Consider the following 43,573-nt stretch of genomic DNA (forward strand, 5'->3'; position numbering starts at 1 on the left):
AAGGAGGAGATCCCCGTCACCTTCGCCCTCTCGCTCCACGCGCCCGACGACCAGCTGCGCGACGAGCTCATCCCGGTGAATTCCCGCTGGAAGGTCGACGAGGCTCTGGATGCCGCCCGGGCCTACTTCGACGCCACGGGGCGCCGCGTCTCGATCGAGTACGCGCTCATCAAGGACATGAACGACCATGCCTGGCGCGCCGACCTCCTGGCGGAGAAGCTCAACGCCCGCGGTCGCGGCTGGGTGCACGTCAACCCGATCCCGCTGAACCCCACGCCCGGCTCGGTCTGGACGTCGTCGGAGAAGCCGGTGCAGGCGGAATTCGTGCGGCGCCTGAACGCCGCCGGCATCCCCACCACCCTGCGCGACACCCGCGGCAAGGAGATCGACGGGGCCTGCGGTCAGCTGGTCGCGACGGAAGAAGACCAAGCGGCCGCCGCCGTCGGCTGACACACTGGCCTCATGTGGGCCTGGGTCGCATTCGTCCTGATCGCGCTGATCTTCACGGTCGCGGCCGCCTGGGTGAGCCGCCGTCTGCTCGACGGGCAGGTCGGGTGGATCCGCGCATCCCTCACCGCGCTGATCGTCTTCCTCGCGTGCCTGCCGCTGGCGACGTGGGCGATGCGCGAGACCGACGTGCTCGACCTCGACGACAACGTGACGGTGAGCGGCCCGATCGCGCTGGCCTTCCTCGCGCTCGTCGCGGGCTGGATCTTCGCGATCGTCGTCGTGGTCATCGTGACGCTCGAGTTCCTGTGGCCGTCGCATCGGGTGCGCAATCCGGTGGCGGCCATCAGGGATGCCTTCCGCCGGCGCGATCGCGCCCGCCGGTACGCGCAGATCCTCGCGATCGCCTCGCGTCACGGGCTCGGCGCGTTCCAGAACCGGCACGGCGGAGATGACGAGCTCGCCTCGGCTCTGGTCGCCGCGCTGAACGAGGCGGGCGTCACCTTCGTCAAGCTCGGGCAGGTGCTGTCCTCGCGGGAGGACGTGCTGCCGCGCGACCTGGTGGATGCGCTGTCGACGCTGCAGATGGATTCCACGCCGATCCCGTGGGCTGAGGCGGAGGCGGCGATCACGGCCGAGCTCGGCCGGCCGATCGACGAGGTCTTCGCCTCGATCGACCCGCAGCCGCTGGCGGCGGCGTCGGTCGCCCAGGTGCACACCGCGCGACTGCGCGGCGACGGCGAAGAACCCGGCGACGAGGTCGTCGTGAAGATCCAGCGCCCGCGCGCACGAGCGCAGGTGACGACGGATCTCGACATCCTCGAGCGCCTCGCGCGCACCGCCGAGGCCCGCACCGACTGGGCCCGCGACTACGGGGCGGTCGCTCTCGCGGCGGAGTTCTCCCGCGCGCTGAGCGACGAGCTCGACTACCGGGTCGAGGCGGCGGGCACCGAGATGCTGCGCGGCGCGATCGCGCGGTCGTCGTCCATGACCCTCGCCGTGCCGACCCTGTACGAGCCGTGGTGCACGAGCCGCATGATCGTGCAGCAGCGCATCACCGGCACGCCCTTCAGCCGCATCGCGACCGGCTCCCTCGATCCCGACGAGGCGCGCCGGCTCGCCGACGGCGTGCTCGAATCCGTCTTCGAGCAGATCGCGGTGCGCGGGGTCTTCCACGCCGATCTGCATCCGGGGAACCTCATCCTGCAGGACGACGGCACCGTCGCGCTCATCGACTTCGGCGCCGTCGGGGTGAGCGAGCGGAGCCTGCGCCGCATGCTCATCCCGCTGCTGTTGGCCCTGTCGGCGGATGACGACGTCGCCGCCACGAACGTCATCCTCCTCATGTGCGCGCCCGAGACCGGGACCGTCGACCACGTGGCGCTGCAGCACGACATCGGCGTCATCCTCACCCGCATGCAGAACGCCCAGGTCGACGAGAACATCTTCCGGGCGCTCGTGGACGTGCTGCGCCGCCATCGCCTGTCCATCCCGCCGTCGCTGCTGCTCGTGCTGCGCACGCTGTCATCGCTGGAGGGGACGCTCCGGCGCCTCGTTCCGGACTACGACATGGTCGGGCACGCCCTGGAGCGCGCACCGCACTTCGCGCGGGCGACGTTCGACCCGAAGAACGCCGCCCTCGGTGCGCAGGCGCACCTCATGCTCGCGGGCGAGGAGCTCCGTCGCCTGCCGCGGCGGTTCGAGAACGTCACCCGCTCGCTTGAGGACGGCACCTTCTCGGTGCGGCTGCGCTCCCTCGAAGGGTCCGGCGAGCGCGGGTGGCTCGAAGAGCAGCTGAACCGCTTCCTCGTGACCGTCGTCGGGGTGGCGCTGCTGGCCGTCGGCATCAGTCTGACCGTGTCCGGCGACGGCCCGATGCTCACCGGCAACGTCGGCGCCTTCCCCTTCCTCGGCAGTCTCGTGGGGCTCGGCGGGCTCCTCCTGCTCGTGCGCAGTCTGCGCCGCGCGCTGCGCCGACGCGACGGCGGATGACGCCGGTGGCGAACCCCCGCCGGAGTGTCCCCGGGCGCCGGTAGCGTGGTGTCCATGGTCAACTATCGCTACCTGGGCAACAGCGGCCTCAAGGTCTCCGAGATCACCTACGGCAACTGGGTCACCCACGGTTCGCAGGTCGAGAACGACGCCGCCGTGGAGACGGTCCACGCCGCTCTCGATGCGGGCATCACCACCTTCGACACCGCCGACGTCTACGCCGACGGCGCCGCCGAGAGCGTTCTCGGCGAGGCCATCAAGGGTCAGCGGCGCGCATCCCTCGAGATCTTCACCAAGGTCTACTTCCCGACCGGTCCGAAGGGGCCGAACGACACCGGCCTGAGTCGCAAGCACATCTTCGAGTCGATCGACGCCTCGCTGCAGCGCCTCGGCACCGACTACGTCGACCTCTATCAGGCACACCGCTTCGATGACGAGACGCCCATCGAGGAGACCTTCCAGGCCTTCGCCGACGTCGTCCGTCAGGGCAAGGCGCTGTACATCGGCGTCTCCGAGTGGACGGCGGAGCAGCTGCGCGAGGGCCACGCGCTGGCGAAGGAGCTCGGCGTCCAGCTCATCTCGAACCAGCCGCAGTACTCGGCGCTGTGGCGGGTGATCGAGGGCAAGGTCGTGCCGACCTCGCGCGCGCTCGGCATCTCGCAGATCGTGTGGTCGCCGATGGCGCAGGGCGTGCTGACCGGCAAGTACCTGCCCGGCCAGCCGGTGCCGGCCGGGTCGCGCGCGACCGACGAGAAGAGCGGCGCGAACTTCATCAAGCGCTTCCTGAACGACGACACGCTCACCGCGGTGCAGAAGCTGAAGCCCATCGCCGACGACCTCGGCCTCAGCATGGGGCAGCTCTCGATCGCGTGGGTGCTGCAGAACGACAACGTCGCCGCGGCCCTCGTCGGCGCGTCGCGTCCCGAGCAGATCGCCGACAACGTCAAGGCCTCCGGCGTCACCCTCGACGAGGGCGTGATGTCGGCCATCGACGAGGCGCTGAACGGTGTCGTCGAGGACGACGCCGAGATCACGTACGAGACCTCGCCCAAGAAGCGCCTGGTCTGAGTCGGACCGATCGAGGGCGGTGCGGGAGATGACGGTGCACAGTGCCGGACTCCTCCTGTACCGCCTTCGTCGTCCCGCCGACGGAACGGATCCCGGTACATCCGCCGTGGAGGTGCTGATCGCCCACATGGGCGGTCCGTTCTGGTCGGCGAAGGAGGCCGCCGCGTGGAGCATCCCGAAGGGCGAGTTCGACCCGGACGCCGAGGACGCGTGGGATGCGGCGGCGCGGGAGTTCCGAGAGGAGCTGGGCGTCGATCCGCCCGATGCTCCCGCCGCCGAACTCGGCACGTTCCCGTACTCGTCGGGAAAGCGCGTGACCGTGTTCGTCGCCGACGGAGACGGGTTCGCCGCCCCGAGCGACGGCTTCGGGGAATTCGAGATGGAGTGGCCGCCGCATTCGGGGCGCACGCAGCGTTTCCCCGAGGTCGACCGGGTCGAATGGGTCGGTGCAGATGTGGCGCGGGAGCGGCTCGTGAAGGGTCAGCGCCCCGCCCTCGACGCGCTGCTCGACCGGCTGGCGGACGCCGGCGCCTGAGAGCGCGTCTGTCGCGGATGCGGCGCGGTCAGCGACCGTTCTTCGGTGCGGTCGAGACGTCGATGCGGTCGTGCGACCCGAGCGAGGACCACGCGCTCGCCGTGCCCTTCGCGGCGTGCTCGGACGCGCGCACCGCCCGCTCGTCCGCCCAGGCGTTCAGCACGTGCCCCGAGTGGCCGCGCACGTGCTCGAGCACGACGTCGGGGAGTCCGGCGGCGCGCCGCGCATCGCGGGCGCGGATGAGCTGCTCGAGCAGGTCGACGTTCTTCGTGGGGGCGCCGGTCGAGGTCTTCCAGCCGCGGCGGCGGTGGCCGTCCATCCACTTCTGGTAGGTGTCGATCGCGTACCGAGAGTCGGCCTGCACGACGAGGTGAGCGACGTCGGCGTGGTCCTCGATGGCCTTGAGCAGTCCGGTGAGCTCGCCGATGTTGTTGGTGCCGGCGGGGATCGCTCCCGCCGCCCAGTGCCCGTCTTCGCCGACCCACGCCCATCCCGCAGGGCCGGGGTTGCCCTTGCAGGCCCCGTCGGTGGCGACGACATAGGGAGAGGGTTCAGTCACTCTCCCCACGCTACCTCGGGGCCGCGACCGCGCCGCACCGTCGTCCGTTCGGCGCAATCCCTGGTGCGTCATCCGTATACGCAAGGGGCCTCTTCCGTCGACTTCGCCCCTTGATGTCCCCTCAGTGTATACACTGAGGGGATGCGGGTGGGTGACGACGGAGTGCGGATGCGCGCGAGCGACCGTGCCTACGGCGCGCTGCTCGACGACATCCAGTCCGGCGCGCTCGCGCCCGGCGCCGTCCTCGGCGAGACCGAGCAGGCCGCGAGGCTGGGCGTATCCCGCACCCCGATGCGCGAGGCCCTCGCGCGACTGGCCGCCGACGGGCTGGTGGCCCAGCAGTCGCCCCGGGTCACCGTGGTCGCCGGCGTCGACGCCGACGACATCCGCGCCCTGTTCGAGGTGCGAAGGGCGTTGGAGGAGCAGGCGGCGCGGCTGGCCGCCGCACGCGGCGAACCACGGGTCTTCGCCGACCTGGCAGGCGCCTTCGCCGACATCGACGCGCACGCCGACCCCGACGCCTACACGCGCCTCATCGGCGACTTCGACCGCGCCCTCGACGCCGCGGTCGCGAACGACCACCTGACCTCTGCGCTGCGAACGGTGCGCACCCACCTCGTGCGCGTGCGACGACTGGCCCGCGATCGCCCGGCCCGGGTGCGCGCGTCGGTGACCGAGCACCGACTGATCGCCTCGGCGATCGCGCAGCGCGACGCCGACCTGGCCGCTCACGCGACGCACGTGCACCTCCACAACGCGCTCGAGGGCATCCTCGGCTCCCTTCCCGCCACCGTTTCTGAAAGGCTCGTCCCATGAGCGTCTTGCACCACACCCGTGTCCACCGCAGCGACGAGAACCTGGCGCGCGACGGACAGCTCGCGTGGCACATCGCGCAGGTCGCCGCCGACCCCGTCGAGGTCGACGACGAGACGCGCGACATGATCATCAACCGCATCATCGACAACGCCGCGGTCGCGGCGGCCTCGCTCAGCCGTCGCCCGGTCTCGGCCGCGCGCCAGCAGGCGCTCGATCACGCGGTCTCCATCAGCGGCGCGGGCGCGACGATCTTCGGATGCGCGCTCGAGCGCCGCTCGAGCCCGGAATGGGCGGCGTGGGCGAACGGGGTCGCCGTGCGCGAGCTGGACTACCACGACACCTTCCTGGCCGCGGACTACTCGCATCCCGGTGACAACATCCCGCCGATCCTCGCCGTCGCCCAGCACGTCGGCGCCGATGGCGCGGCGCTCGTGCGGGGCCTCGCGACCGGATACGAGATCCAGATCGACCTCGTGAAGGCGATCTGCCTGCACGAACACAAGATTGATCACGTCGCACACCTCGGCCCGTCGGCTGCCGCGGGAATCGGAACGCTGCTCGGCCTCGATGTCGACACGATCCACCAGGCCATCGGGCAGGCGCTGCACACCACCACCGCCACGCGTCAGTCGCGCAAGGGCGAGATCTCGACGTGGAAGGCGCACGCGCCCGCGTTCGCCGGGAAGATGGCGATCGAGGCCGTCGACCGTGCGATGCGAGGCGAGACCTCCCCCTCGCCGATCTACGAGGGGGAGGACGGGGTCATCGCCTGGATGCTCGACGGCCCCGACGCCTCGTACGACGTGCCGCTGCCGGGTGAGGGCGAGCCCAAGCGCGCCATCCTGGAGTCGTACACCAAGGAGCACTCGGCCGAGTACCAGGCGCAGGCGTGGATCGATCTGGCGCGCAAGCTTCACAGCGAGCGCCCGGAGCTCGCGGACCCCGCGAACGTCGAGGCGATCGTGCTGCACACCTCGCACCACACGCACACCGTGATCGGCTCGGGGGCCAACGATCCCCAGAAGTACGATCCGACGGCCTCGCGCGAGACGCTGGACCACTCGATTCCGTACATCTTCGCCGTCGCTCTGCAGGACGGCGGCTGGCACCACGTCGACTCCTACACGCCGGAGCGGGCCGGGCGCGAAGACACCGTGGCGCTGTGGCACAAGGTCTCCACCGCCGAAGACGAGGAGTGGACCCGGCGCTACCACTCGATCGACCCGGCCGAGAAGGCCTTCGGCGGGCGCGTGGTCATCACGCTCGCCGACGGCTCGACGGTCGAGGACGAGATCGCCGTCGCCGACGCCCACCCCCTCGGCGCGCGGCCGTTCGCCCGCGAGGACTACATCGCCAAGTTCCGCACGCTCGCCGAGCCGGTGCTCGAGGAGGCGGAGATCGAGCGCTTCCTCGGGCTGGTGCAGCGCCTTCCGGAGCTGACCGCCGATGAGGTGCGGCAGCTGTCGATCGTCGCCAAGCTCGGGGTGCTCGCCACCGCACCCGCCCCGAAGGGCCTCTTCTGATGCTGTACGCGCAGACGCCGCCGCACGAGAAGCGCCGCCTGTTCCGGGAACGCCTCGCCTCGGGTGAGCTCCTCCGGTTCCCGGGGGCCTTCAACCCGCTGAGCGCGCGACTGATCGAGCGCAAGGGCTTCGAGGGCGTGTACATCTCCGGCGCCGTGCTCTCCGCCGACCTCGGCCTCCCCGACATCGGCCTCACGACCCTCACCGAGGTGGCCGCGCGCGGCGCGCAGATCGCCCGCATGACCGAGCTGCCGGCGATCATCGACGCCGACACCGGATTCGGCGAGCCGATGAACGTCGCCCGCACGGTCCAGACGCTCGAAGACGCGGGCCTTTCCGGCACGCACATCGAGGATCAGGTCAATCCAAAGCGCTGCGGACACCTCGACGGCAAGAGCGTCGTCGATGACGACACGGCGATCAAGCGCATCCGCGCGGCCGTCGACGCGCGGCGCGATCCGAATTTCCTCATCATGGCGCGCACCGACATCCGCGCCGTCGAGGGGCTGGATGCCGCCACCGACCGCGCTCGCGCGCTCGTCGACGCCGGCGCCGACGCGATCTTCCCGGAGGCGATGCGCACGCTGGAGGAGTTCGCGGCGATGCGCGAGGCCGTGGACGTGCCGATCCTGGCGAACATGACCGAATTCGGGAAGTCCGACCTCTTCTCGGTCGACCAGCTCGCCTCCGTCGGGGTGAACATGGTCATCTGGCCGGTATCGCTGCTGCGGATGGCGATGGGTGCGGCATCCGATGCTCTCGATACGCTGGTCGACGAGGGGCATCTGACCTCGCAGCTGGGCAGCATGCAGCACCGCGCCGATCTCTACGACCTGATCGACTACGAGGGGTACAACCGCTTCGACCAGGACATCTTCACCTACCGCCCATCCCCTTGATCAGCCACACCATGTCCCACTTCCCGCTGCCATAGGCCTTCATGCCGACAGAAAGTGGGACACGCAGCCCGCAGGGACGACACGAAGGAGTGACCGTGACAGACATCCGAAAGGGACTCGTGGGCGTGGTCGCCGACGAGACCGCCATCTCGAAGGTGAACCCCGAGACCAACAGCCTCCTGTATCGCGGCTACCCGGTGCAGGAGCTCGCCGCCACGCAGCCGTTCGAGGCGGTCGCGTTCCTGCTGTGGAACGGGGAGCTCCCCACGGACGACCAGCTCGCCGAGCTCCGCTCCACCGAACGCGCGCACCGGGAGCTCGCCGACGACGTCCGAGCCGCGATCGACCTCGTGCCGCTCGACGCGCACCCGATGGACGAGGTGCGCACCGCCGTGAGCGTGATCGGCGCGCAGGATCTCGCCGGTCTCGGCTCGGTGATGGATGCCTCCGGCAGCGCCGAGGACAACCTCGTCCGCAGCATCCGGCTGTTCGCCGTGCTGCCGGCCATCGTCGCCTACGGTCAGCGTCGTCGTCGGGGCGAAGGTCTCATCGCCCCGCGTGACGACCTCGATTACGCGGCGAACTTCCTCTGGATGACCTTCGGCGAGGTGCCGGATGACGTCGTCGTCGACGCGTTCAACCGGTCGATGACCCTCTACGCCGAGCATTCGTTCAACGCCTCCACCTTCACCGCGCGGGTGATCGCGTCGACCCTGAGCGACCTGTACTCCGCCGTGACCGGCGCAGTCGGCGCCCTCAAGGGCCCGCTGCACGGCGGCGCGAACGAGGCGGTGCTGCACGTGTTCGACGAGATCGGCGACGCCGGAAACGTCTCGCCGTGGCTGGATGACGCCCTCGCCGGCAAGCGCAAGATCATGGGCTTCGGCCACCGTGTCTACAAGCGGGGCGACTCCCGCGTGCCGACCATGAAGGCCGCACTCGACTCCCTCGTGTCGCACTACGACCGCCCCGAGGTCGCCGCGCTCTACGACGCCCTCGAGACGGAGTTCATCGAGCGCAAGGGCATCTACCCGAACCTCGACTACCCGTCCGGGCCCGCTTACAACCTCATGGGCTTCGACACCCACACCTTCACGCCGCTGTTCGTCGCGGCGCGCGTCGTGGGCTGGACCGCGCACATCATGGAGCAGCAGGCCTCGAATGCGCTCATCCGTCCCCTGTCCGACTACAGCGGGCCGGATGAGCGACACGTGGCGGGGTACGTGCCCGACACCGCCGCCGTCGACGTCGCCGAGCGCCCCGAGGAGGCCGCGGGCTGATCTGTCCGGCGGCGACGCGGCGTGAGAGGATCGCGACATGCGATCCGCCGTCATCGTCGACGCCGTCCGCACTCCGTCGGGCCGGGGAAAGCCCGGCGGGGCGCTGAGCGGGGTCCACCCCGCCGACCTCGTCGGTATCGTGCTCACGGCGCTCCTCGAACGCAACGGACTCGAGTCCGCGCAGGTCGACGACGTCATCCTCGGATGCGTCAGCCAGCTCGGCGATCAGGCGATGAACATCGCGCGCCAGGCCGTGCTGTCCGCCGGATTCGACGAATCGGTTCCGGCCACGACGATCGACCGCCAGTGCGGGTCGAGCCAGCAGGCCGCGCACTTCGCCGCGCAGGGGGTGATCGCGGGCGCCTACGACGTCGTCATCGCGGGCGGTGTCGAATCGATGAGCCGGGTGCCGCTCGGATCGTCGACCGCCGGCGGCAGCGTGCCGGAAGGCATCCGTCGCCGCTACCCCGAGGGTCTCGTGGGCCAGGGGGTCTCGGCGGAGCTCATCGCCGACCGCTGGGAGCTCACGCGAGACGAGCTCGACGCCTTCGCCGCGGAGTCCCACCGGCGCGCCGCCGAGGCCTGGCGGCACGGGTGGTTCGATCGCCAGGTGACGCCCGTGCTCGCGGGCGGATCGGACGCGGTCGCTTTCGATGAGACGGTGCGCGAGGGCACGACGGCGCACGCGCTCGCCGGGCTGTCACCGGCGTTCCGCACCGACGAGCTCGCGGCGCGCTTTCCGCGGGTCGAGTGGCGCATCACCGCCGGCTCCTCCTCGCCGTTGACGGATGCCGCGTCGGCCGTGCTCATCATGGCGGAGGAGACGGCCGCGGCCCTCGGCCTCACACCGCGCGCCCGCTTCCACTCCTTCGCGGTCGTCGGCGACGATCCGCTGCTCATGCTGACCGGACCGATCCCGGCGACCCGCCGCATCCTCGACCGCAGCGGCCTGGCCCTTTCGGACATCGACGTGTTCGAGGTGAACGAAGCCTTCGCCTCGGTGCCGCTCGCGTGGCAGCGCGAGTTCGACGTCGATCCTGCGATCGTGAACCCGTGGGGCGGAGCGATCGCCCTCGGGCACGCCGTCGGCGCATCCGGCACGCGGCTGATGGCGACCCTCGTCGACGCGCTCGAGCAGCGCGGCGGCCGCTACGGCCTCCAGACCATGTGCGAGGGCGGCGGTCTCGCGAACGCCACGATCCTCGAACGCCTCTGACCTCCGCGGCCTCGCCCTCGAGAGGAGATCCCGCCTGCCGAGGTCGCGTATCGCCGTATCGATCCTCTCGGCGCGGGATCTCCTCTCGAGGGGCGGATGCGCGGGCAGGCCCTTCGCAGCGGCGGCGGGGGAGACGGCGACGGCCCCCGACCCCTTGTGGGGATCGAGGGCCGTCGGAGGGATGCGGGTTACGCGGTCTGACGACGCCGGATCGCGAAGGCGACACCGCCGGCGACGAGGAGGAACGCGCCGCTCAGGGCGATCCCCCACGGCAGCTCCGCGCCGGTGGCGGCCAGGGCGCCTTCCTCGACGACGTCGACACCGATCTCGATCGGGTCCTCACCGTCGGTGGTGATCACCAGGCGGTGCGCACCGAGCTCGAAGTCCGCCGGGATCTCGATCGAGAAGCGGATGCTGCCATCCGTGCTCGCCGCCGGGATGCCGGTGACCTCGATGGGGTCGCTGAACAGGGTGGCGGCGACCTGCTGGCCGGCCTCGAGGCCCGTCAGCGTGACGGTCAGTGTTCCGCCCTGCTCGACGCGGCCGTCGTTGCCGAGCGTCACCTCGGCCCAGTCCCCACCGGTCTGCTCGCCGGTGCCCGGGAGCTCCCCGCCCGGGTCGGTCGGCTCGGGAGCGGGGGTGCCGGTGCCGGGGTTCTCGCCCCCGGGGTTCTCCCCGCCGGGGTTCTCCGAACCGGCGACCATCGCGCGACCGAGCGGCGCCGGGTCGACGACGTCGAACGCCTCGAAGTAGGCGACGGTGGCCGTGAGGTCCACCTGCCCGGTGTCGGTGCGGTCGGTGCCCTCGGTGAACGCCGGGAACCCGTCTCCGCCGTTGGCGACGAAGGAGTTCGTGACGACGGTGAAGGTGTCATCGGCTGCGATCGGCTCGCCCTCGTAGAACATCTCGGTGATGTCGCCGGAGCGCGGGTCGGACTCGGTGTACTCGTAGGTGAACCCTTCGGAGACGCCGAGGTGCAGCTTCGGGCGGTCGCCCTCGGCCTTCCACTGGTCTTCGAGGATCTCCTCGATCTGCGCCCCCGTCAGGGTCATCGTCACGAGGGTGTTCGCGAAGGGCTGGACCTCGGCGGCTTCCTTGTAGGTGATGACGCCGTCAGGCGCGTAGGTGAGGTCGGCGCGCAGGCCGCCCGGGTTCATCAGGGCGATCTCGGCCGGGGTGCCGGCGTAGGACGGGTTGGACGTGGCCCAGAGGTACACGTCGGCCACCCAGTTGCCCATCGACGACTCCACGCCGCGGTCCGCTCCCGACGGTGTGCCGCCGCGAAGGATGTCGGCGCTGATCTTTCCGACGGGCACGGAGCCGACCTCGTCGGCCTCGGCGACCGCCGCGTCGACGATCGCCTGCACCTCGGCGTCGGGCTCGGCGAGTCCGGCGGTGAGGAACGTGGATGCCTGGATGGAGATCAGCTCCTCGGTCTGGGTGTCCCAGTCGATGTTCAGCAGGCCCATCGCTTTGCCGTACTCGGAGGCCTGGATGACCGGACGGGTGTTGCCGTCGGTCCCGTCGACGGCGACGTCGCACGCGTAGGTCTGGTGCGTGTGCGCCGAGACGATCGCGTCGATGTCGGCCGAGGCGCCGGTGGCGAGCGAGCCGAAGCCTGCCTGGTCGGCCGCGAGGGCCTCGCAGTCGCTCGTGGCCGCACCGGAGTGGGTGAGCAGGATCAGCACGTCGGTCTCGTCGGCGATCTGCGCGGCGACGCGGTTGGCCGCCTCGAGCTCGTCACCGAACTCGATCCCCTCGATCCCGGCCGGGTCGACCATGGTGGCGGTGTCCGGCGTGACGGTTCCGATGAACCCGATGTCGACCCCGTCGACCGTCTTGATCGCGTACTCCGGAAGCACCGCCAGGCCGGTCTCGCTGTCGTAGACGTTCGCGCCCAGGTTGTAGGGCAGCCCCGCCGCGATCTCCTCCTCGGTGACGGTGTCGTCGGTGTTCCCGCCGAATCGGGGGATCACCCGGTCGCTGAGGTCGGCGAACCCGCGGTCGAACTCGTGGTTGCCGACAGCGCCGACATCCAGGCCCGCCTCGAGGAGCGCGTCGATCGAGGGGTTGTCCTGCTGCGAGAACGACGTGAACGTCGACGCGCCGATGTTGTCACCGGCCGAGACGAACAGGGTGTTCGGGTTACGGGTTTCGAAGTCCTCGACGATGCCGGCGAGCACGGCGGCGCCGGCCTCCCCGGACGAGCCCGCCTCGAGGCGCCCGTGGAAGTCGTTGATCGTGAGGATGTCGATCTCGGTGACGTTCGGGTTCCCCATCGCGTAGATGGTCGTGGTGCCGGACACCTCGTTGCCGACTGCCAGCAGCGGCTCGCCGATCGGCGACTGGGAGGCCGGGATGAACTCCAGACCCTCCGGGCCGAGGTCGCCGGCGCTCGAGAGCGTCGCCCGGTGGTCGGCGTTCTCGGGGTCGTAGTCGTCGATCGCATCCTCCACCGAGACCGAGAAGTCGCGGTTGTTGAGGTAGCTCATGTAGATCGCGTCCGCCGGGTCGGTGATGTCGTAGGTCATCACGCCGCCGACCCGCTCGAGGCCGATGAAGGCGTACGTGCGGTCACCCACGGTCCCGATCGCGAGGTTCTCCGGCTCCGGGCCCTTGTCCTCGCTGCGCCCCTCGAGGTTCGACTCGGTGTGGTTGGAGTTGAAGAACTCGGGAGCCGCCGCGGCGGTGACCTCTTCGAAGTCGCTGCCGGAGTCGAAGACGAGCTCGCCGTCGGTGGTCCAGATGGAGAAGGAGCGTCCGCCGAGCGTGTAGAGCTCGTCGAAGCAGGTGCCCTCGTCGTTCAGGCCCATGTCGGTCAGGACGTTCAGGCGACCGAGGTCTTCGTCTTCGAGCATCCCGGCGAGCGGGCTGGTCTCGCAGACGGCCGGCGCGTCGGTCTCGTCGACGTCGCCGAGGTCCTTCGCGCGCACGGCGTCGATGAACTCGCCCCACTCGCGGCTGTCGCCCTCGTTCGCGGTGACGAGGTAGGTCTGTCCGCCCACCTCGTAAGCCTCGATGCCGTCGGGCATGTAGACGCCGTAGAGCCCGTCGTAGGAGGCCTGGTTGTAGGTCGGCGCGTCCTCAGGGTCGCGGTCGCTCGCGTCGAGCGTTTCCACCGAGTAGTCCTTGAAGCCGAGAGGCCAGATGTCGGTGACCGTCGCCGAGGCCAGGTCGACGACGGCGACGGCGTTGGCCTCCTGCAGGGCGGCGTAGGCGGTGCCGTCGGCGATCGCGACGTACTCGGGCTCGAGGTTGCGGCTCACGCGGTTCGCCTCGAGTGCCGTCTCGCCCTGATCGGGCGCGGCCACGTCGGGTCCGAACACGCGCACGTCGGCGGGAAGGTTCTCCCCCTCGAAGGCGTCGAATCCCGCGGTGCGGACGGCGTCCTGTGCCGGCGCCGCCTTCTCGGCGGGCAGCGTGACGACGCCGATCGAACCCTCCGGGTCGACCGAGAAGTCGTCGGCGGGCTCGCCCTCGTTCGCGACGACCGCGTAGGTGCCGTCTTCCGAGATGGCGACCATGTCGGGGAGGGCGCCCACGGTGACCTCTCCGAGGATCGGCGAGGCGTCGCCGTCGGGCACGAAGTCCGCATCGAAGAACACCAGGCGTCCGGGCGCCGTCTTGTCCTCGTCCTCGAACGCGATCACCCCGAGGCCGTCCTCCCGCACGGCGAGCGAGTTGGCGACGCCCGCGCTGGAGATGTCGAACATCTTCGTCGGCGCCGACGGGTTGGCGGCGTCGAGAGCCTCGACCGTGCCGGCCTGCGCGTTCACGACGAACAGCCGGTCGCCGTAGGAGTGGACGATCTCGGCGGCGGAGGCATCGAAGATGCCGGTCTCATACGTGCCGATCGGCGTCAGCTCGAGCGTCGCGCTCTCGCTGGTGTCGGTGACGGGAGGATCGATCACGGCGGCGCCGGCCGCGCTGATCGGGACGAAGGCGAGCGCACAGGTCGCTGCTGCCGTGGTGGCAACGGCGACCGCGCGTCTGAACGTGGCTGAGGGCATGACCGTCCTGACGGGTGTCGGGTGTGCAGGGATACCCGTCAGGTCTATTGAGCGGCGGTAGCCGCCGGGTGAACGATCGGCGAACGCGAGCGAGCCTGATCGGCGTTCTCGTGGCGGAGTGCAACCGCTCGATGATTATCGGAAGGCCTGGGAATTATATGGATGTCCAGCTAAAATAGTCGAGATGCTCTGCGCGCGCCGTTGCTCGTGAGCGAAACCGATGAGATCGAAGGAGATCGCATGTCGATGAGCACGCAGTCGGTGGGGACGGGGTCGATGAACACGCCGTCGGTGAGCACTGCGGAGGAGCGCGCCGCCATCGTCGATGCGGTGCGGGACTTCGCCGCCGCCGAGATCGCTCCGCACGCTCTGGAGTGGGACGAGCGCAAGCACTTCCCGCGAGACGTGCTGCACCGCGCGGGCGAGCTCGGACTCGGGGGGATCACCGTGCGCGAGGACGCCGGCGGCTCCGCGCTGTCTCGCTCCGACGCCGTGCTGATCTTCGAGGAGCTCGCGGCGGCGGACCCGGCGGTCGCGGCCTACATCAGCATCCACAACATGGTGGCGTGGATGATCGACACCTACGGTTCGAGTGCGCAGCGCGAGCAGTGGCTGCCGCGTCTGACGGCGATGGCGGACCTCGGCGGGTACTGCCTCACCGAACCCGGGGCGGGATCGGATGCCGCCGCCATCACCACCAGCGCGATCCGCTCCGGCGACGAGTACGTGCTCACCGGTGTGAAGCAGTTCATCTCGGGCGGCGGCGTCGCATCCGTGTACGTCGTGATGGCGCGCACCGGCGAACCCGGCGCGCGCGGCATCAGCGCCTTCCTCGTCCCCGCCGATGCGGAGGGCATGTCCTACGGCGCTCCCGAGAAGAAGATGGGGTGGAACGCCCAGCCGACGGCGCAGGTCATCCTCGATGAGGTGCGCGTGCCCGCCTCGGCCATGCTCGGCGACGAGGGCCAGGGGTTCCGGATCGCGATGTCCGCGCTCGACGGGGGACGGGTGAGCATCGCCGCGTGTTCGCTCGGCGGCGCCCGCTCCGCCCTCGATCGTGCGACGCGCTACGTGCAGGAGCGCTTCACCTTCGGTGAGCCGCTCGCCGAGAAGCAGGCCGTCGTCTTCGCGCTCGCCGACATGGCCACTGATCTGCGGGCCGCGCGCGGCATGGTGCGCGATGCGGCGGCGGCGCTCGATGAGCGATCCGACGACGCGTCGATGCAGTGCGCCATGGCCAAGAGGTTCGCCACCGACGTCGGATTCCGCGTCGCGAACGACGCCCTGCAGCTGCACGGCGGGTACGGCTATCTGCACGACTACGGCATCGAGAAGATCGTGCGCGACCTGCGGGTGCACCAGATCCTCGAGGGCACGAACGAGATCATGCGCGTCATCATCGGACGCGAGCTGATCGGGGCCTCGCGATGAGGGTCGCGTTCCTCGGTCTCGGCCACATGGGCCTGCCGATGGCCCGCAACCTCGTCGGCGCCGGGCACGACGTCGTCGGGTTCGACGTGGTGGACGGCGCGCGGGAGGTGGCGCGCGCCTCCGGCCTGCGCGTCGTCGACTCGGCGACGGATGCGGTCGCCGACGCCGAGGTCGTCATCACGATGTTCGCCGCCGGTCACCAGGTCATCGACGCCTACCGCGGCGGTGCGGGGCGGCCGGGGCTGCTGGCCGCCGCCCCCGGCGGCATCCTCTTCGTCGACTGCTCCACGATCGCCGTCGACGAGGCCCGCGCCGCGCATGCTCTCGCCGAGGCCGCGGGGCTGCGCAGCGTCGACGCGCCCGTCTCGGGCGGGGTGGTCGGCGCCGAGAACGCGACGCTCACGTTCATGGTCGGCGGGTCGGATGCCGACGTCGACGCGGCACGGCCGCTGCTGGAGGTGATGGGTGCGCGCGTCGTGCACTGCGGCGGACCGGGACTCGGGCAGGCGGCGAAGGTGTGCAACAACATGATCCTCGCGGCGTCGCAGATCGTGGTGGCCGAAGCGTTCGTGCTGGGGGAGCGCCTCGGTCTGTCGCACCGGGCCCTGTTCGACGTCGCCGCTCACGCGTCGGGGCAGTGCTGGGCGCTGACCACCAACTGCCCGGTGCCCGGGCTCGTTCCGTCGAGCCCCGCGAACCGCGGCTTCGAGCCGGGATTCGCCGGCGCCCTGATGGACAAGGATCTCGGGCTCGCCGAGAAGGCCGTCGAGCTCACCGGTGTCGACGCGCGGATGGGCATGCTCGCCCGCACGATCTACCGTGAATTCGTCGACGGCGGTGGGGCCGGGCGCGATTTCTCGGGCATCATCGAGAGCGTCCGCGCCCCGTCCGACGATCCGAGGAGCACCGCATGATCGACTACGAGACCATCCGTTCCGACACGCGCGGCCGCGTCGGCTGGATCACCCTCCACCGTCCCGAGGCGCTCAACGCGCTCAACACGACGGTGATGCGCGAGGTCGTCGACGCCGCCACCCGCTTCGACGCCGACGAGCGCATCGGCGCCATCGTGCTGACCGGGTCGGAGAAGGCGTTCGCCGCCGGCGCCGACATCAAGGAGATGGCCGACAAGTCGGGCCTCGAGATGACGATGGACGATCACTTCGGCCAGTGGGCGCGCTTCGCGGCGGTGCGCACGCCGGTGATCGCCGCCGTCTCGGGATACGCCCTCGGCGGCGGATGCGAGCTCGCCATGATGTGCGATGTCATCCTCGCCGCCGACACCGCGAGATTCGGTCAGCCCGAGATCAACCTCGGCGTCATCCCCGGCATGGGCGGCACGCAGCGCCTGCTGCGCGCGATCGGCCCGTACAAGGCGGCCGAGCTCATCCTCACCGGTCGCACGATGGATGCTGCCGAGGCCGAGCGTTCCGGTCTCGTCTCACGTGTCGTGCCGGCCGCCGACCTGATCGAGGAGGCGGAGAAGACCGCGTCGACGATCGCCGAGAAGTCGCTGCCGTCGCTGTACGCCGCCAAGGCCGCCCTCGCCGCCGCGCAGGAGTCGTCGCTGGCGGAGGGGCTGCGCTACGAGAGGCAGGCCTTCGCCGCGCTCTTCGACACCGCCGACCAGAAGGAGGGCATGGCAGCCTTCCGCGAGAAGCGCCCGCCGCACTTCACCCACCGCTGATGCCGACCCGTTCATCCGCGAGACCCGGGCGCACCGCCGAGACCGGGGTGCGTGCGGCCGGGTCTCGGACGCCCGCCCGGGTCTGGATGCGCGGGAGCTCAGAGCGGGTCGGGCACCGGACGCGGGTCGGTGAAGTCGCCGGCGTCCTTGCGCATCCGCGCGATGATGCCGGCAAGCTCTTCGGCGTCGCCGTCGTCGAGACCGACGTTCTCGAACACCTCGGCGTTCAGCGCCACCGTCGCGCGCTCGACCACGTCGCGGCCGGCGTCGGTGAGCACGAGCATCGCGGCGCGTCCATCGACCGGGTGCGGCTCGCGGGCGGCGAGCTCGGCGCGCACGAGCCGGTCCACCGTGTTCGTGACGCTCGTGGGATGCACCTGCAGGCGCGCGATCGCGCTGGCCATCGGCATGCGCCCGTCGCGCGTGAAGGCGAGCAGCCGCAGCATCTCGTACCGCGCGAACGACAGGCCGAACGGCTTCAGCGCCGCATCGATGCGGGCCATGAGGATCTGCTGCGCGCGGATCACCGAGGTGACCACCGACATGCCGGTGGCGGCATCCGTCCAGCCGTGAGCCACCCACTGGCGCTTCGCCTCGGCGAGCGGGTCGATGGGCAGGGGGCGCTGTCGGGCCATCCTCCACCTCCGGGTCGTCGTCTCCACGCTAGCCCAGCGGGCCCGGCCGGTGGCGCGCGCATAGACTCGACACGACGAAGGAGCGGAGCCTGATGAAGATCGTGGTCCTGGTCAAGGAGGTCCCGGATACCTACGGTGACCGCGTGCTCGATCTCGAGACCGGCCTCGCGCAGCGCGACGCCGGGGACCGGGTTCTCGATGAGATCGGCGAACGGGCCCTCGAGGTCGCTCTCGCCCATGCCGATGCGTCGGGCGACGCCGAGGTCGTCCTGCTGTCGATGGCGCCGGATGCGGCGACGACGTCGCTGCGCCGAGGTCTCGCGATGGGGGCGGCATCCGCGGTGCAGGTCGTGGACGAGGGCCTCGTGGGCGCCGACCTCGGCCTCACCGCGCAGGTGCTCGCCGCAGCCCTGGACCGCATCGGATTCGATCTCGCGATCACCGGAAATCTCTCCACCGACGGCACCGGCGGCGTGCTGCCGGCGATGATCGCCGAACTGCTCGACGTCCCCGCCGCCACCGCGCTGACGAGTGTGCGGATCGGCGACGTGGAGGTCGCAGGTGTGCGCGCGAGCGACGCGGGGACCATGGAGGTGTCCGCGTCGCTCCCGGCGGTGATCTCGATCACCGAGGCGCTACCCGACCCGCGCATGGCGAATTTCAAGGGGATCATGGCCGCGAAGAAGAAGCCCTTCGAGACGCTGACCCTCGCGGATCTCGACATCGACCCGCTCGACGGGCGGTGGTCGCGATCGATCATGATCGGCATCGCCGAGAAGCCGCCCCGCGCGGCGGGGGTCAAGATCGTCGACGAGGGTGACGCGGGCGAGAAGCTCGCGGACTTCCTCGTCGAGAACCGGCTGGCATAGGAGCGACGACATGGCGGAATACGCGAAGGATGCGGTGCTGGTGCTCCTCGAGGCGACGCCCGCGGGCGAGCTGACGAAGTCGGCCGCGGGTCTGATCGGAGCCGCGTCGCAGGTCGGCACGCCGATCGCCGTCCTCGTCGGCGCGGAGAAGCTGGCGCACGATGCCGCGGCTCTCGGAGCCGGCACGGTGCTGGTCGCCCCGGCGGGCGAGGGACTCACGGTTCCGGCCGTCGACGCGCTGGCGGCGGCCGTCGAGCTGGTCGACCCGGATGCGGTCCTGACGGCCCACTCGATCGAAGGGCGCGAGGTCGCCGGGCGCCTCGCCGCCCGGCGTCGATCCGGCCTGTGCGTCGACGCCGTCGGTGTCTCGCGCGACGACGAAGGCGTGATCGCGCACCACTCGGTGTACGGCGGGTCGTACGACGTGGATGCGTCCGTCACGTGGGGTGCACCCATCATCACCGTGCGCCAGGGCTCGATCGAGGCGCGCGCCGATGCCGTCGCCGATCCGGTCATCGAGACGCTCGAGGTCGCTCCGTCGGGCCGGAAGGCGGCGACCGTCGGCGCCGTCGCCGAAGCCGCCGTCTCGTCGTCGCGACCGGAGCTGCGCGGCGCGGCCAAGGTCGTCTCGGGGGGTCGCGGGCTCGGCTCCGAAGAGAGGTTCGCCCTCGTCGAGCAGCTCGCCGACGCCCTCGGCGCCGCCGTCGGCGCCTCTCGGGCCGCGGTCGACGCGGGGTACGTGCCGGCGTCGTTCCAGGTCGGGCAGACCGGCGTATCGGTGTCGCCGCAGCTGTACATCGCCCTCGGAATCTCCGGCGCCATCCAGCACAAGGCCGGGATGCAGACGGCCAAGACGATCGTCGCGATCAACAAGGACGGCGACGCCCCGATCTTCGACATCGCCGACTTCGGCGTCGTCGGCGACCTCTTCACCATCGTGCCGCAGCTGATCGCGGCGCTCGAGGCGAAGCGGAAGTAGCGCGGATGGCGACCTACGCGCGCACCGTGCGGCAGGGGCTGCCGCGGCGGCCGAGCGGAGAGCCGTGGCCGCCCGTCGACGCCCCCGTTCCGTCCGTAAATGCGGTGCCGCCCGCCGACGCCCCCGTTCCGCAGTCGGTTTCTGCGGGTGTTTCGGGTGTGGATGCGTCGAATGTGACTGCGGAGCGGGATGTGGGGGTGCACGGTTCTGTTCCGCAGTCGGTTTCTGCGGGTGTTTCGGGTGTGGATGCGTCGAATGTGACTGCGGAGCGGGATGTGGGGTCCGCGGCGGCGTCGACGCTGCGCCGCGGCCTGCCGAGGGTGAAGGGCGGCGACCCGTGGCCGCCCGCCTCCGCTTCCGCCGCGGCATCGGCTGGCGCGGCGGCTTTGGGTCCGCAGACCACGGCGGCGGAACCGGTCGCGCCGACGGCCCGGCCGACCGAGCCCGCCGCGCCTGCCGCGCCTGCCGCGCCCGCCGCTCCGCAGTCAGAAGCTGCGGGTGTGGGCGCGCTTGACCCACAGAAAGTGACTGCGGAACGGGGTAGCCCGACTGCGGAACAGGGGAAGTCGGTGGGTGGCGGGGCTGTCCGCCGCGGGCTGCCGCGGGTTCGCGGTGGGGAGCCGTGGCCCCCGGCACCCGTCCGGCCGGCCCCCGCCGCGGTGGCGCCCGAGACGGATGCCACGCCGAGACCCGGCGGTGCACCCGAAACGCCGGCCGCCGCCGTGGCGGCGCGGGCCGACCTGACGCAGCCCCTGCCGTTCACGCGCACGGTGTGGCACGGGCGGGCGCCGCGGACGGCGCCGCCCGCATCCGAGCCCCGTCGCATGGGTCCCTTCACGCCGCTGCAGTGGGTCGGGGCGGTGGTCGTCGGCGGCATCGCCGTGGTCTACGCGGCCGCGATGCTCGTGCTGGCGATGCGGTGGCTCGCGAGCACCGAGCCGCTGCAGGCGTTCCTCACCGCGTTCCCGGGCGAGTACCACCTGCCGGAGGGGGCGCCGGTGGGTCTGCCCGCGTGGCTCGGATGGCAGCACTTCCTCAACACGTTCTTCATCCTGCTGATCATCCGCACCGGGTTGCGCGTGCGCACCGAGAAGCGGCCGACGGCGTTCTGGTCCCCGCGAAAGAACCGCAAGCGCAAGATCAGCCTGAACCTGTGGTTCCACCAGGCGCTCGACATCCTCTGGATCGCCAACGGCGTCGTGTTCGTCGTGCTGCTGTTCGTCACGGGTCAATGGATGCGGATCGTGCCGACCTCGTGGGAGGTGTTCCCCAACGCGCTGTCGGCCGGCATCCAGTACCTCACGCTCGACTGGCCCACCGAGAACGGGTGGGTGAACTACAACAGCCTGCAGCAGCTGGCGTACCTCAGCGTCGTCTTCATCGCGGCACCCCTGGCGATCGCCACGGGCGTGCGCATGTCAGGGGTGTGGCCGAAGAACGCCAAGACGCTCAACCGGGTGTATCCGGTGGAGTGGGCGCGCGCGGTGCACTTCCCGGTGATGCTCTACTTCGTGGCGTTCATCTTCGTGCACGTCGTGCTGGTCTTCGCCACCGGGGCGCTGCGCAACCTCAACCACATGTACGCCGCGCAGGGCTCGGCCGATCCGAACGCCTACGCCGACAACTGGACCGGGTTCTGGATCTTCGCCGCCTCGCTCGTGGTGATCGCTGCCGCCTGGGTCGCCGCACGCCCGCTCGTGCTGGCGCCCATCGCGCGCCTGTTCGGGTCGGTGTCGGGCCGCTGAGCGGAGCCGCGAACGGGGGATAACCCCCGGTCGGATCTCCGGATCCCTCGGGCGCGCGTCGCCGGGGGCCGGTCGTACCGTTGTCGACATGACCACTCCCGACTCCCCACCCGGACGCCGGCCGGCCGCACCGGCGATGATCGCCGGATCGCTCGCGCAGCTCGCCGCGCTCGGCGTGATCGGTCCCGCCGTCTTCACCGTGCTGTTCACCCTGCTGGGGGTCGGACTGGGCCTCGTGCCCCTTCTCGGCGTCGGCCTGCTGCTGCTCTACGTGCTCGTCTACGCGATGTACGCCACCGCGTGGCTCGAGTACGCCCGCGTCGACGGCCTCTACGGCCTGGAGCTGCCACCGGTCCGCGTCCGCCGCTCTTCGCGCCCCGGATTCGGCGGGTTCCTCCGCATGGTCTGGGCGCAGTTCACCGACCCGATCGTGTGGCGCGGCATCGCCAGCATCGCGGTCTCGACCGTCCTCGGTCTTCTCGTCGTCCCGCTCCTCACGGCCGTCATCGCGGGCATCGCCGGCGCCTTCGCACCGCTGTACGCGGGCGAGACCGTGCGTCTGTTCGGCATCGGACTCGACGTGGGGTCGGCCCTCGCCGTGCCCGTGGGCATCGTCGGGGCGCTCGCCGCATCCGCCGCCCTCGTGGGACTCGCCATCCTGCACGGGGTGCTCGGCCGGGCGATCCTCGTTCCCTCCCGGGAAGCGCAGCTCGCCCACGAAGCGCGACTCTCCCAGGAGCAGCGTGCCGGCGCGGTGCGATCGGCCGAGGTCGAGCGCACCCGGATCGAGCGCGATCTCCACGACGGCGTGCAGCCGAGACTGGTCTCGGTCGGGATGACGCTGGGCCTCGCCCAGCAGAAGGTCGACGTCGACCCGCAGGCCGCCAAGGAGCTGATCGCCGAGGCGCACACCTCGACGAAGGCCGCGATCACCGAGCTGCGCCAGCTCGCCCGCGGCATCCACACCTCGGTCCTCGACGACCGCGGACTCGACGCCGCCCTGTCGGCGCTCGCCGCCCGCTCGCCGGTGCCGGTCACCCTCGACGTGCGCGTTCCCGGCCGGTGCGGTCCGGCCGCCGAGGCCGCGGTGTACTTCGTCATCGCCGAGTCGCTCACCAACGCCGCCAAGCACTCTCGGGGGACCGAAGCGCGCGTGCTCGTGCGGCTGCGCGAGGAGGGCACGCTCTGGGCCCGCATCGAAGACAACGGCGTGGGCGGTGCCCGCGTCGTCGCCGGCGGCGGACTCGACGGCATCGCCAATCGCGTGCTCGGCGTCGGCGGCACGTTCCGCCTCGACAGTCCCGGCGGGGGCCCGACGACGGTGGAGGTGACGGTGCCATGCGCATCCTGATCTGCGAAGACTCCGCACTGCTGCGGGAGGGCCTGGTGCGCCTGCTCGCCGACGCCGGCCACGAGGTGGTCGCCGCCCTTTCCGACGCGACGCGGCTCGACGACACCGTCGTCGAGGTCTCGCCCGACCTGTGCATCCTCGACGTGCGGCTGCCGCCGACGCGGACCGACGAGGGCATCCGCGCCGCCCTGCGGCTGCGCGCCGCCGACCCGCAGCTGCCGGTGCTCGTGCTCTCGCAGTACGTCGAGGAGCGCTACGCCAGCGACCTCATCGCCGGCAAGGGAGGAGCCCTCGGCTACCTCCTGAAGGACCGCGTCGCCGACGTGGGCGAGTTCGTCGAGAGCGTCGAGCGGATCGGTGCCGGCGGCACCATCCTCGACCCCGAGGTCGTCGCGCAGCTGCTGTCGCGCCGCGCCCTCGACGAACGGATGAGCCGCCTCACCGACCGGGAGGCGAGCGTTCTCGCCCTCATCGCGGAGGGGAAGTCCAATCACGCGATCGCGCGCACCCTCTTCGTCAGCGAGGGCAGCGTCGAGAAGCACATCACCGCCGTCTTCCAGAAGCTCGACCTCGAACAGGACGAATCGGGGAACCGGCGCGTCCTGGCCGTGCTCGCCCACCTCGAGCACGGCGGCCCCGTCACCGGCGCCCCGCAGACAGGAGAACCGTCATGACCGACACCCTCACCCCACCGCCTGAGCAGCCGCCGGCCGCCCCTGCGCCGACCGCGCCGCCGTCGCGCACGCGCGCGTCGTCGACCGTCATCGCGATCCTCACGATCGCGTTCGGCGTGGTCGTGATCGTCGGGGCGCTGGTCGCGACGTCGTTCCGGGCCGTGGGCGCGGCGATGGTCGATGACGCATCGCACACCGCGGACGCGGTCGGCGTGCGCACCCTCGACGTCGACGTCACGGCCGCCGAGCTGCGCGTCGAATTCGCCGACGTCGACGAGGCGCGCCTCGACGTGTCGCGCGCAGCCGCCGCCGACCAATGGCGGCTCGAGCGCGACGGCGACCGCCTCGCCGTCTCGACCCCGGACGAGTTCTTCGGCATCCCGTGGCTCTTCGGCGGCAACGGCAGCGCCGTGCTGGTGCTGCCCGAGCGACTCGAAGGGGCCGGAATGGATGCGGCGCTGGACCTCGCCGCGGGACGCATCGTCGCGGACGCTGACTGGGGCGAGGTCGACGTGTCCGTCAGCGCCGGGTCGATCGACCTCGGCGGCACCGCCGACGGCGTCGTCGCCGACGTGAGCGCCGGCAAGATCGGGCTCGATGTGTCGGACGTGGCCGACGGGCGCTTCGACGTCAGCGCCGGGGAGATCGTCGCGCGACTCGGCGGGAGCGCCCCCGACGCCCTGCAGGTGTCGGTGAGCGCCGGATCCCTCCGCCTGGTCGTCCCCGACGACGTCTATGCCGTCGACGTCGACGTGTCGGCCGGTGAGGTGACCAACCGGCTGCAGACCTCGCCCGACGCCGCCCACCGCATCTCCGGAGACGTCTCCGCCGGCGACCTCCGCCTCATCCCCGGCAGCTGAGGGCCGCGCTCAGGCGCGCGCGGTCCCGCGGCCGGGAGGATATCCCGGCTGGAGAGGACGGATCCGCAACGAAGCGTCCTCTGGGAGCGGGATCTCCTCCTGAGGCGCACGCGGTTTGAGGCGCACGCTGAGGCCTCGGGGCCTCGGACCCGCGGCCGCATCCTGCCCGCGCCCCTGCCCGCGCCCGGATCCGGTCCGGCGCTCAAGAGGAGAACCCGGCTGGAGAGGACGGATCCGCAACGAAGCGTCCTCTCGGAGCGGGATCTCCTCTTGAGGCGCACACGGTTTGAGGCGCGCGCGGTGGCCTTGAGGTGGCGCGGGCCTCAGGGTGGCGCGGGCCCCAGGGTGACGGCAGCTGAGGGCCGCGCTCAGGCGCGCGCGGCGCGGCCGGCGGCGTACCCCTCGGCGTAGGCCTCGTCGGCGCCCTGCCGGAACATGTCGCGCTCGGCGGGGCGCACGATCGTGCGGGCGCCGGGCAGGTCGAGGTCGCCGACGAGGTCGGCGCGCCCCCGGACGACGGCGACGGGCAGCCCCGCGGCCTTGCCCTTGACGAGGTCGGCGGCACCCGCGATCTCGTCGGCGACGCACGGCATCGTCACCACGAGGGGTCGGCCTTCGGTGTCGGTGTGCCCGCGCAGGTCTTCGAACACGTGCACGCCGGCGGCGCCGATCGCGTGGTCGGTCTGACCCTCGCGCCATGCGCGGCCGAGCGTGTCGGTCACGAGCACGCCGATGCGGGCGCCGCAGCGCTCTCGCAGGCCGGACGCGATCGCGCGGGCCGAGGCGTCGGGGTCCGCGGGCAGCAGCAGCACCGTGCCATCGGGGGTGTTGGAGGCATCCACTCCGGCGGCGGCCGAGACGATGCCGAGGGGATTCTCCACGATGCGCGTCACGTGTCCGGTCGGGCTCGTGCGCGAGGCGACCAGTCGCACGGTCTGCTCGGTGATGGCGTCTTCGCGGTCGTCGGCATGCAGGATGCGGCCCTCGGCCTTGGACACGATCTTCGAGGTCACCACGACGATGTCGCCGTCGGCCAGCGGAACGCCGTGCGCGACGGCGTCGGCGATCAGGGCGACCAGATCGTCACCGGGTGAGACCTCGGGGATGCCCTCGAGGGCCCACGCCTGCAGCACGCCGGTCAGCGCACGAAGCGCACTTCGGTCAGCGTCTCACCGAGGAAGGGCTCGGTGTGGGTCGCGCCGTCGAGCGTGAAGCCGTTGCGGGTGTAGAAGCGGTGAGCGCGCGGGTTGTCCTCGGCGACCCAGAGATAGATCTCCTCGTCGGCGGGCACGACCGCGTCGAAGAGCTTCTGGCCGATGCCGGTGCCGTGCCACGCGTCGAGCAGGTAGATGAAGTACAGCTCGCGGTTGCGCACGGCATCCTTGTCGCGGGCGGGACCGGATCCGGCGAACCCGACGATCTCGCCCTCGACGAGTGCGGCGAACATCCGGAAGTCGTCGCCCTGCACGGCCCAGTGGGTCCAGAGTTCCGCCAGGCGTCGTGGCGACACCTTCTCCAGCGCGGCCTTGCTGATGAGGTGGTCATAGGTCTCGTGCCAGCAGGTCGCGTGCACTCGACCGAGGTCGACGGCATCCACGTCCCGGACCGGACGGACGACGATGTCGGTCTGCAGTTCGGCTTCCATGCGGTGACTCTACGCTCGGCCGCGCCCGGCCGGAAATCCGCCGGTGAACGCCGGGCGACGAGCACGGGAACGGATGCGCGCCGCGCGCAGGAACGGATGCGCGCCGCGCGAGAGCCGGATGCGCGCCGCGCGAGGGATTTGTGCCGTTCCGACAACCGGATCGCGCGGGACGTCGTGAATCGCTACCATCGGCGCTCGTGAATGTGTGGTGGCGCACCCTGCTGACGATCCTGCTCGCACGCCGGCGCATGCGCCGCGAGGGGGCCATGTCGCCGACGGCGGTCGGACGCATCCGCCTGACGACCCTGCCGACCGACATCGACATCCTGCAGCACATGAACAACGGCAGATACCTTTCGCTGTTCGACCTCGGGCGGTGGGACCTGCTCACCCGCACCGGGCTGCTCGGCGCGATGCGCCGGCACGGCTGGTACGCCGTCGTGTCGTCGGAGACGGTGACCTTCCGCAAGTCGCTGAACCTGTGGCAGCGATTCGACGTCGAGTCGCGGCTCATCGGGCACGACGACCGGGCGGTGTACCTCGAGCATCGCGCGGTGGTCGACGGCGAGGTCTATGCCCGTGCCGTCATCCGCGCCCGCATGATGAAGCGCAGCGGCGGCACCCTCTCCCACGAGGAGCTGTTCGGCGCGGTCGGCCGCCCCGAGGGCATCCCCGACGTCGATGCGTGGATCCATGACTGGGCGTCCGCCTCAGCCCTTCCCTCGACCCGTCGCGAGGCCCCCAGCATCTGGGGCTGAATCGCCCGGATCGCTCCTCGGCTCCGCGGGTGCGCCGACGTAGGCTTCGCGTATGTCCCAGCCCTCCCCGTCGCGAGTGTCTTCGGACAGTCTCACCGCCCGCGCCGTCGCGCTCGCCAAGCGCTGGACGCGCGAATCCGCGCAGGTCGAGACCGACCCGGCCGCCCAGCGGCTCGCGGGGGTGCTCAAGGACGCCAACGGGCTGCCGTTCACGATGGGCTTCGTCGACGGCGTCATGCGCCCGGAGAGCCTGGGTGCGGCCGCCTCGCGCCTCAACCGCATCGCGCCGCTCGTGCCCGAGTTCCTGCCGTGGTACCTGCGCGGCGCCGTGCGGGTCGGCGGTGCCGTCGCCCCGGTGCTGCCCGCGCCGGTCGTGCCGATCGCGCGCCGGGTGCTGCGGGAGATGGTGGGGCACCTGGTGGTGGATGCGCGCCCCGACAAGTTCGGTCCGGCCATCGAGCGGCTGCGCGAATCCGGGGCGCGGCTCAACCTGAATCTGCTCGGCGAGGCCGTTCTCGGCGAGGCCGAGGCGAAACGGCGGCTCGACGGCATCCACGACCTCATCCGTCGACCCGACGTCGACTACGTCTCGGTCAAGGTCTCCGCCATCGCGAGCCACATCTCGATGTGGGCCTTCGACGAGGTCGTCGACGCGGTCGTCGAACGCCTCCTGCCCCTCTACCTGTCGGCGGCCTCCGACGACACCTTCATCAATCTCGACATGGAGGAGTACCGCGACCTCGACCTGACCATCGCCGTCTTCACGCGCATCCTCGAAGACCCCCGCCTGGCCGGTCTCGAGGCCGGCATCGTGCTGCAGACCTACCTGCCGGATGCGCTGCCGGCGCTGCAGCAGCTCACTGCGTGGGCCCGGCAGCGCGTGGCCGCCGGGGGCGCGCGCATCAAGGTGCGGCTGGTGAAGGGCGCGAATCTCGCGATGGAGCGCGTCGACGCGGTGCTGCACGGGTGGGAGCTCGCCACCTACGACGCGAAGGTCGACACCGACGCGAACTACGTGCGGTGCCTCGATCACGCGCTGCGGCCGGAGAACACCGCCGCCGTGCGTCTCGGGGTCGCCGGGCACAACCTGTTCCACATCGCCTACGCGTGGCTGCTCGCCGGCGACCGCGGCGTCTCGGACGACCTCGAGATGGAGATGCTGCTGGGCATGGCCCAGGGGCAGGTGGCCGCGGTCGCCCAAGAGGTGGGACACGTGCTGCTCTATGTGCCCGTGGTGCGGCCGGATGAGTTCGACGTCGCGATCAGCTACCTGGTGCGGCGGCTGGAGGAGAACGCGTCGAGCGAGAACTTCCTGTCGGCGGCGTTCGAGATCGCCGAGGACTCCGAGCTGTTCGACCGCGAGCGCGACCGCTTTCTCGCATCGGTGGCTCGGGCCGCCGACCCGTCGCTACCGGCCGGGCCGAACCGCGCGCAGGATCGCGCTGCCCAGCCCGATGCCGACGACGCGCGCGCCGTCGCGGGCGGGGCCCGCGCCGTGCTGCGCGAACCGGAGCAGGCGCAGACCGGCACGCCCGCCGAGAGCGGGCTCACGCAGGCCGTCCTCGGCATCGCGCGCTCCTCCGGTGACGATGGCGACACCGACGCGACGCCCTTCGGCTCGTTCGGCGACGCCGTGCGGTTCGGCGGCGAGGCGTTCGTCGACACCGCCGTCTTCTCCGAGCGCGAACGTCGCACGCTGGCGCCCGCGGCCGGCGCGCCAGGGTTCGTCAACACGCCGGACTCCGACCCGGCGCTCGCAGCCAACCGGGCGTGGGCGGCCGACATCCTCGCCCGCGTCGCGACCTCGACCGCGGGGGAGAGCGTCGTCGCGGCATCCCGTGTGAACGACGAGGCCGACCTCGATCGCGCCGTGCAGGGCGTGCGGGATGCGGCGCGCGCGTGGGGTGCGCGCCCGGCCTCCGAGCGGGCGACCGTGCTCCAGGCCGCCGCGCGCGCCCTGGAGGCGCGGAGGGGGGAGCTCATCGAGGTCGCCGCCTCGGAGACGGGGAAGGTGTTCGCCGAGGCCGATGTCGAGGTCAGCGAAGCGGTCGACTTCGCGAACTACTACGCGGCGACCGCGCGCGAGCTCGACCGCGTGGGCGGCGCGCTGTTCCTGCCGTCGAGCGTCACCGTCGTCGCCCCGTCGTGGAACTTCCCGATCGCGATCCCCGCGGGCGGCGTGCTGGCCGCGCTCGCCGCCGGGTCGGGCGTCGTGTTCAAGCCCGCGCCGCCGTCGCGGCGCTGCGCGGCGGTCGTCGCCGAAGCGCTGTGGTCCGCCGGGGTGCCCCGTGACGTGCTCGCGTTCGTCGACATCGACGAGGCCGACCTCGGCCGACGACTCATCGCTCATCCCGACGTCGACCGCGTCATCCTCACCGGCTCGTGGGACACCGCCGCGCTGTTCCGCTCGTGGCGCCCCGATCTGCCGCTGCTGGCCGAGACGAGCGGCAAGAACGCCGTGATCGTCACGCCCTCCGCCGACCTCGACCTCGCCGCATCCGACCTCGTCAAGAGCGCCTTCGGTCATGCCGGTCAGAAGTGCTCGGCGGCGTCGCTGGCCATCCTCGTCGGCCCGGTCGGGCGGTCGAGGCGGTTCTCCCGGCAGCTCGTCGACGCGGTGCGATCGCTGCGCGTCGCGCCGCCGACGGATCCGCTCGCCGAGGTGGGCCCGGTCATCGAGAAGCCGCAGGGCAAGCTGGAGTGGGCGCTTTCGACCCTCGACGACGGCGAGCAGTGGCTCGTGGAGCCGACCCTGCTCGACGCCGGACCCGCATACGACGGTCGTCTGTGGACGCCGGGAGTGCGCGTCGGGGTGCAGCCGGGATCGCGCATGCATCTCGAGGAGTTCTTCGGGCCCGTGCTCGGCATCATGCACGCCGCGTCGCTCGAGGAGGCCATCGACCTCCAGAACGCCGTCGCGTACGGCCTGACAGCGGGCCTGCACACGCAGAGCCCCGACGACCTCGCCCGGTGGCTCGACGGCGTGCAGGCCGGCAATCTCTACGTCAACCGCGGCATCACGGGTGCGATCGTGCAGCGTCAGCCCTTCGGCGGGTGGAAGCGCTCGTCGGTCGGGCCGGGAGCGAAGGCGGGCGGACCGAACTACCTCATCGGGCTCGGCTCGTGGCGGCCGACCCCCGGTGGGGCCGGCTCGCAGACGCTCCACCTGAAGGGGCTCGACTCCCGCATCACCGCCGTCATCGAATCCGCCCAGCCGTCGCTGTCGTACGACGCCTTCGACTGGCTGCGTCGGGGTGCGCTGTCGGATGCGGTGGTGTGGAGTCGGGAGTTCGGCCAGGTGCGCGACGTGTCGGGGCTCGGCATCGAGCGGAACCTGTTCCGCTATCGCCCGGTCGACGTCGCGGTGCGGGCGGCGGGCGACGCGACCTGGCAGGCGCTGCTGCGCGTGATCGTCGCCGGCATCCGCTCCGGTTCGTCGATCACCGTCAGTGCGCCGGTGGGGCTGCCGGCCGAAGTGCGGCGCACGCTCGACGACCACGGCGTGACCGTCTACGTCGAGAGCGATGCGGAGTGGATCGGGCGGATGACCCTGCCGAACCGACCCCCTCGGGCGCGGCTGGTCGGAACCCGCGACTCCCTGCCGCCGCTGCACCGCGCGCTCGCCGAGGGGACGGGCGGCGATCCCGATCTCGCCGTGTACGACTCGGAGGTCACCACGGCCGGTCGCATCGAGCTGCTGCCCTTCCTGCACGAGCAGGCCGTCTCGATCACCGCCCACCGGTTCGGCAACCCCGACCCGTGGTCCGACGCGGTGATCTGACCCGCGGGGTGAAGGATCTCGGTCTGAGGCGGCCTCGCGGACCCCGTGCCGGCCGCCCGGATGTCGGAGAATCGCCCCGAGGTCGGAGGATTCGGCGCGGATTCTCCGACATCGGCGCGAATCTCCGACGGTGCGGTTTCGAAACAGCGGCGCCGCGTGTCGCAGGCATGCTGGAATGAGGGGATGAGCGAGCGCAACTGGGCCGGCAATGTCACCTACCGGGCGCGGCGCATCGCTGAACCCCGAAGCCTCGACGAGCTCGCTGCCATCGTCGTGGAGGAGCCCCGCGTGCGAGCCCTCGGCAGCCGCCACTCCTTCACCGACATCGCCGACACCGAGGGCGTGCTCGTCTCGCTCGCCCACCTGCCGGGCGAGGTCGAGGTGGATGCGGCCGCCGGCCTCGCGCGCGTGCCGGCCGGTCTCCGCCACGGCGACGTCGTGCCGGCCCTCGACGCCGCCGGTGTGGCACTCGCCAACCTCGCCTCGCTGCCGCACATCTCCGTCGCCGGTGCGGTGCAGACCGGGACGCACGGGTCCGGCGACCGGATCGGCACCCTGGGCACCCAGGTGACGGCGGTGGAACTCGTGACCGCCGAGGGGGAAACCCTCGTGCTGCGCCGCGGCGACGCCGACTTCGCCGGTGCCGTCGTGGGGCTCGGGGCACTCGGCGTGGTCACCCACCTGACCCTCGAGGTCGAGCCGGCGTACGAGATCGCGCAGACGGTGTTCGAAGGCGTCCGGTGGGACGACGTGCTGCCGGAGATCTCCGCCGTGACCGGCGCCGGCGACAGTGTGAGCATGTTCACGACGTGGCAGGACGCCGACGCGATCGGCCAGGTGTGGGTGAAGGCCCGCCCGGGGCACGCTGATCACGACGCGCTGCGCGCGCTCGGCGGGCGCGAGGCCGACGGGCCGCGGCATCCGCTGCCGGGCATCGACCCCGCCCCGTGCACCGTGCAGGGCGGCGAACCCGGTCCGTGGTTCGCGCGGTTGCCGCACTTCCGCCTCGAGTTCACTCCGTCGGCGGGCGACGAGCTGCAGAGCGAGTACCTCGTCGATCGCGCCGACGCCCCTGCGGCGATCGATGCGCTTCGCCGCCTCGCGCCGCGGATCGCCCCGGCGCTGCAGGTGTGCGAGGTGCGCACGATGGCGGCCGACGACCTGTGGCTGAGTGCCGCGTACGGCCGCGACACCGTCGGTCTGCACTTCACGTGGCGCCTCGACCCGAATGCCGTCGGTGCGGTGCTGCCGCTCATCGAGGAGGCGCTGCCGGACTCGGCGCGCCCGCACTGGGGCAAGGTCTTCGCGATGGATGCCGCGACCCTCGCCGCCCGCTACCCCCGCTGGCGGGACTTCACCGCGCTGCGGGACCGCCTCGACCCCGGCCGCCGCTTCGGCAACGCCTACCTCGCCGCCCTCGGCCTCTGACCGCATCCTCACCCGCCCCGGCCCACCCGGCCCCCGCTCCGCTCCGCCCCCCGCCCCCCGCCCCGCCGATGTCGGAGAATCGGCCGGATGTCGGAGGATTCGGCGCAGATCCTCCGACATCGGCGCGAATCTCCGACGACGACGCGTGCCGGATGCGCCCGTCCGGCGCGACCTCGGCGTGAATCTCCGACCGAGCGCGCATCGTGCCACAATGGACTCCGGCGTGCCCGGGCCGCCGCTTCTCCTCGTGCGATCCACGGCGGGGACAGGACCGCCGGGCCTCTGGACAGCGTCCGCCGCCCCCTTCACTGAGGAGCGAAGATGTCCACGCACCACACCGATTCGTCGAGCACCGCCGCCACCGAGCGCGTCGCGCAGCACCGCCGGTACCTGATGTGCCGCCCGGAGCACTTCACCGTCAGCTACACCATCAACCCGTGGATGGAGCCGGCGAAGCCCACCGACACGGCCAAGGCCGTGCGGCAGTGGCAGGCGCTGTACGACACCTACATCGAGCTGGGTCACGAGGTCGAGCTGATCGATCCGCTCGAGGGTCTGCCCGACATGGTCTACACGGCCAACGGCGGATTCGTGATCGACGGCGTCGCCTACGGGGCGAAGTTCCGCTTCGATGAGCGCGTGCCCGAGGGGCCGGCCTTCATGGACTGGTTCGGGCAGAACGGGTTCGAGGTCGTCGCGCCGCGCGAGGTCAACGAGGGCGAGGGCGATTTCCTGCTCGTCGGCGACACCATCCTCGCCGGCACCGGCTTCCGCTCGACCGGCGACAGCCACGGCGAGGTCGGCGAGGTCTTCGGCCGCGAGGTCGTCTCGCTCAACCTGGTCGACCCGCGCTTCTACCACCTCGACACCGCGATCGCCGTGCTCGACCCGGTGCAGGGCCCCGGCGGCGTCGACCACGCGAACATCGCGTACCTGCCGGGCGCCTTCGACGAGCCCAGTCGCTCGATCCTCGCCGAGCGGTATCCGGATGCGATCCGCGTTTCCGACGAGGACGGCGCTGTCTTCGGTCTCAACTCTGCCTCCGACGGCCGGAACGTCATCATCTCGCCGCGCGCGAAGGGCTTCGAGACCCAGCTGCGCGAACGCGGCTATCACCCGGTGCTCGTCGACCTGTCCGAGCTGCTGCTCGGCGGCGGCGGCATCAAGTGCTGCACCCTCGAACTGCGATCCAAGGAAACGCCGGTATGACCCCCGCCACCTCGCCCAGCCTCGACACCGCCACCATCCGCGTCATCGGCGCGGAGGACGAGCACCTCGCCCACAACTACAACCCGCTGCCGGTCGTGATCTCGCGCGGCGAGGGCGTGTGGGTCACCGACGTCGAAGGCAAGCGTTACCTCGACCTGCTCTCGGCGTACTCCGCGCTGAACTTCGGACACCTGCACCCGGCGCTCGTCGCCGTCGCGCAGGAGCAGCTGCAGCGCCTGACCCTCACGAGCCGCGCCTACCACAACGATCAGCTCGTCGAGTTCTCGTCGGGCCTGGCGAAGCTGTGCCGGAAAGACCTCGTGCTGCCCATGAACACCGGCGCCGAGGCCGTCGAGACGGGAATCAAGGTCGCCCGCGCGTGGGCGTACCGGGTGAAGGGCGTCAAGACGGATGCCGCCCGCATCGTCGTCGCGGGCGGCAACTTCCACGGGCGCACCACGACCATCGTGGGCTTCAGCGACGACCCGGATGCGCACGACGCGTTCGGTCCGTACGGTCCCGGCTTCGTGCAGGTGCCCTTCGGCGACGCCGAGGCGATCGCGGCGGCGATCGACGAGAACACCGCGGCCGTCCTCATCGAGCCCATCCAGGGCGAGGCCGGCGTCGTCATCCCGCCGGAAGGATTCCTCACCCGCGTGCGTGAGATCTGCACCGAGAAGAACGTGCTCTTCATCGCGGATGAGATCCAGTCCGGCCTCGGTCGCGTCGGCGAGACCTTCGCGTGCGACCGCGAGGGCGTCGTGCCCGACGTCTACCTGCTCGGCAAGGCGCTCGGCGGCGGCATCCTGCCCGTCTCGGCGGTCGTCGCCGACCGCGACGTGCTCGGGGTCATCAAGCCCGGCGAGCACGGCTCGACCTTCGGGGGCAACCCGCTCGCCGCCGCCGTCGGCGCCCGCGTGGTCGAGATGCTCGCCTCGGGGGAGTTCCAGACGCGCGCCAAGGCGCTCGGCGAGCACCTCGAGGCGAAGCTGCAGGGGCTGGTCGGGAACGGTGTCACCGCCGTGCGCGTGGCGGGCCTCTGGGCCGGCGTCGACATCGACCCGAGCGTCGGCAGTGGCCGCGAGGTGGCCGAGCGCCTGCTCGGGCGGGGTGTGCTGGTCAAGGACACGCACGGGGCGACGATCCGCATCGCCCCGCCGCTGACGATCCGCGCGACCGAGCTGGACTGGGCGATCGAGCAGCTGAAGGTCGTGCTCGCCGCCTGACGCGACCGACGACAACCGCATCACCCGCCGACACCGCGCCGCCCGCTGGGACTACGCCACCGACACCGGGACCTCGTGCCAGCCCGTGGCCCCGTCCGGGGCCGGTGGCGCCGACTCCGAGGTCTGGGTCTGGCCGTCGGCGCTGATGGCGCGGCACCGCAGGGTGTGCTCGCCGGGCTCGGCGCTCCACGGCAGACTCCACTGCACCCACGTGTCGTCGGAGATCGCGGCGGCGAGCGTCGCGGGCTGCCAGTCGCCGTCGTCGATCTGCACCTCGACGCCGTCGACGCCGGTGTGGGGCTGCCAGGCCATTCCGGCGATGACCGTCTCGCCGGCGGAGAGCTGCCGGCCGCGCCGCGGAACGTCGATGCGGGACTGCAGCTTGATCGGCCCGCGCTCGGACCAGCCGCGATCCGTCCAGTAGGCGGTCGCCTCGTCGAACCGGGTGACCTCGAGGTCGACGACCCACTTCGTCGCCGACACGTAGCCGTACAGGCCCGGCACCACCATGCGCACCGGGAACCCGTGTTCCGGCGGCAGCGGCTCGTCGTTCATCGCGACCGCGAGGATCGCGTCGCGGTCGTCGGTGAGGGCCTCCAGGGGCGTGCCGGCGGTGAAACCGTCCGACGAGCGCGAGAGCACCATGTCGGCGTCGCCGGTGGGCTTCGCGCGCGCGAGCAGCTCGCGGATGGGGTAGCCCAGCCACCGGGCATTGCCGATGAGCGATCCGCCGACCGCGTTCGACACGCACGACAGTGTCACCGTCGTCTCCACCAGCGGCAGGGCGAGCAGCTCGTCCCACGTGAGCACGACCTCCTCCTCCACCAGGCCGTGGATGCGCAGCTCCCAGTCCGCGGGATCGATCGACGGCACGATGATGGCCGTGTCGATGCGGTAGAACTCCGCGTTCGGGGTGATCACCGGCGCAAGGCCGTCGACGCCCAGCTCGGCGCCCGCCGGTACGGGCGGCGCGGTGGTGGCCGGTGCGGGGAGCACGACGGCGTCGCGCACGGTCGTGATCGCACGGGATCCGGCACGGGCCGCGTTGCCCGCCGCGACGGCGAGGGCCCCGCCGACCGCGGCGACGGCCGTCCAGGCGAAGAAGGCCCGGCGATTCGGCAGCTCGGAGGCGGTGTCGGTGCCTCTGCGCGGCGGCTTCGGGCGCAGCATCCCGACCAGCACGTGCAGCGTGCCGCCGGCGACGGCACCGGCCAGGATGCCGGGGAGGAAAGGCAGCGGGTCGCCGGTATCGCTGAGAAGGGCGGTGATCGCCGCGACCGCACCGAGGGCGACCGCGATGACCGCTCCGGCGGGCGGGCGCCGGAGCTCCGCCCACCCCGCCCACGCCGCCACGACCGCGAGCACGAGGGCGATGCCCACGGTGAGCGCGATCTTGTCGGCCGTGCCGAACCAGTCGATCGCGAGGTCTTTCGCCCAGGCGGGGGCGGCGTCGATCAGTGCGCCGCCGACCACCGCGAAGGGGCTGGATGCGGGAGCCGCCAGTGCCGCGGTGAGCTCGCCGGCGCCCGCGCCGAGCGTGGCGGCGGCGATACCGGCTGCTGCTGCGGCGGCGCCGGATCCCCTCGATGTTCGCACGGCCTCGGTCACCGTCTCAGGCTACGTCGGCCTGTACGTGGGCGCGCCGAGAGGAGGTGACGAATCGGTGACGGCTGCGCCGTGGTGGCGGCGCTCGAGCGCAAGGACTGAGCCCTCGTCAAGCCCCCGGGGGAAACAACACGGCAACACGTCGCGGGCTAGGGTGAAGCCCATGGGAGATCTCTTCGACGGCTACGGGTCCACCCAGACACCCCGGCGGACGCCTTCGGGGGTACCGGCCTTCGACGAGATGTTCGGCGACGTGACCACGTCGGGTGCTCCATCACGGTCGCGTGACGCCTACCGCGAGCTGCACCACGCGCTCGCGCAGATGACCCAGGAGGAGCTTCGCGGGCGCACCGAGTCGCTCGCCACCTCCTATCTCGCGCAGGGCGTGACCTTCGACTTCGCCGGAGAGGAGCGTCCGTTCCCGCTGGATGCGGTCCCGCGCGTGATCGACTACGACGAGTGGTCGAAGACCGAGGCCGGCATCAAGCAGCGCGTGCGCGCGCTCGAAGCGTTCCTCGATGACGCGTACGGGCACCAGCACTGCGTGCGCGACGGTGTGCTGCCGGCCGGTCTCATCGCCTCGTCGCAGTACTTCTACCGGCAGGCCGCGGGCATCCACTCCGCGAACGGCGTGCGCATCCAGGTGTCGGGCATCGACCTGATCCGCGACGAGCACGGCGAGATGCGCGTGCTCGAAGACAACGTGCGCGTGCCCTCGGGCGTCAGCTACGTCATCTCGAACCGTCGCGTGATGGCTCAGACGCTTCCCGAGCTGTTCGTGTCGATGCGGGTGCGGCCGGTCGGCGACTACCCGAACAAGCTGCTGGCGGCGCTGCGCGCATCCGCCCCGCCCGGAGTGGAGGAGCCCAACGTCGTGGTGCTCACCCCGGGTGTGTACAACTCGGCGTACTTCGAGCACACCCTGCTCGCCCGCCTCATGGGCGTCGAGCTCGTCGAGGGGCGCGACCTGCTGTGCATGGGCGGCAAGGTGTTCATGCGCACCACCCGCGGCCCCAAGCGCGTCGACGTGATCTACCGCCGGGTCGACGACGACTTCCTCGATCCGCTGCAGTTCCGCGCCGACTCGATGCTGGGCGCCCCGGGCCTCATGCTCGCGGCGCGGCTGGGCAACGTCACGATCGCCAACGCCGTCGGCAACGGCGTCGCCGACGACAAGCTGCTCTACACCTACGTGCCCGACCTGGTGCGCTACTACCTGGCGGAGGAGCCCATCCTCAAGAACGTCGACACGTGGCGGCTCGAGGAGCCCGACGCTCTCGAGGAGGTGCTCGACAGGCTCGACGAACTCGTCGTGAAGCCGGTCGACGGATCGGGCGGCAAGGGCCTCGTCGTCGGACCCGACGCCTCGCCGAGCGAACTCGACACGCTCCGCACGCGGTTGCGAGCGGATCCGCGCGGATGGATTGCCCAGCCTGTCGTGATGCTGTCGACCATCCCGACCCTCGTCGAAGACGGGATGCGCCCGCGTCACGCCGACCTGCGTCCGTTCGCGGTCAACGACGGCGAGGACATCTGGGTGCTTCCGGGAGGCCTGACGCGCGTCGCCCTCCCCGAGGGGCAGCTCGTGGTCAACTCCAGCCAGGGCGGCGGATCGAAGGACACGTGGGTCGTCGGCGGTTCGGCTCCGGCTCACGTCGAGTACGGGCAGGGCAGCGGCATGGGCGGACTGGTCGCCGACCAGGCCGCCGTGACGCAGTCGATCCCGATCATCTACGAAGACCACGACGAGCCCGACACGGCTCCGCAGGATCGCCCGCGTTCGCGCACCGAACAGGCCGAGCAGCAGCAGCAGACGAGCGTTTCGTCTCGCTCCGCTCGCTCAACGACCGGGGCTGGCGGGGGTCCGGTCGTCGGGCGAGGAGGGCAGCGACGAGACGATACGCGCGACGGAGGTGACGTCCGATGCTGAGTCGCATCGCAGAATCACTGTTCTGGATCGGGCGGTACATCGAGCGCAGCGACGGCACGGCGCGCATCCTCGAGGTGCACCTGCAGCTGCTGCTGGAGGATCCCTGGATCGACGAGGACACCGCGTGCCGGTCGCTGCTGAACGTCATGGGGTCTCTGCCGTCCGACACGACGACTCCCGTCACCCGCGACGATGTGCTGCAGCGTCTCGCGATCGACCGGATGAACCCCGCCTCGGTGGCCTACTCGCTCGGCGCCGCGCGCGAGAACGCCCGCCGTGCCCGCGAGATCGTCTCGAGCGAGCTGTGGGAGACGCTGAACACCACCAACTCCCGCATGCCGCGTCGGCTGCAGACCGACAAGGCCCACGACTTCTTCCAGTGGGTGCGTGAGCGCGCGTCGCTGGCCGTCGGGAGCGTCGACTCGTCGACCAGCCGAGACGAAGCGTGGCAGTTCTTCACGCTGGGCCGCAGCATCGAGCGCACCGACATGACCGCCCGGATGCTCGCCACCCGCTCGCTGACCGAAGCATCCGGTCCGTCGTGGACGACCATCCTGCGCTCGTGCGGCGCGTACGAGGCGTACCTCCGCACGTACCGCGGCATGCCGAGTGCCAGCAACGCGGCCGAGTTCCTGCTGCTGGACCGCCTGTTTCCCCGCTCGATCATCTTCTCCATCCAGCAGGCCGAGGAGTGCATGAGCGCGATCGATCCGCGTGCTGACCGGGTCGGGCATTCCAACCCGGTGCTGCGCGCGCTGGGGCGCATCCGGAACGACCTGGAGTACCGGCCGGTGAGCGAGATCCTGAGTGAGCTGCCGCTGCACATGGATCGTGTGCAGCGGGTGACCCGCGAGGCGTCGGAGGCGATCCGCAGTCGCTTCTTCCCGACGCACGCCGAGCCGAGCTGGATCGGGGAGACGTCATGAAGAGACTCCGCATCGAACACGAGACCGGCTTCTCCTATCCGGGCGATGTCTCGGCGTCGTACAACGAAGCGCGCATGCTGCCGGGATCGACCGACAGCCAGTTCGTGCTCAGTTCGTCGCTCGACATCGATCCGTCGACCTCGGTCAACCAGTACGTCGACTACTTCGGAACGCGTGTCGCGGCGTTCGACGTGCTGTCGCCGCACGGTGCGCTCACCATCACCGCTCGGTCGCTCGTCGAGGTGCGCGAGCGGCCGATCGAGCATCCCGACATCACGTGGGACGACCTGAAGCGGTCCACGAGCCGTTCCATCGAGACCGTCGAGCAGCTCACGCAGACGCGACGCACGATGCCGCATCCCGAGGTGGCGAGGCTCGCCGAGGGCATCGCCCAGCAGCACGAGAATCCGAGCGAGGCGGCGCACGCGATCGCGGTGGCCGTCGGTGACGCCGTCGAGTACATGAGCGGCATCACGAGCGTGCTCTCGACCGCGAGCGAGGCCTGGGAGGCGCGCAAGGGCGTGTGCCAGGACATCGCGCACATCACCCTCGGGGCACTGCGCTCGGTCGGGATCCCCGCCCGATACGTGTCGGGATACCTGCACCCGCGGCCGAACGCCGACGTCGGCGAGCCGGTGACGGGTGAGTCTCACGCGTGGGTGGAGTGGTACGCCGACCAGTGGCAGGGGTTCGACCCGACCAACAACATCGAGATCGGCGACCGGCACGTGCTCGTGGGCCGGGGTCGGGACTACAACGACGTCCCCCCGCTCCGCGGCGTCTATGCCGGCCCGTTCAAGAGCCAGCTGCACGTGAAGGTGACGATCACCCGCGAGTCCTGACCGCATCCGGCACCGTCGCGTGCGGGCGTCGGCGCCGCGCGCCCGCCCCGATGTCGGAAATCGGCGTCGATGTCGGAGGATTCAGCGCGGATTCTCCGACATCGGGTCGATGCTCCGACATCCGGGTGATGATCGGGGAGTGGACCACGACGCGAATCCGAGAGGCGGGATGCTCGTCGGCGTCTACCGGGCCGACGGTGGTCCGCTCGGGGAGCTGCGGTATGTGATCGGGCACATGCTCGGCACCGCGCACTGTGCACTCTGCGACATCACGCACACATGGCGGCGCAAGCCCGAGTGGGATGCGATGGTCGAGCGATTGGACGTGTCCATCGACCTGCGTCACCTGAACGAGATGGACGACGACGTCGCCGCCGCGGTCGCCGAGTACGGCGCGCCCGCGGTCTTCAGGCGAGCTGAAAACGGCCTCACTCTGCTTCTGGATGCGCACGAGCTCGACGCGGTCGGCGGATCGGTTGCCGGCTTCGAGCAGGCCCTCCGCGCCAAGGGCGTCGGCTGACCTCGCGGACGTCGGAGATTCGTGCCGATGTCGGAGAATTCGGGCGTCGATCCTCCGACCTCAGGCCGATTCTCCGACCTCGGCGTGGGTGGCGGGAGGCGCGGGGCTACGGATGGGTCGGGCTGCGGGAGGGGAGGCGCGGGGTAGAGGGGCGGGTGGATGCGCGGATCACGCCGACGGGGGAGCGGCGGTGGAGCGACGCGCCTCCAGACGCGGTTGGAAGACCACGTTGTGTTCGGGCGTGCGTCCTTCGATCAGCGCGTGGAGCCGGCTCCAGGCCAGTCCGCCGAGGATCTCGTGGGGCACGGATGCGGTGGTGAGGGTCGGGGTCATGAAGCGGGCGAACGGGATGTCGTCGAAGCCCGTCACCGAGATGTCGTCGGGTACCCGCAGACCACGTTCGCCCAGGCCGTGGACGACGCCGAGGCCGACGAGGTCGTTGAACGCGATGGCGGCCGTCGCGCGGGTTTTCACGAGCGCGTCGACCGCATCCATCCCGCTCGTGCTGGTTGCTCCGCCGGGAACGCGCTGCAGGGAAACGCCCTCGACGCTGCGCACGAAATCCTCCAGGCCGCGAAGGCGATTGTGGTTCGCGGAACCCTCGGGGCCCTCGATGTAGGCCAGGCGGCGGTGGCCCAGGGTGTAGAGGTGGCGCGCGATGTTCTCGAACCCGGTCCGCGAGTCCGCTGACAGCGTCGGCGCGTCGATGACGGTATTGGACCGGTTCGTCAGCACGACCGGGGCCAGATCCCGCACGGTCTGCGCGAGGGTGTCGTCTTCCATGCGAGGCGCGCACAGCACCAACGCGTCGCATCGGCGACGGATCTCCCCCGCGAGCAGCGGCTCGTCGTCGATGGATTCCGCGGAGTCGGCCACCAGCACGCGATAGCCGTCGTCTCCGGCAGCGAGGCTGAGGCCGGTGAGCACCGCCTGAAACACCGGGTTGGCCAGGTCGGGAACGAGAAAGCCGACCGCGCTCGTCTTGCCGCGGGCGAAACTGCGCGCCAGGTGATTCGGGGTGTAGCTGAGTTCGGTCGCGGCCGACCGGACGCGGTGCGCCGTCTCGACGTTCCCCCGGAACTGGTCGTTGAACACGCGGGACACGGTCGCGGGAGACACCCCGGCCCGTCGGGCGACGTCGGTGATCGTCACGGCGAGTCGGTCATTGCTCACGGGGCACCATCCTTCGGCACGCTGAATGGGAGACTACTTGATTCCGGATGTCGCGAATCCCTTGATCAGGTAGCGCTGACCGACGAGGAACACGATGAACAGGGGAACCAGAGAGACGACGGACATGGCGAACATCGATCCGTAATCCGAGGTCGACTGCGCGTCGATGAAGCCCTTCAGCGCGACCGACGCCGGGAAGGTCTCGGGGAGCCGGAGATAGATCAGCGGTGAGAAGAAGTCGCTCCAGGTCCAGATGAACGTGAAGATCGTCGCGGTCGCCACGACATCGGGAGGGGTGGGGTGCGTGGCGGGATGGTGACGGCCTGGCGCGGTCGCAGGCTCAGGTCGGGTGGGTGTGCAGCGGTCAGGGGCGGGTGGGTTCCACGATGGCCTTGATCGTCGAGGGGTCCGCGGTAGATTCCAGGGCACGCGCGACCTCGCTGAGGCCGAAGGTTGCGGTGACCATCGCATCCAGGTCGACGTGTCCTCCGGCGACGAGCGCGATCGCGGTTGGCCAGGTGTTGGCATAGCGGAAGACCCCGGTGACGATCAGCTCCCGGTTCTGGATGATCGTGATCGGCAGGGGCATCTCGGAAAGGCCCATGCCCACCAGGACGACCCTTCCCCCGGGCCGTACCGCCGTGATGCCCTCGCGCACGGCGGAATCGGCACCGGACGCGTCGACGAAGGCGTCAACGGTCGACACCTCGGGCGGAGGCGTTGCGCGTGGATCGAGGACCACGTGCGCACCGAAGCGGAGCGCCGTCTGGCGCCGCTCCGGTGCGAGATCCGACACGATCACCTCGGTGACGCCGAACGCGCGCGCGACCTGAACCAGGGCGATGCCGATCGGACCCGCACCGGCGATCAGGACGCGCGCCCCGGGGGAGAAGCACGCCTTCCGTGCCGTGGCGATCGCTACCGACAGCGGTTCCATCAGAGCGGCCGCGTGATCGCTGACCGAGTCGGGGATGCGGTGCGCGAAGTGGCTCTGGATCGTCACATACTCCCGGAAGGCGCCGTCGGTTCCGGGCACGGCGTAGAACCTCATGTGCGGGTCGAGGTTGTAGTCACCGCGCAGCGTCTCGGGCGAGGAGGGTGAAGGATGCTGCGGTTCGATCGACACCCTCTCGCCGACGCGCCCCGGATCGGTCGCGTCGCCCACGGCGACGATGGTCCCGCCCGACTCGTGCCCGAGCACGAGGGGATCGCTCGCCTTCCAGTCCCCGAGATGGCCGTCCCGATAGAAGTGCACGTCGGATCCGCAGACCCCCACGGCGGAGACGCGTACGAGGACCTCATCCGAGCGCGGGACCGGGACCGGTCGGTTCTGCGTCTCGATGTGTTCCGGCCGGATGAGCACGCTCGCCCTCATCGATGCCGGCGGTGCGACGGGAAGCGTTCCTCCGCGTGCGGTGGGGGTGCTCATGCGTTCTCCTCGAGGGTTTCGCGGGCGGCGGTGATGACGGCTTCGGTGGTGATGCCGAACTTGTCGAACAGGGTCTGGTAGTCGGCGGAGGCGCCGAAGTGCTCGATGGAGACGGATCGGCCGCGGTCGCCGACGATGCCGCGCCAGCTGAGGGCGAGTCCGGCTTCGACGGAGACGCGGGCGGTGATCGCGGTGGGGAGGACGCTTTCGCGGTAGTCGGCGTCCTGTTCGGCGAACCATTCCAGTGACGGGGCGGAGACGACGCGCACGCCCACGCCGTCGGCCGCGAGGGCTTCGCGGGCGGCGACGGCCAGCTGCACCTCGGACCCGGTCGCGATGATGATCACGTCGGGTGTGCCGTTCGGTGCCTCGGCGAGGACGTATGCGCCCTTCGCGGCAAGGTCGGCGGAGGCCAGGACGTCGCCGCTGGCCTCACCGTCACCGCGCTCGAAGGTGGGGATGTTCTGCCGCGTCAGGGCGATACCGGAGGGGCCGGCGTGGCGGCGGAGCATCTCGTGCCAGACG

At 71.0% G+C, this 43,573-nt stretch carries 37 protein-coding genes (1 of these 37 cut by a window edge); 27 read left to right on the top strand and 10 right to left on the bottom strand.

The window, feature by feature from the left end; all coding sequences use genetic code 11:
* The 4 genes in view from rlmN to ACGG9C_RS08100 are tightly spaced (at most 54 nt apart) and all read left to right on the top strand, a layout consistent with a single transcriptional unit that may run on beyond the window.
* Positions 1–450 carry the 3' portion of a 23S rRNA (adenine(2503)-C(2))-methyltransferase RlmN gene (gene rlmN, locus ACGG9C_RS08085; protein WP_286717767.1) on the top strand. 792 nt of this gene lie to the left of the window's left edge, so the window shows 450 of its 1,242 coding nt (coding positions 793–1,242); its start codon lies off the left edge, out of view; it ends in the stop codon at positions 448–450.
* A 12-nt stretch (positions 451–462) separates the two neighbouring features.
* Positions 463–2,439 carry an AarF/ABC1/UbiB kinase family protein gene (locus ACGG9C_RS08090; RefSeq protein ID WP_194383910.1) on the top strand — a complete coding sequence of 659 codons (1,977 nt, stop codon included), beginning with the start codon at positions 463–465 and terminating at the stop codon, positions 2,437–2,439.
* Positions 2,440–2,493: 54 nt separating this feature from the next.
* Positions 2,494–3,507 (top strand): aldo/keto reductase family protein, encoded by a 1,014-nt coding sequence (locus tag ACGG9C_RS08095; protein WP_194383909.1) that lies wholly within the window; start codon positions 2,494–2,496, stop codon positions 3,505–3,507.
* Positions 3,508–3,535: 28 nt separating this feature from the next.
* Positions 3,536–4,042 carry an NUDIX domain-containing protein gene (locus ACGG9C_RS08100; protein WP_194383908.1) on the top strand — a complete coding sequence of 169 codons (507 nt, stop codon included), beginning with the start codon at positions 3,536–3,538 and terminating at the stop codon, positions 4,040–4,042.
* Between the two features lie 28 nt (positions 4,043–4,070).
* Here ACGG9C_RS08100 and ACGG9C_RS08105 read toward each other — a convergent pair whose 3' ends face one another.
* The gene (locus ACGG9C_RS08105; RefSeq protein WP_071045995.1) at positions 4,071–4,601 is read right to left on the bottom strand and encodes a ribonuclease H; all 531 of its coding nucleotides are present in this window, start codon (positions 4,599–4,601) and stop codon (positions 4,071–4,073) included.
* A gap of 168 nt (positions 4,602–4,769) precedes the next feature.
* On the opposite strand from ACGG9C_RS08105, the gene ACGG9C_RS08110 reads away from it, so the two are divergent.
* Genes ACGG9C_RS08110 through ACGG9C_RS08130 form a run of 5 tightly spaced genes read left to right on the top strand, consistent with a single transcriptional unit; the run spans position 4,770 to position 10,335 of the window.
* Positions 4,770–5,417 (top strand): GntR family transcriptional regulator, encoded by a 648-nt coding sequence (locus tag ACGG9C_RS08110; RefSeq protein WP_194385600.1) that lies wholly within the window; start codon positions 4,770–4,772, stop codon positions 5,415–5,417.
* On the top strand, positions 5,414–6,940 hold the full coding sequence (locus ACGG9C_RS08115; protein WP_194383907.1) for an MmgE/PrpD family protein: 1,527 nt from the start codon (positions 5,414–5,416) through the stop codon (positions 6,938–6,940). The genes ACGG9C_RS08110 and ACGG9C_RS08115 overlap by 4 nt, the downstream gene beginning before the upstream one ends.
* Entirely contained in the window at positions 6,940–7,839 is a 900-nt protein-coding gene (prpB, locus tag ACGG9C_RS08120; protein ID WP_071045991.1) for a methylisocitrate lyase, read from the top strand. The genes ACGG9C_RS08115 and prpB overlap by 1 nt, the downstream gene beginning before the upstream one ends.
* Before the next feature lie 41 nt (positions 7,840–7,880).
* Positions 7,881–9,119, top strand: a complete 1,239-nt coding sequence (locus tag ACGG9C_RS08125) for a bifunctional 2-methylcitrate synthase/citrate synthase (RefSeq protein WP_390178513.1) — start codon at positions 7,881–7,883, stop codon at positions 9,117–9,119.
* 37 nt (positions 9,120–9,156) lie between these two features.
* The gene (locus ACGG9C_RS08130; RefSeq protein WP_194383905.1) at positions 9,157–10,335 is read left to right on the top strand and encodes a thiolase family protein; all 1,179 of its coding nucleotides are present in this window, start codon (positions 9,157–9,159) and stop codon (positions 10,333–10,335) included.
* A 188-nt stretch (positions 10,336–10,523) separates the two neighbouring features.
* Here the strand turns inward: ACGG9C_RS08130 and ACGG9C_RS08135 are convergent, their stop codons facing one another.
* A complete protein-coding gene (locus ACGG9C_RS08135; protein WP_194383904.1) occupies positions 10,524–14,345 on the bottom strand; it encodes a choice-of-anchor I family protein in 3,822 nt (1,273 codons plus the stop codon).
* Positions 14,346–14,591: 246 nt separating this feature from the next.
* Between ACGG9C_RS08135 and ACGG9C_RS08140 the strand changes: the two genes are divergently transcribed.
* Genes ACGG9C_RS08140 through ACGG9C_RS08150 form a run of 3 tightly spaced genes read left to right on the top strand, consistent with a single transcriptional unit; the run spans position 14,592 to position 17,463 of the window.
* Positions 14,592–15,776 (top strand): acyl-CoA dehydrogenase family protein, encoded by a 1,185-nt coding sequence (locus ACGG9C_RS08140; RefSeq protein WP_228481137.1) that lies wholly within the window; start codon positions 14,592–14,594, stop codon positions 15,774–15,776.
* Positions 15,773–16,690: a 3-hydroxyisobutyrate dehydrogenase gene (gene mmsB, locus ACGG9C_RS08145; RefSeq protein WP_194383903.1), complete on the top strand. Its 918-nt coding sequence runs from the start codon at positions 15,773–15,775 to the stop codon at positions 16,688–16,690. Before ACGG9C_RS08140 ends, mmsB begins: the two co-directional genes overlap by 4 nt.
* On the top strand, positions 16,687–17,463 hold the full coding sequence (locus tag ACGG9C_RS08150) for an enoyl-CoA hydratase (RefSeq protein WP_071045983.1): 777 nt from the start codon (positions 16,687–16,689) through the stop codon (positions 17,461–17,463). Before mmsB ends, ACGG9C_RS08150 begins: the two co-directional genes overlap by 4 nt.
* A gap of 98 nt (positions 17,464–17,561) precedes the next feature.
* Here the strand turns inward: ACGG9C_RS08150 and ACGG9C_RS08155 are convergent, their stop codons facing one another.
* The gene (locus ACGG9C_RS08155) at positions 17,562–18,098 is read right to left on the bottom strand and encodes a MarR family winged helix-turn-helix transcriptional regulator (RefSeq protein WP_071045981.1); all 537 of its coding nucleotides are present in this window, start codon (positions 18,096–18,098) and stop codon (positions 17,562–17,564) included.
* A gap of 92 nt (positions 18,099–18,190) precedes the next feature.
* Here ACGG9C_RS08155 and ACGG9C_RS08160 point away from each other — a divergent pair, with 92 nt between their 5' ends.
* The 6 genes from ACGG9C_RS08160 (at position 18,191) to ACGG9C_RS08185 (ending at position 24,576) form a co-directional block, all read left to right on the top strand.
* A complete protein-coding gene (locus ACGG9C_RS08160) occupies positions 18,191–18,967 on the top strand; it encodes an electron transfer flavoprotein subunit beta/FixA family protein (protein WP_194383902.1) in 777 nt (258 codons plus the stop codon).
* A gap of 10 nt (positions 18,968–18,977) precedes the next feature.
* The gene (locus ACGG9C_RS08165) at positions 18,978–19,946 is read left to right on the top strand and encodes an electron transfer flavoprotein subunit alpha/FixB family protein (protein WP_194383901.1); all 969 of its coding nucleotides are present in this window, start codon (positions 18,978–18,980) and stop codon (positions 19,944–19,946) included.
* A gap of 824 nt (positions 19,947–20,770) precedes the next feature.
* Positions 20,771–21,691 carry a cytochrome b/b6 domain-containing protein gene (locus tag ACGG9C_RS08170; protein ID WP_228480844.1) on the top strand — a complete coding sequence of 307 codons (921 nt, stop codon included), beginning with the start codon at positions 20,771–20,773 and terminating at the stop codon, positions 21,689–21,691.
* A gap of 88 nt (positions 21,692–21,779) precedes the next feature.
* A complete protein-coding gene (locus ACGG9C_RS08175; protein ID WP_071045974.1) occupies positions 21,780–23,042 on the top strand; it encodes a histidine kinase in 1,263 nt (420 codons plus the stop codon).
* On the top strand, positions 23,030–23,716 hold the full coding sequence (locus ACGG9C_RS08180; protein WP_194383899.1) for a response regulator transcription factor: 687 nt from the start codon (positions 23,030–23,032) through the stop codon (positions 23,714–23,716). The genes ACGG9C_RS08175 and ACGG9C_RS08180 overlap by 13 nt, the downstream gene beginning before the upstream one ends.
* On the top strand, positions 23,713–24,576 hold the full coding sequence (locus tag ACGG9C_RS08185) for a hypothetical protein (protein WP_390178514.1): 864 nt from the start codon (positions 23,713–23,715) through the stop codon (positions 24,574–24,576). Before ACGG9C_RS08180 ends, ACGG9C_RS08185 begins: the two co-directional genes overlap by 4 nt.
* Before the next feature lie 368 nt (positions 24,577–24,944).
* Here ACGG9C_RS08185 and cofE read toward each other — a convergent pair whose 3' ends face one another.
* Complete coding sequence (gene cofE / locus ACGG9C_RS08190; RefSeq protein WP_194383897.1) at positions 24,945–25,709, bottom strand: coenzyme F420-0:L-glutamate ligase; 765 nt, start codon at positions 25,707–25,709, stop codon at positions 24,945–24,947.
* Positions 25,710–25,714: 5 nt separating this feature from the next.
* Positions 25,715–26,221, bottom strand: coding sequence for a GNAT family N-acetyltransferase (locus tag ACGG9C_RS08195; protein ID WP_071045967.1), 507 nt, complete (start codon positions 26,219–26,221; stop codon positions 25,715–25,717).
* Between the two features lie 197 nt (positions 26,222–26,418).
* On the opposite strand from ACGG9C_RS08195, the gene ACGG9C_RS08200 reads away from it, so the two are divergent.
* The 5 genes from ACGG9C_RS08200 to rocD all read left to right on the top strand — a co-directional run bounded on the left by ACGG9C_RS08200 (position 26,419) and on the right by rocD (position 34,623).
* A complete protein-coding gene (locus ACGG9C_RS08200) occupies positions 26,419–26,979 on the top strand; it encodes a thioesterase family protein (protein WP_194383896.1) in 561 nt (186 codons plus the stop codon).
* A 52-nt stretch (positions 26,980–27,031) separates the two neighbouring features.
* Complete coding sequence (locus ACGG9C_RS08205; RefSeq protein WP_194383895.1) at positions 27,032–30,760, top strand: bifunctional proline dehydrogenase/L-glutamate gamma-semialdehyde dehydrogenase; 3,729 nt, start codon at positions 27,032–27,034, stop codon at positions 30,758–30,760.
* Between the two features lie 183 nt (positions 30,761–30,943).
* On the top strand, positions 30,944–32,188 hold the full coding sequence (locus ACGG9C_RS08210; protein ID WP_194383894.1) for an FAD-binding protein: 1,245 nt from the start codon (positions 30,944–30,946) through the stop codon (positions 32,186–32,188).
* Positions 32,189–32,509: 321 nt separating this feature from the next.
* A complete protein-coding gene (gene ddaH, locus ACGG9C_RS08215) occupies positions 32,510–33,397 on the top strand; it encodes a dimethylargininase (RefSeq protein WP_194383893.1) in 888 nt (295 codons plus the stop codon).
* Positions 33,394–34,623 (top strand): ornithine--oxo-acid transaminase, encoded by a 1,230-nt coding sequence (gene rocD, locus ACGG9C_RS08220; protein WP_194383892.1) that lies wholly within the window; start codon positions 33,394–33,396, stop codon positions 34,621–34,623. Before ddaH ends, rocD begins: the two co-directional genes overlap by 4 nt.
* A 51-nt stretch (positions 34,624–34,674) precedes the next feature.
* Here rocD and ACGG9C_RS08225 read toward each other — a convergent pair whose 3' ends face one another.
* A complete protein-coding gene (locus ACGG9C_RS08225; RefSeq protein WP_228480843.1) occupies positions 34,675–36,231 on the bottom strand; it encodes a molybdopterin-dependent oxidoreductase in 1,557 nt (518 codons plus the stop codon).
* 160 nt (positions 36,232–36,391) lie between these two features.
* Between ACGG9C_RS08225 and ACGG9C_RS08230 the strand changes: the two genes are divergently transcribed.
* The 4 genes from ACGG9C_RS08230 (at position 36,392) to ACGG9C_RS08245 (ending at position 40,446) form a co-directional block, all read left to right on the top strand.
* On the top strand, positions 36,392–38,158 hold the full coding sequence (locus ACGG9C_RS08230) for a circularly permuted type 2 ATP-grasp protein (protein ID WP_228480842.1): 1,767 nt from the start codon (positions 36,392–36,394) through the stop codon (positions 38,156–38,158).
* The gene (locus ACGG9C_RS08235; protein WP_071045031.1) at positions 38,152–39,084 is read left to right on the top strand and encodes an alpha-E domain-containing protein; all 933 of its coding nucleotides are present in this window, start codon (positions 38,152–38,154) and stop codon (positions 39,082–39,084) included. The genes ACGG9C_RS08230 and ACGG9C_RS08235 overlap by 7 nt, the downstream gene beginning before the upstream one ends.
* Complete coding sequence (locus ACGG9C_RS08240) at positions 39,081–39,926, top strand: transglutaminase family protein (RefSeq protein ID WP_071045030.1); 846 nt, start codon at positions 39,081–39,083, stop codon at positions 39,924–39,926. The genes ACGG9C_RS08235 and ACGG9C_RS08240 overlap by 4 nt, the downstream gene beginning before the upstream one ends.
* Positions 39,927–40,065: 139 nt before the next feature.
* Positions 40,066–40,446, top strand: coding sequence for a hypothetical protein (locus ACGG9C_RS08245; protein WP_071045029.1), 381 nt, complete (start codon positions 40,066–40,068; stop codon positions 40,444–40,446).
* A gap of 168 nt (positions 40,447–40,614) precedes the next feature.
* On the opposite strand, the gene ACGG9C_RS08250 is transcribed toward ACGG9C_RS08245, so the two are convergent.
* The 4 genes from ACGG9C_RS08250 to ACGG9C_RS08265 form a co-directional block, all read right to left on the bottom strand.
* The gene (locus tag ACGG9C_RS08250) at positions 40,615–41,619 is read right to left on the bottom strand and encodes a LacI family DNA-binding transcriptional regulator (RefSeq protein WP_071045028.1); all 1,005 of its coding nucleotides are present in this window, start codon (positions 41,617–41,619) and stop codon (positions 40,615–40,617) included.
* 33 nt (positions 41,620–41,652) lie between these two features.
* Complete coding sequence (locus ACGG9C_RS08255) at positions 41,653–41,901, bottom strand: carbohydrate ABC transporter permease (protein WP_194383891.1); 249 nt, start codon at positions 41,899–41,901, stop codon at positions 41,653–41,655.
* 82 nt (positions 41,902–41,983) lie between these two features.
* Entirely contained in the window at positions 41,984–43,048 is a 1,065-nt protein-coding gene (locus ACGG9C_RS08260) for an NAD(P)-dependent alcohol dehydrogenase (RefSeq protein WP_228480841.1), read from the bottom strand.
* The coding region (locus ACGG9C_RS08265) for a transketolase C-terminal domain-containing protein (RefSeq protein ID WP_390178515.1) at positions 43,045–43,573 on the bottom strand (529 nt) is incomplete at its 5' end. The genes ACGG9C_RS08265 and ACGG9C_RS08260, both read right to left, overlap by 4 nt.

This window comes from Microbacterium sp. MTN4-26 (assembly GCF_042846595.1).
Lineage (GTDB): Bacteria > Actinomycetota > Actinomycetes > Actinomycetales > Microbacteriaceae > Microbacterium > Microbacterium luteum.

Coding starts and splice junctions, on each gene's coding strand:
- prpB (WP_071045991.1), top strand. CDS start 6,940: ATGCTGTACGCGCAGACGCCGCCGCACGAGAAGCGCCGCCTGTTCCGG.
- ACGG9C_RS08210 (WP_194383894.1), top strand. CDS start 30,944: ATGAGCGAGCGCAACTGGGCCGGCAATGTCACCTACCGGGCGCGGCGC.
- ACGG9C_RS08150 (WP_071045983.1), top strand. CDS start 16,687: ATGATCGACTACGAGACCATCCGTTCCGACACGCGCGGCCGCGTCGGC.
- ACGG9C_RS08090 (WP_194383910.1), top strand. CDS start 463: ATGTGGGCCTGGGTCGCATTCGTCCTGATCGCGCTGATCTTCACGGTC.
- ACGG9C_RS08175 (WP_071045974.1), top strand. CDS start 21,780: ATGACCACTCCCGACTCCCCACCCGGACGCCGGCCGGCCGCACCGGCG.
- ACGG9C_RS08125 (WP_390178513.1), top strand. CDS start 7,881: ATGCCGACAGAAAGTGGGACACGCAGCCCGCAGGGACGACACGAAGGA.
- ACGG9C_RS08180 (WP_194383899.1), top strand. CDS start 23,030: ATGCGCATCCTGATCTGCGAAGACTCCGCACTGCTGCGGGAGGGCCTG.
- mmsB (WP_194383903.1), top strand. CDS start 15,773: ATGAGGGTCGCGTTCCTCGGTCTCGGCCACATGGGCCTGCCGATGGCC.
- ACGG9C_RS08140 (WP_228481137.1), top strand. CDS start 14,592: ATGAGCACGCAGTCGGTGGGGACGGGGTCGATGAACACGCCGTCGGTG.
- ACGG9C_RS08260 (WP_228480841.1), bottom strand. CDS start 43,048: ATGAGCACCCCCACCGCACGCGGAGGAACGCTTCCCGTCGCACCGCCG.
- ACGG9C_RS08230 (WP_228480842.1), top strand. CDS start 36,392: ATGGGAGATCTCTTCGACGGCTACGGGTCCACCCAGACACCCCGGCGG.
- ACGG9C_RS08235 (WP_071045031.1), top strand. CDS start 38,152: ATGCTGAGTCGCATCGCAGAATCACTGTTCTGGATCGGGCGGTACATC.
- ACGG9C_RS08155 (WP_071045981.1), bottom strand. CDS start 18,098: ATGGCCCGACAGCGCCCCCTGCCCATCGACCCGCTCGCCGAGGCGAAG.
- ACGG9C_RS08110 (WP_194385600.1), top strand. CDS start 4,770: ATGCGCGCGAGCGACCGTGCCTACGGCGCGCTGCTCGACGACATCCAG.
- ddaH (WP_194383893.1), top strand. CDS start 32,510: ATGTCCACGCACCACACCGATTCGTCGAGCACCGCCGCCACCGAGCGC.
- ACGG9C_RS08195 (WP_071045967.1), bottom strand. CDS start 26,221: ATGGAAGCCGAACTGCAGACCGACATCGTCGTCCGTCCGGTCCGGGAC.
- ACGG9C_RS08205 (WP_194383895.1), top strand. CDS start 27,032: ATGTCCCAGCCCTCCCCGTCGCGAGTGTCTTCGGACAGTCTCACCGCC.
- ACGG9C_RS08115 (WP_194383907.1), top strand. CDS start 5,414: ATGAGCGTCTTGCACCACACCCGTGTCCACCGCAGCGACGAGAACCTG.
- ACGG9C_RS08160 (WP_194383902.1), top strand. CDS start 18,191: ATGAAGATCGTGGTCCTGGTCAAGGAGGTCCCGGATACCTACGGTGAC.
- ACGG9C_RS08135 (WP_194383904.1), bottom strand. CDS start 14,345: ATGCCCTCAGCCACGTTCAGACGCGCGGTCGCCGTTGCCACCACGGCA.
- rocD (WP_194383892.1), top strand. CDS start 33,394: ATGACCCCCGCCACCTCGCCCAGCCTCGACACCGCCACCATCCGCGTC.
- ACGG9C_RS08165 (WP_194383901.1), top strand. CDS start 18,978: ATGGCGGAATACGCGAAGGATGCGGTGCTGGTGCTCCTCGAGGCGACG.
- ACGG9C_RS08170 (WP_228480844.1), top strand. CDS start 20,771: ATGGGTCCCTTCACGCCGCTGCAGTGGGTCGGGGCGGTGGTCGTCGGC.
- ACGG9C_RS08240 (WP_071045030.1), top strand. CDS start 39,081: ATGAAGAGACTCCGCATCGAACACGAGACCGGCTTCTCCTATCCGGGC.
- ACGG9C_RS08100 (WP_194383908.1), top strand. CDS start 3,536: ATGACGGTGCACAGTGCCGGACTCCTCCTGTACCGCCTTCGTCGTCCC.
- ACGG9C_RS08130 (WP_194383905.1), top strand. CDS start 9,157: ATGCGATCCGCCGTCATCGTCGACGCCGTCCGCACTCCGTCGGGCCGG.
- ACGG9C_RS08185 (WP_390178514.1), top strand. CDS start 23,713: ATGACCGACACCCTCACCCCACCGCCTGAGCAGCCGCCGGCCGCCCCT.
- ACGG9C_RS08095 (WP_194383909.1), top strand. CDS start 2,494: ATGGTCAACTATCGCTACCTGGGCAACAGCGGCCTCAAGGTCTCCGAG.